55 protein-coding genes (1 of these 55 only partly in view) are annotated in these 57,671 nt (G+C 54.1%); 23 read left to right on the top strand and 32 right to left on the bottom strand.

The features are described 5' to 3' along the window. Positions 1-24: 24 nt before the first annotated feature. The 4 genes from QWY27_RS05885 to QWY27_RS05870 all read right to left on the bottom strand — a co-directional run bounded on the left by QWY27_RS05885 (position 25) and on the right by QWY27_RS05870 (position 2,966). The gene (locus QWY27_RS05885; protein WP_290195651.1) at positions 25-1,011 is read right to left on the bottom strand and encodes a beta-ketoacyl-ACP synthase III; all 987 of its coding nucleotides are present in this window, start codon (positions 1,009-1,011) and stop codon (positions 25-27) included. Then, positions 1,008-2,048: a phosphate acyltransferase PlsX gene (plsX, locus tag QWY27_RS05880; protein WP_435433450.1), complete on the bottom strand. Its 1,041-nt coding sequence runs from the start codon at positions 2,046-2,048 to the stop codon at positions 1,008-1,010. Before plsX ends, QWY27_RS05885 begins: the two co-directional genes overlap by 4 nt. 86 nt (positions 2,049-2,134) lie before the next feature. Further along, positions 2,135-2,317 (bottom strand): 50S ribosomal protein L32, encoded by a 183-nt coding sequence (rpmF, locus tag QWY27_RS05875; RefSeq protein ID WP_028816958.1) that lies wholly within the window; start codon positions 2,315-2,317, stop codon positions 2,135-2,137. Between the two features lie 49 nt (positions 2,318-2,366). Continuing rightward, positions 2,367-2,966 carry a YceD family protein gene (locus tag QWY27_RS05870; RefSeq protein ID WP_290195647.1) on the bottom strand — a complete coding sequence of 200 codons (600 nt, stop codon included), beginning with the start codon at positions 2,964-2,966 and terminating at the stop codon, positions 2,367-2,369. A gap of 128 nt (positions 2,967-3,094) precedes the next feature. On the opposite strand from QWY27_RS05870, the gene QWY27_RS05865 reads away from it, so the two are divergent. The 3 genes from QWY27_RS05865 to QWY27_RS05855 are packed head-to-tail and all read left to right on the top strand — an operon-like array spanning position 3,095 to position 5,318. Further along, positions 3,095-3,712: a Maf family protein gene (locus QWY27_RS05865; RefSeq protein WP_290195645.1), complete on the top strand. Its 618-nt coding sequence runs from the start codon at positions 3,095-3,097 to the stop codon at positions 3,710-3,712. 2 nt (positions 3,713-3,714) lie between these two features. Next, complete coding sequence (locus tag QWY27_RS05860) at positions 3,715-4,482, top strand: SAM-dependent methyltransferase (protein WP_290195643.1); 768 nt, start codon at positions 3,715-3,717, stop codon at positions 4,480-4,482. Then, entirely contained in the window at positions 4,482-5,318 is an 837-nt protein-coding gene (locus QWY27_RS05855; RefSeq protein ID WP_290195862.1) for an N-acetylmuramoyl-L-alanine amidase, read from the top strand. Before QWY27_RS05860 ends, QWY27_RS05855 begins: the two co-directional genes overlap by 1 nt. Positions 5,319-5,343: 25 nt before the next feature. Here QWY27_RS05855 and msrQ read toward each other — a convergent pair whose 3' ends face one another. The 4 genes from msrQ to QWY27_RS05835 form a co-directional block, all read right to left on the bottom strand. After that, positions 5,344-5,952: a protein-methionine-sulfoxide reductase heme-binding subunit MsrQ gene (gene msrQ, locus QWY27_RS05850; RefSeq protein WP_290195642.1), complete on the bottom strand. Its 609-nt coding sequence runs from the start codon at positions 5,950-5,952 to the stop codon at positions 5,344-5,346. Between the two features lie 8 nt (positions 5,953-5,960). After that, on the bottom strand, positions 5,961-6,920 hold the full coding sequence (gene msrP, locus QWY27_RS05845) for a protein-methionine-sulfoxide reductase catalytic subunit MsrP (protein WP_290195640.1): 960 nt from the start codon (positions 6,918-6,920) through the stop codon (positions 5,961-5,963). Between the two features lie 76 nt (positions 6,921-6,996). Further along, positions 6,997-7,653, bottom strand: a complete 657-nt coding sequence (locus tag QWY27_RS05840; protein WP_290195639.1) for an HAD-IIIA family hydrolase — start codon at positions 7,651-7,653, stop codon at positions 6,997-6,999. Continuing rightward, the gene (locus QWY27_RS05835) at positions 7,650-8,615 is read right to left on the bottom strand and encodes an RluA family pseudouridine synthase (protein ID WP_290195637.1); all 966 of its coding nucleotides are present in this window, start codon (positions 8,613-8,615) and stop codon (positions 7,650-7,652) included. Before QWY27_RS05835 ends, QWY27_RS05840 begins: the two co-directional genes overlap by 4 nt. Before the next feature lie 560 nt (positions 8,616-9,175). Here QWY27_RS05835 and QWY27_RS05830 point away from each other — a divergent pair. Then, the gene (locus QWY27_RS05830; protein WP_290195635.1) at positions 9,176-12,019 is read left to right on the top strand and encodes an Rne/Rng family ribonuclease; all 2,844 of its coding nucleotides are present in this window, start codon (positions 9,176-9,178) and stop codon (positions 12,017-12,019) included. A gap of 111 nt (positions 12,020-12,130) precedes the next feature. Here QWY27_RS05830 and accD read toward each other — a convergent pair whose 3' ends face one another. From accD to pncB, 6 genes are all read right to left on the bottom strand, one after another. After that, positions 12,131-13,015: an acetyl-CoA carboxylase, carboxyltransferase subunit beta gene (gene accD / locus QWY27_RS05825; RefSeq protein ID WP_290195633.1), complete on the bottom strand. Its 885-nt coding sequence runs from the start codon at positions 13,013-13,015 to the stop codon at positions 12,131-12,133. Continuing rightward, positions 13,012-13,869, bottom strand: coding sequence for a tryptophan synthase subunit alpha (gene trpA / locus QWY27_RS05820; RefSeq protein WP_290195632.1), 858 nt, complete (start codon positions 13,867-13,869; stop codon positions 13,012-13,014). Before trpA ends, accD begins: the two co-directional genes overlap by 4 nt. A gap of 24 nt (positions 13,870-13,893) precedes the next feature. Beyond that, positions 13,894-15,093, bottom strand: a complete 1,200-nt coding sequence (gene trpB / locus QWY27_RS05815; protein ID WP_290195629.1) for a tryptophan synthase subunit beta — start codon at positions 15,091-15,093, stop codon at positions 13,894-13,896. Positions 15,094-15,235: 142 nt separating this feature from the next. Then, positions 15,236-17,476: a RelA/SpoT family protein gene (locus tag QWY27_RS05810; RefSeq protein ID WP_290195628.1), complete on the bottom strand. Its 2,241-nt coding sequence runs from the start codon at positions 17,474-17,476 to the stop codon at positions 15,236-15,238. A 76-nt stretch (positions 17,477-17,552) separates the two neighbouring features. Then, the gene (locus tag QWY27_RS05805) at positions 17,553-17,903 is read right to left on the bottom strand and encodes a RidA family protein (protein ID WP_290195626.1); all 351 of its coding nucleotides are present in this window, start codon (positions 17,901-17,903) and stop codon (positions 17,553-17,555) included. A gap of 53 nt (positions 17,904-17,956) precedes the next feature. Continuing rightward, on the bottom strand, positions 17,957-19,132 hold the full coding sequence (gene pncB / locus QWY27_RS05800) for a nicotinate phosphoribosyltransferase (protein ID WP_290195624.1): 1,176 nt from the start codon (positions 19,130-19,132) through the stop codon (positions 17,957-17,959). Between the two features lie 121 nt (positions 19,133-19,253). Between pncB and fdxA the strand changes: the two genes are divergently transcribed. The 10 genes from fdxA to QWY27_RS05750 all read left to right on the top strand — a co-directional run bounded on the left by fdxA (position 19,254) and on the right by QWY27_RS05750 (position 27,872). After that, entirely contained in the window at positions 19,254-19,577 is a 324-nt protein-coding gene (gene fdxA, locus QWY27_RS05795) for a ferredoxin FdxA (RefSeq protein WP_290195622.1), read from the top strand. Positions 19,578-19,609: 32 nt separating this feature from the next. Next, complete coding sequence (locus tag QWY27_RS05790) at positions 19,610-20,455, top strand: ferredoxin--NADP reductase (protein ID WP_290195621.1); 846 nt, start codon at positions 19,610-19,612, stop codon at positions 20,453-20,455. A 127-nt stretch (positions 20,456-20,582) separates the two neighbouring features. Continuing rightward, positions 20,583-21,809 (top strand): polyhydroxyalkanoate depolymerase, encoded by a 1,227-nt coding sequence (locus QWY27_RS05785; RefSeq protein ID WP_290195619.1) that lies wholly within the window; start codon positions 20,583-20,585, stop codon positions 21,807-21,809. Next, positions 21,809-22,453 (top strand): RnfABCDGE type electron transport complex subunit B, encoded by a 645-nt coding sequence (locus QWY27_RS05780; protein WP_290195860.1) that lies wholly within the window; start codon positions 21,809-21,811, stop codon positions 22,451-22,453. Before QWY27_RS05785 ends, QWY27_RS05780 begins: the two co-directional genes overlap by 1 nt. Next, positions 22,450-23,085, top strand: coding sequence for an endonuclease III (gene nth, locus QWY27_RS05775; RefSeq protein WP_290195617.1), 636 nt, complete (start codon positions 22,450-22,452; stop codon positions 23,083-23,085). The genes QWY27_RS05780 and nth overlap by 4 nt, the downstream gene beginning before the upstream one ends. An 88-nt stretch (positions 23,086-23,173) precedes the next feature. Beyond that, positions 23,174-23,947, top strand: a complete 774-nt coding sequence (locus QWY27_RS05770) for an ABC transporter ATP-binding protein (RefSeq protein WP_290195615.1) — start codon at positions 23,174-23,176, stop codon at positions 23,945-23,947. After that, positions 23,944-24,654 carry an ABC transporter ATP-binding protein gene (locus QWY27_RS05765; protein WP_290195613.1) on the top strand — a complete coding sequence of 237 codons (711 nt, stop codon included), beginning with the start codon at positions 23,944-23,946 and terminating at the stop codon, positions 24,652-24,654. Before QWY27_RS05770 ends, QWY27_RS05765 begins: the two co-directional genes overlap by 4 nt. 52 nt (positions 24,655-24,706) lie before the next feature. Further along, on the top strand, positions 24,707-25,918 hold the full coding sequence (locus QWY27_RS05760) for an ABC transporter substrate-binding protein (protein ID WP_290195611.1): 1,212 nt from the start codon (positions 24,707-24,709) through the stop codon (positions 25,916-25,918). An 83-nt stretch (positions 25,919-26,001) separates the two neighbouring features. Beyond that, positions 26,002-26,889, top strand: a complete 888-nt coding sequence (locus QWY27_RS05755) for a branched-chain amino acid ABC transporter permease (protein WP_290195609.1) — start codon at positions 26,002-26,004, stop codon at positions 26,887-26,889. Next, positions 26,886-27,872, top strand: a complete 987-nt coding sequence (locus QWY27_RS05750) for a branched-chain amino acid ABC transporter permease (RefSeq protein WP_290195608.1) — start codon at positions 26,886-26,888, stop codon at positions 27,870-27,872. The genes QWY27_RS05755 and QWY27_RS05750 overlap by 4 nt, the downstream gene beginning before the upstream one ends. A 3-nt stretch (positions 27,873-27,875) precedes the next feature. Here QWY27_RS05750 and QWY27_RS05745 read toward each other — a convergent pair whose 3' ends face one another. Genes QWY27_RS05745 through QWY27_RS05735 form a run of 3 tightly spaced genes read right to left on the bottom strand, consistent with a single transcriptional unit; the run spans position 27,876 to position 29,753 of the window. Further along, positions 27,876-28,448, bottom strand: a complete 573-nt coding sequence (locus QWY27_RS05745; RefSeq protein ID WP_290195858.1) for a biotin transporter BioY — start codon at positions 28,446-28,448, stop codon at positions 27,876-27,878. Positions 28,449-28,485: 37 nt separating this feature from the next. Beyond that, entirely contained in the window at positions 28,486-29,076 is a 591-nt protein-coding gene (locus QWY27_RS05740) for an energy-coupling factor transporter transmembrane component T family protein (RefSeq protein ID WP_290195606.1), read from the bottom strand. After that, entirely contained in the window at positions 29,076-29,753 is a 678-nt protein-coding gene (locus QWY27_RS05735; protein ID WP_290195603.1) for an energy-coupling factor ABC transporter ATP-binding protein, read from the bottom strand. The genes QWY27_RS05740 and QWY27_RS05735 overlap by 1 nt, the downstream gene beginning before the upstream one ends. A gap of 52 nt (positions 29,754-29,805) precedes the next feature. On the opposite strand from QWY27_RS05735, the gene msrB reads away from it, so the two are divergent. The 4 genes from msrB to QWY27_RS05715 are packed head-to-tail and all read left to right on the top strand — an operon-like array spanning position 29,806 to position 31,839. Then, positions 29,806-30,204, top strand: coding sequence for a peptide-methionine (R)-S-oxide reductase MsrB (gene msrB / locus QWY27_RS05730; RefSeq protein WP_290195601.1), 399 nt, complete (start codon positions 29,806-29,808; stop codon positions 30,202-30,204). Next, complete coding sequence (locus QWY27_RS05725) at positions 30,201-30,788, top strand: septation protein A (RefSeq protein ID WP_290195599.1); 588 nt, start codon at positions 30,201-30,203, stop codon at positions 30,786-30,788. Before msrB ends, QWY27_RS05725 begins: the two co-directional genes overlap by 4 nt. Beyond that, on the top strand, positions 30,785-31,069 hold the full coding sequence (locus tag QWY27_RS05720; protein ID WP_290195597.1) for a BolA family protein: 285 nt from the start codon (positions 30,785-30,787) through the stop codon (positions 31,067-31,069). Before QWY27_RS05725 ends, QWY27_RS05720 begins: the two co-directional genes overlap by 4 nt. Further along, a complete protein-coding gene (locus tag QWY27_RS05715) occupies positions 31,066-31,839 on the top strand; it encodes a peptidylprolyl isomerase (protein WP_290195595.1) in 774 nt (257 codons plus the stop codon). Before QWY27_RS05720 ends, QWY27_RS05715 begins: the two co-directional genes overlap by 4 nt. A 27-nt stretch (positions 31,840-31,866) precedes the next feature. On the opposite strand, the gene ligA is transcribed toward QWY27_RS05715, so the two are convergent. The 3 genes from ligA to smc are packed head-to-tail and all read right to left on the bottom strand — an operon-like array spanning position 31,867 to position 38,544. Further along, positions 31,867-33,909, bottom strand: a complete 2,043-nt coding sequence (gene ligA, locus QWY27_RS05710; protein ID WP_290195594.1) for an NAD-dependent DNA ligase LigA — start codon at positions 33,907-33,909, stop codon at positions 31,867-31,869. A gap of 15 nt (positions 33,910-33,924) precedes the next feature. Then, positions 33,925-34,998, bottom strand: coding sequence for a cell division protein ZipA C-terminal FtsZ-binding domain-containing protein (locus QWY27_RS05705; RefSeq protein ID WP_290195592.1), 1,074 nt, complete (start codon positions 34,996-34,998; stop codon positions 33,925-33,927). Between the two features lie 15 nt (positions 34,999-35,013). After that, positions 35,014-38,544 (bottom strand): chromosome segregation protein SMC, encoded by a 3,531-nt coding sequence (gene smc, locus QWY27_RS05700; protein ID WP_290195590.1) that lies wholly within the window; start codon positions 38,542-38,544, stop codon positions 35,014-35,016. Between the two features lie 188 nt (positions 38,545-38,732). On the opposite strand from smc, the gene lplT reads away from it, so the two are divergent. After that, the gene (lplT, locus tag QWY27_RS05695; RefSeq protein WP_290195588.1) at positions 38,733-40,067 is read left to right on the top strand and encodes a lysophospholipid transporter LplT; all 1,335 of its coding nucleotides are present in this window, start codon (positions 38,733-38,735) and stop codon (positions 40,065-40,067) included. Between the two features lie 26 nt (positions 40,068-40,093). Here the strand turns inward: lplT and QWY27_RS05690 are convergent, their stop codons facing one another. Both QWY27_RS05690 and tsaB read right to left on the bottom strand, forming a co-directional pair. Next, positions 40,094-40,948 carry a uracil-DNA glycosylase gene (locus QWY27_RS05690; RefSeq protein WP_290195587.1) on the bottom strand — a complete coding sequence of 285 codons (855 nt, stop codon included), beginning with the start codon at positions 40,946-40,948 and terminating at the stop codon, positions 40,094-40,096. Continuing rightward, positions 40,945-42,177: a tRNA (adenosine(37)-N6)-threonylcarbamoyltransferase complex dimerization subunit type 1 TsaB gene (gene tsaB / locus QWY27_RS05685; protein WP_290195585.1), complete on the bottom strand. Its 1,233-nt coding sequence runs from the start codon at positions 42,175-42,177 to the stop codon at positions 40,945-40,947. Before tsaB ends, QWY27_RS05690 begins: the two co-directional genes overlap by 4 nt. A gap of 182 nt (positions 42,178-42,359) precedes the next feature. On the opposite strand from tsaB, the gene ompR reads away from it, so the two are divergent. Together ompR and QWY27_RS05675 are read left to right on the top strand one after the other, a co-directional pair. Beyond that, entirely contained in the window at positions 42,360-43,094 is a 735-nt protein-coding gene (gene ompR / locus QWY27_RS05680) for an osmolarity response regulator transcription factor OmpR (protein ID WP_290195582.1), read from the top strand. Beyond that, positions 43,066-44,517, top strand: a complete 1,452-nt coding sequence (locus tag QWY27_RS05675) for an ATP-binding protein (protein ID WP_290195580.1) — start codon at positions 43,066-43,068, stop codon at positions 44,515-44,517. The genes ompR and QWY27_RS05675 overlap by 29 nt, the downstream gene beginning before the upstream one ends. Here the strand turns inward: QWY27_RS05675 and ispF are convergent. Then, the gene (ispF, locus tag QWY27_RS05670; protein ID WP_290195578.1) at positions 44,514-45,002 is read right to left on the bottom strand and encodes a 2-C-methyl-D-erythritol 2,4-cyclodiphosphate synthase; all 489 of its coding nucleotides are present in this window, start codon (positions 45,000-45,002) and stop codon (positions 44,514-44,516) included. The genes QWY27_RS05675 and ispF overlap by 4 nt on opposite strands. Continuing rightward, positions 44,999-45,736, bottom strand: coding sequence for a 2-C-methyl-D-erythritol 4-phosphate cytidylyltransferase (gene ispD / locus QWY27_RS05665; protein ID WP_290195576.1), 738 nt, complete (start codon positions 45,734-45,736; stop codon positions 44,999-45,001). Before ispD ends, ispF begins: the two co-directional genes overlap by 4 nt. Positions 45,737-45,778: 42 nt before the next feature. On the opposite strand from ispD, the gene mfd reads away from it, so the two are divergent. Then, entirely contained in the window at positions 45,779-49,231 is a 3,453-nt protein-coding gene (gene mfd, locus QWY27_RS05660) for a transcription-repair coupling factor (RefSeq protein ID WP_290195574.1), read from the top strand. A gap of 82 nt (positions 49,232-49,313) precedes the next feature. After that, entirely contained in the window at positions 49,314-50,171 is an 858-nt protein-coding gene (gene serB / locus QWY27_RS05655) for a phosphoserine phosphatase SerB (protein WP_290195572.1), read from the top strand. Positions 50,172-50,223: 52 nt separating this feature from the next. On the opposite strand, the gene QWY27_RS05650 is transcribed toward serB, so the two are convergent. The 8 genes in view from QWY27_RS05650 to nuoH are tightly spaced (at most 52 nt apart) and all read right to left on the bottom strand, a layout consistent with a single transcriptional unit that may run on beyond the window. After that, a complete protein-coding gene (locus QWY27_RS05650; RefSeq protein ID WP_290195570.1) occupies positions 50,224-50,535 on the bottom strand; it encodes a DUF2818 family protein in 312 nt (103 codons plus the stop codon). Between the two features lie 52 nt (positions 50,536-50,587). Then, complete coding sequence (gene nuoN / locus QWY27_RS05645; protein ID WP_290195568.1) at positions 50,588-52,075, bottom strand: NADH-quinone oxidoreductase subunit NuoN; 1,488 nt, start codon at positions 52,073-52,075, stop codon at positions 50,588-50,590. 8 nt (positions 52,076-52,083) lie between these two features. Continuing rightward, complete coding sequence (locus QWY27_RS05640; protein WP_290195567.1) at positions 52,084-53,586, bottom strand: NADH-quinone oxidoreductase subunit M; 1,503 nt, start codon at positions 53,584-53,586, stop codon at positions 52,084-52,086. Then, positions 53,583-55,616, bottom strand: a complete 2,034-nt coding sequence (gene nuoL, locus QWY27_RS05635) for an NADH-quinone oxidoreductase subunit L (protein ID WP_290195565.1) — start codon at positions 55,614-55,616, stop codon at positions 53,583-53,585. The genes QWY27_RS05640 and nuoL overlap by 4 nt, the downstream gene beginning before the upstream one ends. 17 nt (positions 55,617-55,633) lie before the next feature. Beyond that, complete coding sequence (nuoK, locus tag QWY27_RS05630; protein WP_290195856.1) at positions 55,634-55,942, bottom strand: NADH-quinone oxidoreductase subunit NuoK; 309 nt, start codon at positions 55,940-55,942, stop codon at positions 55,634-55,636. Beyond that, the gene (locus QWY27_RS05625) at positions 55,942-56,562 is read right to left on the bottom strand and encodes an NADH-quinone oxidoreductase subunit J (RefSeq protein ID WP_290195854.1); all 621 of its coding nucleotides are present in this window, start codon (positions 56,560-56,562) and stop codon (positions 55,942-55,944) included. The genes nuoK and QWY27_RS05625 overlap by 1 nt, the downstream gene beginning before the upstream one ends. An 18-nt stretch (positions 56,563-56,580) precedes the next feature. Then, positions 56,581-57,069, bottom strand: coding sequence for an NADH-quinone oxidoreductase subunit NuoI (gene nuoI, locus QWY27_RS05620; RefSeq protein WP_290195564.1), 489 nt, complete (start codon positions 57,067-57,069; stop codon positions 56,581-56,583). A 28-nt stretch (positions 57,070-57,097) separates the two neighbouring features. After that, positions 57,098-57,671, bottom strand: partial view of an NADH-quinone oxidoreductase subunit NuoH gene (gene nuoH, locus QWY27_RS05615; RefSeq protein WP_290195562.1) — the 3' portion only. The gene runs 500 nt beyond the window's last position; the window shows 574 of its 1,074 coding nt (coding positions 501-1,074); its start codon lies beyond the right edge, outside the window; the stop codon is at positions 57,098-57,100.

Raw genomic sequence — 57,671 nt, 5'->3', positions numbered from 1 at the left:
GCGAGCGATTGTTACAAGTATTTGCTACATGCGCACCAGTACCGACCCCCAGGTAAACCCACCCCCGACGCCTTGCATCAAGACAAGCTGCCCGGACTTGATACGCCCATCGCGACGCGCCACATCAAACGCAAGAGGAACGCTCGCCGCCGAAGTGTTTGCATGCTGATCGACGGTAATCACGACTTTTTCAACGGGAATATCCAGTTTCTTAGCGAGGAAAGTCAAAATGCGCAGATTAGCTTGATGCGGGATCAGCCAGTCAACCTCGGACAACGCGATACCCGACTGCTCGGTGACCGAGCGCGCGGAACGATCGAGCACAGTCACAGCTTGTTTAAAGACAGCCTGGCCATCCATACGCAAAAACGGATCACCCGTCACCTGTCCAAAAGCAACATTGCCAGCCGCACATAAAATGTTCATCTGGCTACCATCTGCGTGCAATTCGGCGGCCATAATGCCCGGGGCATCACTTGCTTTAAGTACCACTGCACCCGCGCCATCACCAAATAACACGCAAGTGGAACGGTCGCTCCAATCGAGAATACTGGAAAATACCTCGGCGCCAATCACAAGCGCGCAACGCGCCCGCCCGGCACGGATAAAACTATCTGCGGTGGTCAGTCCATAAACAAAGCCGCTGCACACGGCCTGGACATCGAAGGCCGCAGCACCTTTATTGCCAAGATTGGCCTGCACAAGACAAGCAGTACTTGGAAAGACGAAATCGGGCGTCGAGGTTGCGACGATGATTAAATCCACCTCGCTCGCGCTCACACCGGCATCCTGGAGCGCGCGGCGCGCTGCTTCGGTGGCCAATGTACTGGTCGTCATGCCTTTGTCAGCAAGGTGGCGTTGACGAATACCTGTGCGCTCGGTGATCCATTGATCTGACGTTTCAATCTGGCGGGTTGCCAACTCTGCAGCCAAATCATCATTGGTCACGATGCGCGGGGGCAAAAAACTGCCTGAACCGACTATGCGCGCATAAGGCATGACCTGTGTCATTCGGAGTCTCCCGCTTGAGTCGAAGACAGTGCTTCGACTTGTGAATGTGTTAACTGGGCAATCGCCTCGGCAGTGCGTTTCAACAGGCCGGTCCTGACTGCCTCGCGGGCGCGCTCTAGCGCGCAACCAAAAGCAAACGCATCCGCTGAACCATGACTTTTGATGACAACACCACGCAAACCCAACAAAGCCGCGCCATTGTATTGGCGATTATCGACGCGACGACGAAATTTTGACAGAACAGGCATTGCAACCAGACCAAGTAACTTGGTGAATGGATTGCGACCAAACTCTTCTCGCACCATCACAGACATCATGCGTGCCACGCCCTCGGCAGACTTGAGCGCGACATTGCCCACAAAACCATCGCACACCACGACATCCACGGTGCCCTTGAAGATATCGTCTCCCTCGACGTTGCCGTAAAAATTCAGGGAGCTTTGACGCAGTAATTCACCCGCCTGCTTGACGATATCGTTACCTTTGATGACCTCTTCGCCGATGTTAAGCAGTCCGACCGATGGCGCATGGTTTGCAAGACCGGCCTGGGCCAGAGCCGTTCCCATGATGGCAAACTGCAACAAATGCTCTGGCGTGCAATCCACATTCGCACCAAGGTCGAGCATGGTCGTTGCACCACCCTTTTGATTGGGCAAGGCAGACGCGATCGCGGGGCGATCGATGCCAAACAGCGTTTTGAGAACATAGCGCGTGATAGCCATCCACGCGCCAGTATTTCCAGCTGAAATACATGCATCCGCATGACCGTCCTTTACGGCTTGTGCAGCGATACGCATGGATGAGTCTTTTTTGCGACGCAATGCGACCTCGACAGGATCATCCATCGTCACGACTTCTGTCGCAGAAACAATTGTGTAACGCGCAGAGGAAACCTCAGGATACCGTTTGGAGCAAACGGCAACGGCCCGCTCGATTTCCTCGGGCAGGCCAACTAAAAGCAAATGCGTATCGGAAAAGCGTTGGGCAAAATCAAACGCAGCAGGAACAGTGACGGGGATACCCTCGTCACCACCCATACAATCTATCGCGATGCGAATGTCGGAGGCCACGGATGATGCAACGCAGCGCGTTTGGACGCGGTAATCCCGTCGTCAACCGCGTGTTATTCGTCTGTCTTGGTCTTGAGGACTTTGCGACCACGATAAAAGCCTGTGGGGCTAATGTGGTGACGCAAGTGCTGCTCTCCCGTATTAGGCTCGATTGCCGTTGGGGGATTAACCAGAAAGTCGTGCGAACGGTGCATACCGCGCTTGGACGGGGATTTTTTGTTTTGCTGAACAGCCATGACAACTCCTGTGGGATGGCGAATTGTACGCCAACCGTCTTAGTAATAACTACTGACCCTTGGTTTTGAGCTGACTCAACACCGCAAAAGGCGAGAGGGGCTCTTCCCTGCCAGCTTCTTCTTCGGCTTGCGCATCCAAATCCGCTGTTTCCGGACAAATTTCGTGTCGCGGGACATAGGGAACTTCTAAAATTAATTCATCTTCAACTAGATCACACAAGTTAAACTTGGGAGATCCGACTATCTTTTCTGGTCGGTCCAAATCATCCTCGTCGATATCCTCATCGCCAAGATCCGACTCACGCCGCACCAGTTCAAATACTGTTTGCCGATCAATCGGCAACACGAGAGCCCCTAAACAACGCTGACACTCGAGTACTAAATTAGCTTGTATCTGCAAAACGAGTTCGGACTTGTCGTCCTTGGTTCGTCTGCCCTCAATCACGTATCTCACGACGCCAGGCACAGCAGGCGCCCCATCGAGCACAGTCAACTCGGCCACAGGCTGTTCCGGCAAACCCTCGAGCAACCGATCTAAGCGGTGCACACTGAAGGCGCCTTTCAAAACCTGCCCGCGACGAGCAAAATCAAACGCATCAACGATCGGCGGAATACCCAATCTGAATGCAGCGTTAAGATCCTCTGACACAATCACTCGCCTCCGCAATCGCCGTGATCAGTTCGCTGGCATCTGAACTACAACAAAAGCCCAGCAAAGCAAGAGATAATAGCGTGTTTTCCCCTACATCGTCAATTTGAAACTAGGCTTTAACCACGGTGACGTACCCACTGATTCTTGCCTCCAGCTCACCTTATCGTCGTGAACTTCTCTCAAGACTAAGAATTCCTTTCTTTACGGTTTCGCCAGATGTAGATGAAACACCAGGCCCGAATGAGAACCCAAGAGCACTTTCTTTACGCCTGGCACAGACCAAAGCGCAGGCGGTCGCAGCACACTACCCCGGCCACATTGTGATCGGGGCAGACCAGGCTGCCTCGTTGCACGGTACCCCAGTCGGCAAGCCGGGTGACCGGGCAGGCGCCAAGATGCAGTTGCGCGCTTTATCTGGTCAGTCCGTGGTCTTTCACAGCGCGATGTGTGTCGTCCTGGACCAGCGCGCCGAGACAACTGAGGTGCCGACCACCTGCGTATTTCGACCGTTAAGTGACGATGCCATCGATCGCTACCTCACGATCGATACGCCTTTTGATACGGCTGGTAGCGCAAAAGCCGAGTCTCTGGGCATCGCTTTGATGCAAAGCATGGCAAGCTCCGACCCGACCGCGATCATCGGCCTCCCCTTAATTGAACTGACTCGTCTGCTCGCTCAGTTTGGGCTCGATCCACTTGATCATGCCCGCTTGCCACACACCTCCCCTACTGACAAAATTTAACGATGTCCGACTCTCACTCAGCCCCCATATCCAGTCGCCTGCCACCATCGAGTAAGAGTGGCTACGGCACGTTACACCTGATACCCGTTGGTCTGGGTGAGGCACCCATCGATGATTGGCTGCCTGCTCACGCGCAAGCGCAAGCGGGCAAGCTCAAAACTTATATTGTTGAAAACGCCAAAGTCGCCCGGGCCTTTTTAAAACTGACTCCCTTGGCCCATCCCCTACAAGACATTACGCTTCATGAACTCAATGCGCGGGTTGACGAGGCTGCGCTCGAGGCCTGGCTCGCACCACTTAAAGCTGGACAGGATATTGGTTTGGTCTCGGATGCGGGCTGTCCCGCCGTTGCGGACCCTGGTGCGCACGCAGTGGCCCTAGCCCACAGATGGGGAGTCTGCGTCAAGCCTTGGGTCGGCCCATCTTCAATTCTGCTGGGGCTCATGGCCAGCGGCCTGGACGGTCAGCGCTTTGCCTTTCATGGTTACGCTCCTGTTGAGCCTGTCGAGCGGGTCAAGCAACTCAAGGCATGGGAACAAGCCTCGGCGAAACAAAAACAAACACAGCTTTTAATTGAAACCCCCTATCGCAACCAAGCAATGTTTGCTAGCCTGATCGAACATCTCAAGGGCAATACGCGTTTGTGTGTTGCTCGTTCGGTCACTACCCGAGATGAATGGGTGCGCACCCTGACTGTCTCGCAATGGAAAAATCAACCGATCCCCGTGCTGGACAAACACCCTACCCTCTTTTTATTTCAGGCTGCCTGATGCTAACGCTTGTCTCACCACTCAGCACTTTTTACTCACGTCTGAGCGTATGGCTTCTCGTGTTGTTGCTTTCTGGCTGCGCCTCTCAAGTCAGCGGGCCTTTCCGCTTTGATGATTCAATGAAATCACGCGGGCAAAGTGGTCGTGTCGATATCATTGTCCTGCACTACACCGCCTCGACCAAACCCAGCGCCTTGATGACACTCACCAATCGCGATGTCAGCGCACATTACGTTGTGAGCGACGACAAACCGCCGGTCGTTTATCGCTTGGTCAACGAAGACAAAAGCGCATGGCATGCGGGCGATAGCAGCTGGTATGGCAAGACATTCATCAATCAACGCTCGATTGGCATCGAGATTGTGCATCCCGGGTGGACACGCAATAGCAAGGGGGATAAAGGTATGCCCTACTCCGATACCCAAATTGCCGCAGTGATCGCGCTCACCAAGGAGATCGCCCAACGTCACAGCATCGCCCCGGAAAATATCGTCGGACACAGTGACATCGCACCGATGCGAAAAATTGATCCGGGTCCTTCTTTCCCCTGGAAAAAACTCGCTCAAGCGGGCGTCGGGCGCTGGTTTGACGAGGCAGCCGCCGCAAAATACGAGGCCAACTTCATTCGTACAGGCTATCCAGATGCCGGCTGGTTTCAAAAACAACTTAAGCGCGTGGGCTATCAGGTCCCGGAGTCTAATTATTTTGATGCAGGCACCTTGGCCGCCATCGGCGCCTTTCAGATGCATTACAGACCAGATTTGGTCACTAGTCGCCCTGATCCTCAAACCGCTGCGCGCTTGATGGCCTTGCCAACTTCAGGCTCTGGTCTCTAACGCGATCTTTTTTAACCGCAGAGACTTACATGCGCTTTTTAAACCATGCGCGGTAGACCCTCCACGCCAGCAAAAGGGCAAGCACCGCGGCATAAATCAAGACCGTATCAAAATCATTTTTACCTTGCTTATGCCACCAGTAATGCAAAATGGCCAATATTCCAATCAAGTAAATAGAACGATGCAAAGTCTGCCAGTGTCTGCCCAACCTGCGCATCCAACCATGTGTCGAGGTAATGGCCAACAAGGTCATGGTTAAAAATGCCGCCGCCCCCACCAAAATAAAAGGTCTTTTCCAAATATCCGCGAGCATCGGCATCCACTCAAAGCTTTGGTCCCACCAGGCCCAGGACAAGGCATGCAACACCGCGTAAAAAAAAGTGAACAAGCCGCACATGCGTCGCCAACGTAACAAAGCGGGTTGTTTGAGCCACTGACGAAGAGGTGAGATGGCAAGTGTGACAAGCAAGCACACTAACGTCCATGTACCGGACGAGCGGGTCAAAAATTCGACGGGGTTCGCCGTGAGAGCTTGTTGATAACCAAGCACCACCCATCTGAGCAAAGGAAAAAGCCCCGCTAAAAAAAGCAGGGGCTTTGCGCGGTCAAGTGTTTTGGAAGAGAGCGTCTGCACGCCCTGCCTCAATAATTTTTACGCAAGTCCATCCCTGCGTAAAGGGAGGCCACTTCGCTCGCGTATCCATTAAACATCAGCGTTTTGCGCTTAGGAGAAAAAATGCCGTCTTCGCCAATCCTGCGCTCGGTTGCCTGACTCCAACGAGGATGCGACACCTCAGGATTCACATTTGAGTAAAACCCGTACTCAGAGGGTTGGGACTGCTCCCAGCTACCGACTGGCTGCTTTTCCAGCAGACGAATCGTCACGATGGACTTGACAGACTTGAATCCATATTTCCACGGCACAACCATACGCACAGGCGCACCGTTCTGGTTTGGCAGGACTTTTCCGTACATCCCCATCACTAGCATCGTCAGCGGATGCATCGCCTCGTCCATGCGCAAACCATCACGGTAAGGCCAGTCGACTGAACGGGTCCGCAAGCCAGGCATATTTTTGGGCTGCATATCCGTCACAAATTCCACAAACTTGGCGTTGCCGTTCGGTTGCACTTGCTTAATCAACTCCGACATTGAATAGCCAATCCAGGGAATCGCCATTGACCAACCCTCAACGCAACGCATGCGATAGGTGCGGTCTTCGAGAGGGGCAAGCTTGCGCAAATCATCAATATCAAACGTCTTGGGCGCAGCGCACTCGCCTTCCACGCGAAGCTTCCATGGGGAAGTTTGCATTTTGTGCGCGTATTTGGCTGGATCATCCTTATCCATGCCAAACTCAAAGAAGTTGTTGTAGGTGGTCGCGTCTTTTTCCGGCGTGACGGGCTCCATCAACACATATTGGGTGGAGCGCTGAGCATCGAGCTTTGCCAGGCTGGCAGCAGATGCGATCTGAGGCAAACCAGCGAGGGCACCCGCTGCAACGGAAGCTCCAGCGGCTTTCATCCATTGACGTCGACTTTCCCAAATTTCTTCGGGCGTGATTTCACTGGCGCGTATACGTGGGTAACGGTAAACAGGCATCTGGAGCTCCTTATTAGGAATATTCCTAAAGATTGGAACACACTTCAGGCGCTTCAATCACCCATTGTTCTTGGGATTAAGCGATACGTTCACGCAACCACTGGTGCAAGCTCGATACATCGGGCGCAATCGTGTGATGGGGACAGGCTCGAAGTTCATCTTCTGGATGGGCACCGTATGCCACGCCAATCCCGTGGACACCAGCATTGGCGGCCATGGTCAAGTCATGCGAGGTATCCCCGACCATCACCATTTGCTCAGGCTCAACCATCAACTCATCGATCAGCTCCAGAAGCATGCCTGGGTGAGGCTTACCGAAGGTCTCATCGGCGGTCCGGGTGGCCGCAAACGCGCCATGTAAAGACGTGGCAGCCAGGGCACGGTTCAGGCCCACGCGGCTTTTGCCCGTTGCAACCGCCAACGTGGCCCCTGCGGCCTGCAAGTCACTGAGCATTTCGGGTACGCCGTCAAATAACTTGAGCTGTTTGTCTTTTGCCAGGTAATGATAACGATAGCGTTCCAGAAAAAAGGGCTCCATCGAGGCCTTCAAGTCCGGCACCGCGCGTCTCAACGCGGGTTCGAGCGACAAGCCGATGACCCACGCAGCCTCCTGGGCAGTGGGTACGCGTAGCTCGAGATCGCGACACGCTCCCTGTATCGCCGCAACAATGCTGTGCGTCGAATCCATCAGGGTGCCATCCCAATCGAACACAATCACGGAATAGGGTTTCATCTCGCCTCCAGTTTTTGGAGGATATTTTCGCAACTCGGCGGCAAAGGCGCCTCAAGCACCATCGTTTCTTGGGTGAGTGGATGGGGCATTTCCAATCGACAGGCATGCAAAAACATTCTTGAGAATCCTAACTTACTGAATTGGGCGCGGGTTTCATCACGCCCATATTTATCATCACCCACGATCGGGAATCCGCTCGAGGCTAAATGCACCCGAATTTGGTGTGTTCTCCCCGTTCGCAGCTCTGCGTCGACCAGACTGTAGCCATTAAAGCGACGTTGCGCACTCACAATTGTGTGAGCAACCTGGCCTTCGGCTTGGACTTTGACGCGACGCTCGCCGCTCTGGGTCGTCCATTTAACCAGTGGCAGTCGGATGTGCTGACGCGCATTGACCCAATCCCCTTCAACCAAGGCTAAGTAATGCTTTCTTCCTCCGCCTGTACGAAACATTTCATGCAAAGCGAGCAAAACATTTCTTTTTTTGGCGATGATCAATAATCCCGAGGTATCACGGTCCAGCCTATGCGCGAGCTCAAGAAATTTAGCGCCAGGCCGGGCTGCGCGCAAGGCTTCAATCACACCAAAAGAGACCCCGCTACCACCATGAACAGCTGTTCCGGCTGGTTTATCAATCACCAACAAGCCTTCGTCCTCGAAAACAATCGGAAACTCGCTGCCGGGAACGGATCTTTTCTCATCTGGCGTAGGCAATCTCATGGGCGGAACGCGCACAAGGTCTCCGAGACTCAGTCGGGCATCCGGCGCAACGCGTCCTTTATTGACCCGAACCTCTCCCCCTCTGACAGCTTTATAGATGTGGCTTTTGGGAACGCCTTTACACAGGCGCATAAGGAAATTGTCCAGTCGCTGACCGTCATGCTCTTCAGTGACCTCGACCATCCTGACGACAGGGGCCTCGGCGGCAGTTTTATGTGTGGGGGGTATGGAATCTTTGCGCATCAGCAAAAGCGGCTTATAATCGGCGAAGCCTTAAAAGGGTTAAGAAAGCCGGGTTGTTAAGCCCTCCTGCGTTGAGATGCAGCATGTTGTAGCGTCTCCGTCCGGATCGCGCACTGCACGATGTTTGTATTGTACCGCTTGCTTTCTTTCCTTCTGGGTTGCTGGTCGTCGGCTAGACCGGGATGCTCTTGAAGCGCGTTGTTGCGACGTATTAACGTTTCGCCCGCGCCGAGATGACATTTCCCTTCGTGCCGCGCGCAATACTGAATTAAGTGCAAGATTAATAGCAAGAAACCGTCGTATCCCTGCACCAGGCGTTTGACACTTATCCGCCTGATGTTGTTCTCAGCATCTTTTTTTCGTCAACCACTATTGTGACTCTGACCTTCCTGCTGAATGAACCTCGCGCCTCAGGGCGCACCGTGCCGGTCTAAAGACCTTTTCTTCGTTCGCCCTCAACAAGGGTGCGCGTCCTCCTTGCCTGCTTCTGTGTTTCGCAGCCAACAACCCGTGGCTGCGCGTCGAATTCCGGCGCGCCATTTAAATGGAGAAACCCTCTCATGAAGCGCATGTTGTTTAACGCGACGCACCAAGAAGAACTACGCGTTGCAATCGTCGATGGGCAAAAGCTGATCGACCTTGATATCGAAATCGCCGGACGCGAACAACGCAAAGGCAATATCTATAAAGGTGTCATTACCCGCATCGAACCTGGCCTCGAGGCTTGTTTCGTCAATTACGGCGAAGACCGTCACGGCTTTTTACCCTTCAAAGAAATCGCACGCAGCTATTTCAAAGAAGGCGTGGACGTTCGTGCCGCGCGCATTCAAGATGCGCTGCGCGAAGGTCAAGAGCTGATCGTTCAGGTCGAAAAAGAAGAGCGCGGCAACAAAGGCGCGGCACTGACTACCTTCATTTCGCTCGCCGGTCGCTACCTGGTTCTGATGCCCAATAACCCGCGTGGCGGCGGTGTTTCGCGTCGCGTCGAGGGCGAAGAGCGCCAAGAGCTGCGTGAAGCCATGGATCAACTGACGATCCCTCCCGGCATGAGCATCATCGCCCGTACAGCCGGCATCGGTCGCAATGCCGAGGAGCTGCAGTGGGACATGTCCTACTTGATGCAACTCTGGACGGCCATCGATGGTGCCGCCAAAGAAAACCCCGCACCGATCCTGATTTATCTTGAATCGAGTCTGGTGATTCGCGCAATCCGAGATTATTTCTCGCCTGATATTGGCGAGATTTTGATCGATACGGACGATATTGCGGACCAAGCAACCGCTTTTATGAGCGTGGTGATGCCGGATAACGTCGAGCGCGTCAAACGCTACCGCGACGATGTCCCTCTTTTCTCGCGCTTCCAGATCGAACACCAGATTGAAACAGCGTACTCGCGCACAGTCGAACTGCCCTCCGGCGGTTCGATCGTCATTGATCATACCGAAGCCTTGGTCGCGGTGGACGTGAACTCTGCCCGCGCGACTCGCGGTGCCGATATCGAAGAAACAGCCCTGCGCACCAACCAGGAAGCTGCCGACGAAGTCGCCCGCCAACTGCGTCTGCGAGATTTGGGTGGTCTGATCGTGATCGATTTTATCGATATGGAAGACACCAAAAATCAGCGCGCGGTCGAAAACCGTCTGCGTGATGCGCTGCATTTTGACCGCGCACGCGTTCAGATGGGCAAAATCTCCCGCTTTGGCCTGATGGAGCTTTCCCGTCAGCGTCTGCGACCCGCCCTAAACGAGGGATCTCACATCACCTGCCCGCGCTGTAATGGCACAGGCGTGATCCGTGATGCAGAGTCCAGCGCCTTGCAAGTCTTGCGTTTGCTCCAAGAAGAGGCCATGAAAGAAAACACAGCGGCCGTGCACGCGCAGGTGCCGGTTGATGTGGCGACTTTCTTGTTGAATGAGAAACGCTCGGATATCACCAAAATCGAGACGCGCCTCAAGGTCAACTTGATCCTGATCCCCAACCGCCATCTCGAAACGCCGCATCACCATATCGAACGTCTGCGTCATGATGATCCACGTCTTGAGGATATCAAAACCAGCTTTGATCTCGTGGATGCACCCTCGACCGACATGAGTTGGGCACCCAAAGAGCAGGAAATCAAAGCCAAGCCCGAAGCGCTCGTCAAAGGCATCACTCCATCGCAGCCTGCACCGGTTTCCTCCACGCCTGCCAAGAAAGCTGAAACGCCTGCCACCCCTGGCTTGTTCTCACGCTTGTTTGGCTGGCTCACGGGTGGTTCCTCTGCCGACAAGAAAGAGGAGGCCCCCAAGCCCTCCGACTCCCGCGATCGCGGCCGTTCCGCTCAAGGTGACCGACGCGGCGGTAATCGTGGTGGGCGTGGACGTCGTCCGGACAACCGTGGCGAGAGTCGCCCGGCAACTGGCGAAACAGCGACAGCCGATTCACGCCGACCTCCAAAAGACGAACTCACCCAGCGCGCGCCTCAAGCCCGCATCGAAAGCGCCGAACAAGGTGACGAGAACCCACGTGGCAACCGCAATCGTCGTGGCCGCGGTCGCAACCGTCGCGAAGACACAGGTGATGTCCGCACAGAGCAGACAGAAGGCCTGTCAGCCAATGCATTGGATACAGCCGCTCCCGCTGCCACCGAGCGTCGCCCCCAGGCTGCGCGTCCAACACCCTCTGTTGCACAGCTTTCTGATGACCAAGCCAACCTTCAACAAGGTCTGGATGCTCAGGGTTTTGCAGAGGATGATGCCGATCAGGCCGATCCAGAGCGCAAACGCCGTCGTCGCCGCAGTCGTCGCGGTCGTCGTGGCGCAGAGGAAGGCACGAGCATGGACAGCCGCGATGATCAATCGCAAGAAGTTGATGGCTACAACCATGTGTCGAGCCAAGGGCTTTCAGCTGCGCCGGTCAACTATGTTGAGCCCGGTTCAAACACCTCGCAAGCACCTGCCACTGCTCTGACGCCCGTTGCATCAGCTCCTGTTACATCTGCCCCGGTACCTGAGGCTACTGTAGCAGCTGCGACTCCTCCTGCTGTTTCACCGATCGCTGTGGCTCCTGTTGCTGCACCGATCGCTGCACCGATTGCCGCACCGATCCAAACCGCAGCCACCGCAGTCATTTCTGAACCAGCACCTGCACCTGTAACGCCTCAAGTTGCACCAGAACCGGCGCCTGTTCAGACGACAACAGCCTCCTCTGCTCCGATTGTGGTTCCGGTCGCACCTGCTGACAAAGCAACGCTGCATGCAATTGTGCAACGCGCTGGTCTGCAGTGGGTAGAGAGTGATCCTGTTCGCGTGGCGCAAGCGATGGCCAGCCAACGAATCGTGCCGGTCAAGCTTGGTCGCGAGCCTAAGCCCCGCGCGGTGATTTCTAACGAGCCATTGGTTCAGGTAGAGACGACCCGCTTATAAGCTTCTTATAAGCTTTTGAGCGCTCAGTAAAAAAGGCGTATCAACTCAGTTGATACGCCTTTTTCTTGGCTCAGCTTTTTTTCTTGACCCAGCTTTTATCTTGATCCGAATTTAAGCTGCTGCAACGCTATCGACGGGCTGATTCGTCATAATTGCCATCAAACGCGCGAGTTCCTCGCGCAGTTGACGTCGATCCAAAACCATATCAATCGCACCTTTTTGTTGCAGGAACTCCGAGCGCTGAAAACCCTCGGGAAGCTTCTCGCGCACGGTCTGCTCGATCACGCGCGGGCCTGCAAAGCCAATCAGTGCCTTGGGCTCGCCAATCACGACATCGCCCATGAACGCGAAGCTTGCCGACACACCACCCATCGTGGGGTCGGTCAGGACACTGATGAAAGGCAGCTTTGCCTCGGCTAAACGCGTCAACATGGCATTCGTTTTAGCCATCTGCATCAATGAAAATAAACTCTCCTGCATCCGTGCGCCACCTGAGGCAGCCACGCAAATGAAAGGCACTTTATTTTTAATTGCTGCTTGGACGCCCTGAACAAAACGCTCTCCGACGACTGAACCCATCGAGCCACCCATGAATTCAAATTCAAAACATGCTAAGACACACGACACATTCCGAATGGCGCCACTGACCACCACCAAGGCATCCGTTTCACCTGTTTGACGGACTGCTTCTTGGACACGTTCGGGGTACTTGCGCGAATCTTTAAACTTAAGCGGATCCATTGAACGGGTATTGGAACCAATTTCAACGCGGCCTTCGATATCAAGCAAGGACTCGATTCGCGCACGCGCGCCAATACGCATATGGTGATCACACTTCGGGCAAACATGTAGGTTTGCCGCGAGGTCTTCATTGTAGAGAACAGACTCGCACGAGGGACATTTTACCCAAAGCCCCTCGGGGACGCGCTTGCTGGGTGTTTCCTGTGCAGGCGCTTTGTTGATGCGAGGAGGGAGAAGCTTTCCGAGCCAACTCATTTCGCATGCTCCGCATGGCGTGCGACATCCATTGCCTGGCGTATGCCGGCTAGCCAGCCAGCGCCTGCGTCAATTGCAGCCTGAGACTGCTTTTCGATCGGCAAACCCGCAGCAGCCTTGGTCATGGTGTCGATCAGTTTGCTACCAATCACAACGGCATCAGCAACCAGACTGATACTTTGCGCGCTTTTTGCGTCGCTAATCCCAAAACCTACGCCCACTGGAAGGGCAACATGCTGGCGGATGCCTTTGAGACGCATCGCTACATCCGCGGTGTCCAGATGGCCGGCACCCGTCACACCATTCAACGAGACGTAGTAGACGTAACCACGCGCGATCTTTCCGACTGCACGAATCCGTGCCTCAGTCGAAGTCGGAGCCAGCAAGAAAATCGGGGCGATGTGGTGCTTGTTGAGCAAGCCGACAAAATCATCAATCTCCTCGGGAGGATAATCGACTGTCAACAGCCCATCCACACCGGCTTGCTCTGCCTGCTCGGCGAACGCTTGCTGACCGATATTTTCAATCGGGTTGGCATAACCCATCAAGACAATCGGTGTTTCCTGATCATGCTGACGAAACTCAGCAACCATTGACAGCACATGCTTCAAGCCAATGCCCTGGGCAATCGCATGCTCGGCGGCTCGCTGAATGACGGGACCATCAGCCATGGGATCTGAAAAAGGAATACCGAGCTCAATCACATCGGCGCCCGCTTTTACGAGTGCATGCATTAAAGGCACCGTGGTTGCAGGCAGTGGGTTACCCGCTGCGATATAAGGAATCAGCGCAGCGCGTTGCTGGGTTGCTGCGCGGTCAAACGCGGCGGCGATGCGATCTTTTTGTTGAGCCATATTAATTTAAAAGCCTTTAAAACCTTAGAGCACGATGCCCGCACGTTGTGCGACCGTGTTGATATCCTTGTCACCTCGCCCGGACAAATTCACGAGAATGACTTGGTCCTTGGAGAGCGTCGGCGCCAACTTGGCGGCGTAAGCGAGCGCATGCGATGTCTCGAGCGCCGGAATGATGCCTTCGATTTGGCAGCAGTGATGAAAACTTGCCAGCGCTTCATCGTCCGTCACGCTCACATAAGAAGCGCGTCCGCTGTCTTTGAGCCAAGCGTGCTCAGGACCAACGCCTGGATAATCCAAACCGGCCGAGACCGAATGTGTTTCTGAGACTTGTCCGTTTTCATCCTGCAGGACATAGGTGCGATTGCCGTGCAACACACCCACGCGACCGGCCGTCAATGAGGCAGAATGCTTGCCCGTTTCGACACCTTCGCCAGCGGCTTCAACGCCAACCAGTTTGGTGTGTTCATAAGGAATGTAGGGATGGAAAATACCCATCGCATTGGAGCCGCCGCCCACGCATGCCAGCACGTAATCGGGCTGACGGCCCGCGTACAGGGGCATTTGCTCGATCGACTCTTGACCGATGACAGAGTGGAAATTACGGACCATCATCGGATAAGGGTGAGGTCCCGCTACTGTACCGATGATGTAGAAGGTGTCTTCGACATTGGTGACCCAGTCACGCATCGCCTCGTTCAACGCGTCCTTGAGGGTTTTGGAACCTGACTCCACGGGCACCACCGTCGCACCCAGCAACTTCATGCGAAACACATTGGGCGATTGACGCTTGACGTCCTCGCTACCCATATACACCACACACTCCATGCCATAGCGCGCGCAAACAGTCGCTGTCGCCACGCCATGCTGACCGGCGCCGGTCTCAGCGATGATGCGTCGCTTGCCCATGCGGCGAGCCAACAAGGCCTGACCCAGGCTGTTGTTGATTTTGTGGGCGCCCGTGTGATTGAGGTCTTCGCGCTTGAACCAGATCTGGGCACCCCCGAGCTCCTCGGACCATCGACGCGCGTGGTAGACCGGCGTCGGACGACCGACGAAGTGCTTGAGCTCGTATTCAAACTCAGCCAGAAAATCAGGGTCGTTGCGGTACTTGTCATAGGACAGACGCAACTCCTCAATAGCTTGCATGAGTGTTTCTGCTGCGAATACACCACCGTAGGGGCCAAAATGCCCTTTGGCGTCGGGGAAGTCATAGGGTTTCAAGACCGGATCTCCAGATCAGACCGCGCTACGCCGACAACAATATGCCAGGCGCGTGATACTTTCTAAAGGTTGGATTTTACCAGTGCTTGAAAGGAAAAGCCCTAGGCAATCCCCCAATCCGAGCGCCCCCGCTTCAGCCCCCTCAGGCGCCGGTCGAGCGCCGCACGGCTGTCATCACGCCAGCAACTTCTTGCAATGACGACAAAACGCGCTGCAACTCAGTGCCATCACGTATTTCAACCGTGAACGACATATACGCGATCGATGCTTTGCTGTGGGTATTGACCCCCACAACGTTCAAACGCAATCTGGCAAACACCTCCGACAAATCCCGCAGCAAGCCCGCGCGATCCTGGGCTTGTACATATAAATCGACAGGGAAAAGCGCCTGAGCCTGGGTCTCACCCCAGGTAACGTCGATCACTCTCTCTGGTTGTTTGAGCTTTAGAGCTAGGAAGCTTGCACAGTCCGCACGGTGGATCGAGACGCCGCGCCCCCGTGTCACAAAACCTGAGATCCCATCGGGTGGAGCGGGACGGCAACATCTCGCCAACTGAGTCAGCAAAGAGTCGACCCCAACCACCAGCACACCACTTTTGGTCCCTGCCCCGCTGCGCTCGGCGCGCGAAGCGGGCACAACCAAGGACTCCAGGCTCGGCTCGGCCACAGCCGCAACGGGCTGAAACACCGCGTCGATTTGACGCAAACTGAACTCTTCCTTAGCGGCAGCCACATACAAATCATCGGCCTGGGCAAAGCCCAGCTGCTGTGCGAGATGCTCAAGATTGACGGCAGTTTTACCCAATCTCTGGAGCTCTTTTTCAACCAGAGCCTGTCCTTGGGTGATGCGCTGCTGAAGCTCGATCGCATTAAACCAAGCGCGAACTTTCGCGCGCGCACGAGGACTAGCCAGAAAACCAAGCTGGGGATTGAGCCAGTCACGTGAAGGTCCACCAGACTTGGTGGTCACAATTTCAACTGTCTGTCCGGTATGCAGCTGGGTTTGCAAAGGCACCATCTGACCATCGATCCTTGCACCCCGACAACGGTGACCGAGATCAGTATGCAAGTGGTATGCGAAATCAACAGGCGTCGCACCCGTCGGGAGTTCGACGACACGGGCTTGCGGGGATAAAACGTAAATCCGCTCTTCGGGCGGCTTGGTTATGCGCGCCGCGGAGCGACGCTCTGTCACCGAGCCAGAATCCAGTGTTGAAGCCGCGGCCGTCCCTGTGCCGCCTCCTGGCCGCTTCGCAGCTTCAGTGTTCCAGGCGAGTAATTGACGCATCCAGGCTAGCTGTCGGTCGTACTGCCCGCTTCCGACCGCAGGATCACCCGCCCCCGGGCGAGGACCTTCCTTATAGCGCCAGTGCGCAGCCATACCAAACTCTGCAAATTCATGCATCGCGCGCGTGCGAATTTGCACTTCAAACGGACGACCGTTGGTATCGGCAACGACCGTGTGCAGAGAGCGGTAGCCGTTTGGTTTGGGACGCGAGATGTAGTCGTCAAACTCATCCCCCATCGGCATCCAGAGCTCATGCACGAGTCCGAGCGCGCTGTAGCAGTCACGCTCTGTTTGCACGATGATGCGCATCGCCCGCACGTCAAACAACTCGCTGAAATCGAGGTTCTTCTGACGCATCTTGTTGTAGATGCTGTATATATGCTTGGGGCGACCCGTCACATCGGCCGCGATCCCCATCTTTTTGAGTGCAGAGGTCAGCTGCTCGACGGTCTCAGCAATGAATTGTTCTCGCTCAGCACGCTTTTCCTCGAGCAGTCCCGCGATCTCTTTGTAACGCGCAGGATCGGTAAAGCGAAACGCCAGATCCTCCATCTCCCACTTGATCTGCCAGATCCCCAAACGATTGGCCAAGGGAGTGTATAGATCAAGCGTCTCTCGAGCCAGCGCCGGCCTGCAAGGGACTTTCGCACTGGCATGCCAGCGCAAAGTCTGTAGGCGCGATGCCAGTCTCAACAAAACAATACGCAAATCTGCCGCCATAGCCAGCAACATTTTGCGCAACATTTCCTTTTGCATCGGCGCGTCGTCAGAGCCTTCGCTTGCACCACTGGCAATATTGCTTAGCCGGAGCAGTTCACGCGTGCCTTGAACGAGACGGGCGATTTCGGGACCGAATTGATCCTTGATCGGATCGACTGGTCGGCTCGGACTCAGATCAGGTTGCAACAATTCGGATGTGGCCACCAGCAGCGCGGCCGTACGCGTTGCCGGATCCGCTTGCATGCCGCAGAGAATATGCGCTGAGCCTAACGCATGATCCATTAAGCGCTCACCAGAAGGCGTGCATTGATCTCCAAGGGCTTGGCTCGCCCACTGGGCCGCCCGACGCAACAAGGCCTGATCGTCTTCTGTCATGTCGACGGTCAGGGTATTAAGATCGATTTGCGGTGTGGACGACGCCAATTTTTAAACAGTAAGAAAATGACAGACTTTAGACTGCAGCCGTCACAACAATTTCAACTTTGTAATCAGGACCTGCCAGTCTGGCCTCGATCGTGGCACGTGGAGGGGCGTTTCCGGCAGGCACCCAGGCCTCCCAAGCTTTGTTCATACCGTCGTATTCAACGATATTGGCAACAAAAACCTGAGCCATCAAGATACGGGTTTTATCAGTGCCCGCTTGCGCAAGCAAAGCATCGATCGCGGCTAATACTTGTGCGGTCTGGCCTGTAACGTCCTGAGTGGTGTCTTCAGCAACCTGACCGGCCAGATAGGCGACGCCGTTGTAGACCGCCATATCGGATAACCGTTTGCCTACGTTTACACGTTTAATGTTGCTCATTGCTGTTCCTTGAAAAGTAAGAGATGCCAGAGGCATCAGTTGGTATGACTCAATCAGGGGGGTGGGAGTTCAAAAACCTGTCGCAGATAGGCAAGATAGGCTTTATCGTCACACATGGTTTTTTCGGGTGCGTCAGAGACTTTGGCCACCGGCTGACCATTACAGCGCACCATTTTCATCACGATCTGAAGGGGCTCGTGGCCCAAATCATTCGTCAGGTTGGTACCGATCCCGAAAGCTGTTTTGCAGCGCCCGGCGAATCGACGGGTCAATTCAATCGCACGGGGAAATGTTAATGCATCTGAAAAAATCAGGGTCTTGGTGCGGGGATCCACACGGTTGGCTTTGTAATGCGCAATCATGCGCTCACCCCAGTCAAAGGGGTCGCCGGAATCGTGACGCGCGCCGTCAAACAATTTACAAAAATACATATCAAAATCGCGTAGAAAGGCTGCCACACCGTACACATCCGATAGCGCAATCCCCAAATCTCCTCGATATTCCTTGGCCCAAGTATCCAGCGCAAAAACTTGTGAATCTCGCAATCTGGGGCCGAGCGCCTGACAGGCCTGAAGATACTCATGCGCCATGGTGCCCAAGGGCAAAACGCCATGACGCATAGCAAACCAGACATTGCTGGTTCCGGCGAAATGCTTGCCCATTTGGGCTTTCATCGTAATGACCACTTCCTCGTGCCATTCGCGCGAAAAACGTCGTCTTGTGCCGTATTCAGCCACCCTGAAGTCGTCAAGATCAGTCGCTTCGAGTACCAACTTCATTTTGGTCTGCAACCGTTTACGGCCCTCTTCCCAGTCGGGATTGAGACACGTGCGGCGAAAATACACCTCGTTGACGATTGCGAGGACCGGGATTTCAAACAAAATGGTATGCAGCCATGACCCTTTGACCTGGATATCGATTTCCCCGGGCAATGCACCCTCTGTCACTGTGATGCACTTTTCAGGCAGATGAAATAGGCCGAGGAAGTCAATAAAGTCGCTCTTAATGAAGCGTAAACCTCGCAAGTAAGCCAGCTCTTCTTCGTTGAAGCGCAATTGACAGAGGCTATGAATCTCTGAGCGGATTTCATCCAGATAAGGACGCAAATTCACTCCTGGTGTTCGGCATTTGTAGCGATACTCGACCTGAGCCGCAGGGAAATGGTGTAACACCACCTGCATCATGGTGAATTTGTACAGGTCGGTGTCCAGAAGTGATTTGATGATCATGAGCTGTTTTTAGCAATTTTTTTGAACATTAGCACAGCCACCTCACATCTTAGGGGTATCCCGAACATGCGACATCGCTTTGGGTAAAATATAACCATCTAATCGCACCTTGGTGAAGCACATGACGCACGTCGTGACCGAAAACTGTATTAAATGTAAGTTCACAGATTGTGTGGACGTTTGTCCTGTTGATTGTTTTCGTGAAGGCCCAAATTTCCTGGTCATTGATCCGGATGAGTGCATCGACTGTGCCGTCTGTATCCCGGAGTGTCCGGCCAACGCGATTTTTGCCGAAGAAGACGTCCCGCAAGACCAGATGAAGTTCATCGCGCTGAATGCCGAGCTTTCCCCAACTTTCAAAAGCATCAGCCGCTCCAAAAAACCTCTCGAAGACGCGGACAACTGGAACGGTGTTCCCGACAAACTCAAGTACCTTGAGCGCTAATCCGCACGCACACTCCGCCCCTGAATGCGTCCATGAGTGATCAACCCACGCAGCCCAGCCTACCGCGCTATACCCGCCAGACGGTGCTCGGCAAAACACAATGGCTCACCGACAAACTGTTCTCGGTGACCGTCACGCGCGACCCGGAGTTTTCTTTTATCCCGGGTCAATTTGCCCGTTTGGGGTTGTGCGTGGGTGATGACAACACTGGTACAGCAGCTGATCTCGTTCCAAACGAATGGCGCGCGTATTCCATGGTCTCGAAGCCCGATGCCGATTTGCTGGAGTTTTTTTCAGTAGTGGTTCCCGAAGGCAAATTCAGCCCTGCGCTTGCCAGGCTTGAAGCGGGTGACCCGCTCTGGATTGACAAGTCTGTTTTTGGATTTTTGACGCTAGAGCGTTTTGTGGATGGAGAAGATCTGTGGCTCGTCGCGACAGGGACTGGGCTTTCGGCTTATCTTTCCATGCTGCGCGATCCTGCCACCTGGAAACGTTTCAAACGCATCATCCTGCTCCATGGCGTGCGTCATGCGAACGAGCTGGCCTATCGCCAAGAGCTCCTTTCGCTCGCCTCGCTCCATAACAGCCAGCGCACCCAGTTCATCTACCTTCCCGTCACATCCCAAGAACCCTTGACATGTGACCTCTCCCCCTCGGTGCAGCCCCAATGGCTCAGCCCCGCCCGCCTGACAACGCTCTTGAACAGCGGAGAGCTCGAACAACGCGCAGGCGTTGATCTTGACCCTGCGCGCGCGCGCATCATGCTGTGTGGCAACCCTGCCATGGTGACGGATATGCGCGGTTTACTCTCGGCCCGCGGTTTCGCGCCCGGCCGACGCGGCGTCGCCGGCAATCTCGCTGTTGAAAACTACTGGTAAACCCTTGATTGCGTTGTGGTTTTGCGACATTTTGCTGCACCACAGAAAGTCACCGCGCATTTGACACGTGCAAGCTTTCAGATCAGGAGGATAATAGGCCTATCTGCGACCTTATCTGGAATGACACATGCTCTATCATTTGCATGAAATGCACCGGGCCATCATGTCGCCTCTTGCACACTTCACCGAAGTGGGTTCCAAACTCTTTTCCCATGCTGCCAGTCCTCTCGCTTACACGCCCATGGCCAGACAAATGGCCGCAAGCTACGAGCTGATCCATCGCCTAGGCAAGAAATATGAAAAACCTGAGTGGGGCTTGCCCACCACTGAGGTAAACGGCAAAACTGTTTCAGTGACCGAGGAAACCGTTCACTCCAAACCTTTTTGCAATCTGATTTATTTCAAACGAGATATCCCAGAAAAATTACGTCGTGCGACGCCCAAAATGCTTGTTGTGGCGCCTATGTCCGGTCATCACGCGACCCTTCTGCGCGACACGGTGCGTGCACTGCTACCCAACCATGAGGTGTATGTCACCGACTGGATTGATGCGCGCATGGTACCGATGTCTGACGGACCCTTTCATTTGAATGACTACGTGCGTTATGTCCAGGAATTTGTGCGCTATCTCGGACCTGACGTTCATGTCATGTCGGTTTGTCAGCCAACGGTTCCTGTACTTGCTGCGATCTCGCTGATGGCAACAAACAAAGATCCTTGCCTGCCACGTAGCATGGTGATGATGGGCGGCCCGATCGACCCCCGCTGCTCACCCACCCAAGTCAACCGTCTAGCCACCACCAAACCATTCGAATGGTTTGAAGAAAAACTGATCCATGCTGTGCCGCCTCAGTATCCCGGTGCGGGACGCCGTGTCTATCCTGGCTTCCTGCAGCACGCCGGCTTTTTATCGATGAATCCGGACCGTCATTTGAAATCGCATTACGATTTCTATCTGGATTTGCTGCGTGGTGACGATGATGATGCAGAAGCGCATCGCCGTTTTTACGACGAGTACAACGCTGTGCTGGATATGTCTGCCGACTTTTATCTCGACACGATCCGCGTGGTCTTTCAGGACTTTGACTTGCCAAACGGCACCTGGGAAATTGACGGACAACTCGTGCGTCCCGCCGATATCAAATCAGTCGCATTGTTCACGATTGAAGGCGAGCTCGATGATATATCCGGAGAAGGACAGACACGCGCAGCGCAAACGCTCTGCTCAGGCATCCCAGCCAAGCGGAAACAGCATTTCACCGCTCCAGATTGCGGGCATTACGGTATTTTCTCCGGACGCCGCTGGCGTACGACGATTTGCCCCCAGATAGCGGAATTCGTCCGTCGGTTTTGATGTTGGCTGAGCGTATCAATCGTTTGCTTCCGCAGACACAGTGCACGAAATGTGGTTTTGATGGATGCGCCCCCTATGCGCAAGCCATTGCACTGGATCAAGCCCCGATCAATCGCTGTCCACCAGGTGGAGATGAGGGTATTGCGGCCTTGGCGCAGTTGCTTGATCGTCCACTTTTGCCTTTGGACACGTCGTGCGGACACCATGTGCCTTTGCAAGTCGCTGTCATAGATGAGCAATACTGCATTGGCTGCACGCTCTGCATTCAGGCCTGTCCCGTCGATGCGATACTGGGTGCCTCAAAATTGATGCATACAGTTATTGCACAAGACTGCACCGGATGCGACTTGTGCGTAGCACCTTGCCCGGTGGACTGCATCGAAATGGTCAATGTCGAACCTGCGCGAACCTGGACACGCAACGATGCTGACAAAGCGCGTGTGCGTTACGAGCGCAGACAAAGCAGACTCAAGCGCACGCCTCTGAGCTTGAGACGTGACGAGGGATCACCCGCACCAGAAAAATCCACCCCCTGCTCACCTGTACAGCTCCGTGCAGAGCCGAACACGCTCCTGGATAAACAAACGGCTGTCCAAGCTGCTCTCGCGCGTGCGCGTGCGAGACGCAGTGCCAATTCAGCATGAACCCACACAAACGTAGAGAAATTTTCACGCGCTTACGTGCGGCGAATCCCAACCCCACCACAGAGCTTGAATATGCAAGCGACTTTCAGCTGCTGATCGCTGTCATGTTGTCTGCTCAATCCACGGATAAAGCCGTCAACATCGCGACACGGAAATTTTTCCCTCGTTATGGCACACCTAGGGCAATGCTGGCGCTAGGCGAAGATAAGCTTAAAGACTATATCAAGACAATCGGTCTCTACAAAACAAAGGCCAAGAATGTCATCGCAACCTGCGGGATTTTGCTCGACAAGCATGGCGGTGAAGTCCCTCAAACGCGTGAAGAGCTGGAAGCACTTCCGGGTGTCGGTCGCAAAACAGCCAACGTCGTGCTCAATACCGCTTTTGGTCAACCAACGATCGCCGTAGACACCCACATTTTCAGAGTCTCGAATCGAACCAAGATCGCTCCAGGCAAAGATGTGGTGGCCGTTGAAAAAGGACTGGAAAAATTCGTCGCCGACGAGTTCAAACTTGATGTCCATCACTGGTTGATTTTGCATGGACGCTACGTCTGTGTTGCACGCACCCCGAAATGCCCGCAGTGCGGAATCGCCGACCTATGCGAATACTCCAAAAAGACTAAGGGTTAATACCCGATGACAAACCCGCATTGAGTATTTCATCCAATCTACGCCATACTTAGTTATCAGGCTTAAAACGATATGGGCGGGCGGTTGTATGCAAGACATCATTCTGGAGACACGTGGACTCACAAAAGAATTTCGGGGTTTTGTCGCAGTCAACGATGTGTCCTTGCGCGTGCAGAGAGGCCAGATACATGCTTTGATTGGCCCCAATGGTGCTGGCAAAACGACTTGTTTTAATTTACTCACGAAATTTCTGACGCCCACCAACGGGCAAATCCTGTTCAATGGTTTGGACATCACGCGCGACTCGCCTGCACACATTGCTCGGCGAGGCATTATTCGCTCTTTTCAGATTTCTGCAGTTTTCCCGCATCTGTCCGTTCTTGAAAACGTCCGCATTGGTTTACAACGCGAAACGGGCCTGTCCTTTCGTTTTTGGATGAGTGACAAGCGCTTGGACAAATTGAACGCACGCGCACGTGAATTGCTCGATCAAGTCGATCTTGGCGAGTTCGCAGACGAAATGACTGCCAGTCTTCCCTATGGCCGCAAGCGCGCTTTGGAAATCGCGACCACGCTTGCTATGGAACCAGAACTGATGCTTCTCGATGAACCCACTCAAGGCATGGGTCACGAGGATGTTGACCGCGTGACCCAACTCATCAAGCGCGTGAGCGTCGGCCGGACCATTTTGATGGTTGAGCACAATATGAATGTCGTGTCTTCGATTGCCGACACCATCACCGTGCTCGCACGCGGAGCGGTGCTGGCCGAGGGCACCTATGCTCAGGTCTCTAAAAATCCTGCCGTGATGGAGGCCTACATGGGCACTACCGAAGGCGAACTGGAGGGCGCACACGGATGAACACCATCGCTCTTGAGATCAAAAATCTACATGCCTGGTATGGCGAGTCCCACATCCTGCATGGCGTGGACCTCACAGTCAATAAGGGCGAAGTCGTGACCTTGCTTGGTCGCAATGGCGCTGGACGCACCACAACACTGAGAGCGATTTTAGGTTTGACGGGCTCGCGCAAGGGGTCGGTGCGCGTGCATGGGCAAGAAGCCATCGATATGCCGACCTTTAAGATTGCGCACTTGGGGATTGGTTATTGCCCGGAAGAGCGCGGGATTTTTGCGAGTCTGTCCTGCGAGGAAAACTTACTGCTGCCTCCTCCAGTTGGCGTGCCTGGCGGCGGCATGACACTCTCGGAAATCTACGAGATGTTTCCCAATCTGCTGGAACGCCGTCACTCTCCCGGTACACGCTTGTCTGGTGGTGAGCAACAGATGCTGGCAGTCGCCCGCATTTTGCGCACGGGTGCCAATCTTCTTTTGCTCGACGAGATTTCAGAAGGTCTGGCTCCCGTCATTGTGCAAGCACTCGCCCGGATGATCACCACGCTTAAAGCCAAGGGGTACACAATCGTCATGGTCGAGCAAAACTTTCGTTTTGCCGCCCCCCTCGCTGATCGTTTTTATGTGATGGAGCACGGACAGATCGTCGAGAGCTTCAGTGCCAATGAATTAAAGGAAAAGCAATCAGTGTTGAATGAATTGCTAGGCGTTTAAAAACATACACAATCAATAATATTTTATTAGCAGCGAATCCCAGGAGAATTAAATGAAACTTCGTACCCTTAGCGCTTCGCTGATGTTGGCGGGCCTCGGACTTGTCGGCCACACCGCGCAGGCAAACATCTCGGACAATGTGATCCGTATCGGCTTTTTGACTGACATGGCCAGCGTCTATTCGGACATCGATGGTGCAGGTGGCGTCGAAGCCATTCGCATGGCGATTGCCGACGCGGGTGGTGAAATCAATGGTAAAAAAGTTGAACTCGTTTTTGCAGATCACCAAAACAAAGCTGACGTCGCCGCGGCACGCGCCCGCGAATGGTTCGACCAACAAAAAATCGACATGCTGGTAGGTGGAACAAACTCCGGCGTCAACCTCGCCTTGGCCGGTATCGCAGCTGAAAAGAAAAAGCCATTTTTCGCGATCGGTGCTGCCGCATCGGATCTGACAGGCTCACAATGCACACCTTACACCGTTCATTGGGCCTATGACACTGTAGCTCTTGCCCGCGGAACAGGCTCCGCTGTTGTAAAAGCAGGCGGTAAGACGTGGTATTTCCTGACGGCTGATTACGCCTTTGGTCATGCCCTCGAGCGAGACACTGCCAAAGTCGTCAGGGAATCAGGTGGTGAAGTCAAAGGACAGGTTCGCGCGCCCTTGAACTCCTCCGACTTTTCCTCTTTCTTGCTGCAGGCTCAAAGCTCAAAGGCGCAAATCCTGGGCTTGGCTAACGCAGGTGGTGACACCATCAACTCGATTAAAGCCGCCAATGAGTTCGGTATCGGCAAAACGATGAAATTGGCGGGTCTGCTGATTTTCATTAATGACATTCATTCTCTCGGTCTACAAGCCACCCAAGGTATGCAATTTACAGACGGTTGGTACTGGGATCAAAATGATGAGACACGCGCATGGTCCAAGAAATTTGAAGCCCGCGTCAAGCGTAAGCCTTCGATGATTCAAGCAGGTGACTACTCAGCCGTGTCTTTTTACCTGAATGCCATCAAAGCGACGGGTAGCGATGACGGCGATACGGTCATGAAATGGATGAAATCCAATAAAGTCAACGATATGTTTGCCAAGAATGGATATGTCCGCGAAGACGGACGCATGGTGCACGATATGTTCTTGATGGAAGTCAAGAAACCAAGCGAATCCAAAGGCCCTTGGGACTATTACAAACAGATCGCCGTGCTGCCCGGTGAGGAAGTATTTACCAAACTCTCCGAATCCACCTGCAAGCTCGTCAAGAAGTAAGCAGACCCCACCCCCGGCGACCAATCGGTCTGTCCGGGGGTATTACTCTGTTCTGGCAATTGGCTTGTTGAAGTAGGCAGACGATGATCACTATTTTTGGTATTCCCTTGCAGGCATTTCTAGGCCAGTTGTTGCTGGGCCTGGTAAACGGCTCCTTCTATGCCATATTGTCGCTGGGCTTGGCTGTTATTTTTGGCTTGCTCAACGTCATCAACTTTGCTCACGGCGCGCTGTATATGCTGGGCGCTTTTCTGGCTTGGATGGGCTTGAACTACCTTGGGCTTAATTACTGGGTGATGCTGATCCTTGCTCCAATTTTGGTAGGGCTTTTTGGCATCCTGATTGAAAAATTTCTACTCAAGCATCTCTACAAACTTGATCATCTGTATGGCCTGTTATTGACCTTTGGCATCACACTGTTGATCGAAGGTTTATTCAGAAGTTTTTATGGCGCGTCCGGTCAGCCCTATTCAACACCAGAGGCTCTGCGCGGCGCCACAAACCTTGGCTTTATGATGCTCCCGAATTATCGGGCCTGGGTGGTCGTGGCCTCCTTGACGGTCTGTCTGATCACTTGGTTCATTATTGAGCGCACAAAACTCGGCGCACTCTTGCGCGCGGGAACAGAAAATCCAAGGCTCGTCGAAGCATTTGGCGTGAATGTCCCGCTGATGATCACCTTGACTTATGGCTTCGGAGTTGCCCTGGCTGGTTTCGCCGGCGTGTTGGCCGCACCGATCATTCAAGTCTCGCCGTTGATGGGGTCCAACTTGATCATCGTTGTGTTCGCGGTCGTTGTGATCGGCGGAATGGGTTCAATCTTGGGGGCAATCGTGACAGGTCTTGGGCTCGGTGTCATTGAGGGACTGACAAAAGTCTTCTGGCCAGAAGCCTCAAGCACGGTCGTTTTCATCATCATGGCGATTGTCTTGCTGATTCGCCCAGCCGGTTTGTTCGGAAAAGAAAAATGAATCGTCAGAATCTCGGCTATCTCATTGCGTTGATCTTGTTGGCCCTTGTGCCCTTGACAGGTATCTATCCTGTTTTTGTCATGAAGATCATGTGCTACGCACTCTTTGCCTGCGCTTTCAATCTCTTGCTGGGCTTTACGGGTCTACTTTCATTTGGTCATGCAGCCTTTCTCGGGAGTGCCGCATACGCCTCGGGGCACGCAATAAAAATATGGGGTTTCCCGACTGAAGTCGGGCTGGCTTTTGGCGTGCTCGTGGCCGGAGTCCTAGGGCTGGCGATGGGTGCACTGGCCATTCGTCGCAGCGGGATCTACTTTGCGATGATCACGCTTGCCCTGTCTCAAATGGTGTATTTCTTCTTTCTGCAAGCGAAGTTCACGGGTGGTGAGGACGGCTTGCAGGGTGTGCCGCGTGGAACCTTGTTTGGTCTGATTGACTTGAAAAGCGACTTCAACCTCTACTACCTGGTCATGGTGATTTTTGTCTTAGGATATTTCATCATTTGGCGGACTGTTCACTCTCCCTTTGGACAGGTACTCAAAGCCATTCGTGAAAACGAAGCCCGCGCGACCTCACTTGGTTATGACGTAGACCGCTTCAAGCTTCTGGCCTTTGTTCTCTCGGCAATGTTGGCCGGTCTGGCTGGCTCGACCAAGATGCTCATTTTTGTCTCCGCGACCTTGACCGATGCGACCTGGCAAATGTCTGGTTTGGTGATCCTGATGACACTGATTGGCGGGCTGGGTACCTTAGTCGGTCCGGTGATCGGCGCCTTTATTGTCGTGCTGCTTGAAAACAAAGTCGGCGATCTTGGTGCCACGCTTACGAGCTGGACCGGGATTGAATGGTTTCAACGTTTGGGTGAATCCGTCACGATCGTGATCGGATTGATTTTCGTGATTTGCGTGCTGGCTTTTCGTCGCGGTATCGTGGGCGAGTTTAGTGCCTGGCTTGAGCGTCGCAAGGCGCTCAAGCAAACTTGATCCTCAAACCAGTGCCAGTCGCCGAACGCGCTGTGCAACAAGACCTGCAATCAGTGCTTTGAGCAAGTCGCCAGGAATAAAAACCACAATGGCCCAGGCGGCTTTGCTCAAAGTCATTCCGGTGACCATCGACAGCCAGGGGATGCCCGCGGCATAGACCACCAGCATACCTCCCGCAACGCTGGCCAACCAGTATCTGAAAACCTGCGGCGCGATGGTTGACCAACCCTGCTGTCCACCTGAGGCCTGACCACTTGGCAAACGCCCCGCAAGCCAACCTGTCACAAGGGCACCCGGGATCATGCCCAAGAGAAAGCCTCCTGTTGGACCTGCCAGCACGGCCAAACCCGCTCGTCCGCCAGGCAATACTGGAAGACCGATCATGGCGATCAAGACATAGGTCAAGACCACCAAGCCGCCCCGCCAGGGACCCAAGATCAAACCCGCAAGCATCACACCAAAAGTCTGCAAGGTAACCGGCACGGGCACCCAAGGGACGGGCACAGGAGGAATCAGTCCCAGCACGATAATCATCGCTGTAAAAAGGGCAACCAATACCAGATCTTTTGTGTTCAACATCCGTTATCCAAAATTAGAAATATTCAATCGAGCGCTACTGCCTGGCGTCCACCGCATCGGCTATATCCTGAGCGCGACGCAATGTCCGCAACAACATGGGGACACCCATTGTAAGTGGACTCGCTTTCAGTCCTCGCGCAGCCTGCGCTTCGCGAATTTCCGTCCATTGCATTGAAAGCTCAGGGATCAGACGCAGCGTCAGACCAAACACCAGCGCGACGCGCCCGCTGTTGACCCAGCCGCGAGCATGCAAAGGCTGCAGCACCCAGACCAATACATCCATCATTTGCGCAATTGAAGTCGTCATCGAAACCAATAGCGCACCAAGCAGCAAGGCCCCCATGCGCAACCCTACCTCGAGGGCTGCAAGAGGTGACTGCGCCACTGCCGCAAACACAGTGATGGCCAATACGAGCCAACTTAAGCTACGAATGTGGTGCCATAGCTTGTCCAGCCGCGCTCCAGACTGCTGGATGAGACCAAGCACAGCGATCAATGCAATCAACAGAATTCGCCAGTCGCGCACCCCCATCAATCCGGCACCCGCCAGCATGAGTAACGAGAGCTTGAATCCTGCGGACATCCGGTGGAGCCAACTCTGCCCGGGAAAATAAAAAGCGCCCATCAGCCGCAGTGCTCCCGATACCAAGATGTGGCCGAATCTGGCAGCCCATCAAACGCTAGTCGTCCGTCCTTAAGGATCAGTACACGATCCATCGTTTGCATCAACTCCAGATCGTGGCTCACAATCACGGCAGATTGGGGCAGCGCGGACAGATGCTGCTCGAAACGGTTGCGCAATCTCAAATCAAGTTGCGTAGTTGGTTCGTCAAACACCAGAATCTCTGGCTGCATGGCTAACACGCCGGCAAGTGCGACCAACTGTCTCTCGCCACCTGAAAGTGTATGGATCAAGCGATCCTGCAAGTGGAGGATACCGAGTTGACTCAAGGCATCAATGATGCGCAGGCGTCTGGCCGAGGCTTCGGGTACACGTCGTTTCAGACCAAATTCGATATCCTCACTCACGACAGGAAAAACAATCTGGTTATCAGGGTTTTGAAATACAAAACCGACCTTCCTGCGTATCTTTTCAACCTCATGCCGAGTGTCTAGTCCATTCACGCAGACTTGACCGACTTGCGGAAGCAATAAACCGTTAATAAGTCGAATAAAAGTACTTTTACCAGAGCCATTCGGACCAATGATGCCGATGCGACGCTCAGACAGGCTTAAGCTCAAGTCCGCCAACGTTTGACGGCCCTCGCGTTCGACAAAGATATTTTTAAACTCGATTAACATGGTGAATGATTATGCATGAGAACTTTTTCCAAAACGATCACTCCAAGTAAATATGCCAAAAATCAATAAAACCGACGCTGAATGGAAAGCTCAGCTTTCGCCCGAGGAATACTACGTTGCCCGCCAAAAAGGGACCGAGCGCGCCTTCACGGGGCGCTACTGGGATCATCGTGAGTACGGCATCTATCGCTGCGTAGGCTGCGGGACTGCATTGTTCGCCTCGGACACTAAATTTGACGCTGGCTGTGGTTGGCCAAGCTATTTTGAGCCGATCAATCCGGAAAACGTCAAAGAAGAATCAGATTTTTCTCACGGCATGGTGCGCACAGAAGTCATGTGCAACGTCTGTGACAGTCACTTGGGACACGTATTTCCCGATGGCCCACCTCCCACAGGGCTGCGTTATTGCATAAACTCTCTGTCCCTGACGTTCGAACCTGTCAAAACATGAAAAAATTCCTGTTCGACCTCTTTCCCCTCATATTATTTTTTGTTGCCTATCGTTTTGCGGACATTTATGTTGCCACTGCCGTCGCGATTGCAGCCGCCGTCCTGCAAATACTGTGGATCAAGCTCACGCGCAAACCCGTCGAGACCATGCATTGGGTCAACTTTGCCGTGATCGTATTTTTTGGCGGCGCGACGCTCTGGCTCCAGAACGAAGCCTTTATCAAATGGAAACCAACCGTACTGTACTGGTTGTTTGGCTCGGTATTACTAGTGAGCAAATACCTGATGGGACGCAACTTGATGCAAAAGCTGCTGGGCGCCAAGGTTTCGATGTCTGATGAGGCCTGGGGCAAACTCAACCTGAGCTGGGCACTTTTTTTCCTGGCCGCGGGTGGACTGAATGTATTCGTTGCCTTTTCCGGTCTGTTTACCGAAAGTCAGTGGGTCAATTTCAAGGTCTTTGGCCTGATGGCGTTACTGATTGTTTTTGTGATTGCCCAATCCATCTGGCTGGGCAAGCATATGCAACAAGAAGAACCTACAGAGCAGCTTGCGTCACCCGAGTCCAAGGAAATCAAACCATGACCAGTGTGACCAATCCTCACCTCGCCTTGCTCAAAGAGCGGCTGGCCCCGCTCAATGCCGTTGAAATGGACATTGTCGACGAGTCTCACCTGCATGCCGGACACTCCGGTAATCCAGGTAACGCCAGTCACTTCCGCGCCACAATCGTGGCCGAATGTTTTAACAACCGACCGATGATTGCGCAACATCGGCTGGTGTATGATCTTTTGCGCGATTTAATCCCACACCCGATTCATGCGCTTGCGCTGACTACTCGGGCGCCCTCCAAAGGAAATTCATGAAACGTATCGTTATGCTCGCCGCCGCACTTGTGCTGGTTGCACCTCTCCATGCTCAAAACGTTGCCACTGTAAATGGCAAAGCAATTACCCAGGCGAACGTCGATCAATTTGTAAAATTGTTGGTTGCCCGTGGCGCGACTGACTCCCCGGAAATGCGCGACCAGATCAAGCAAGAACTGATCAACCGTCAGGTCATGGTCCAGGCCGCTGATGCGGCAGGCATCCCCAAGGACCCCACAGTCGCCATCGAACTCGAACTCGCGCGTCAAGGCATTTTGGTACAGGCCCTGATGGCCGACTACCTGAAAAAGAATCCAATCACCGAGGAAGCTGTCAAAGCCGAGTACGAGAAACTTAAAAAAGCTGAAGCTGGTAAATTTGAATACAACGTGCGCCACATCCTGGTCGAAGACGAAAAGACTGCCAACGACATCCAGGACCAGCTCAAGAAAAAAACAGCCAAGTTCGAAGATCTCGCCAAACAATCCAAGGACACCGGCAGTGCCGCACGTGGTGGTGAGCTCGGCTGGGCGCCAGACAGCAATTATGTCGAGCCCTTCGCCAAGGCTGTGGCAGCCACCAAGAAAGGACAGCTTGCCGACAAGCCCGTCCAGTCTCAGTTTGGCTGGCACGTGATCGAAGTCTTGGACGTTCGTCCAATCGAGTTCCCGCCCCTGGATCAGGTTCGCAAAGAGCTCGAGCAAATGATGCGTGAACAAGCGCTGGCCGCTTATCAGGCAAAACTGCGCAGCGAAGCCAAGATTCAGTAATACTGACTCACCTGCATTAGACTGAAGCTACTGCGAGGCCTCAAGCAATGTCTTGAGGCCTTCTTCATTCAACACCGTCACGCCTAGCTCAGTCGCTTTTTCGAGCTTGCTACCAGCTTCTTCGCCAGCAACCACATAGCTTGTCTTGCGTGAAACAGATCCACTGACTTTCCCGCCTGCGGCGATGATGCGACTGGACGCCTCTTCGCGCGACCAAGTCGGTAGCGTGCCTGTCAGTACAAAAGTCTTGCCCGCCAAACCTGAACTGCGCTGCGCTTCTGGCGCCTGCGGCTCGACACCCTGCTCACGCAAGGCACGCACCACCTCCTGATTGTGTGGTTCGGCAAAAAATCGGGCGATCGAACCCGCCACCACAGGCCCCACATCCGGGACATTTAGCAACGCTTCAGGGGTAGCCTGCATCAGCGCTTCGATCGAACCGAAATACAAGGCCAAATCTCGCGCCGTGGTTTCGCCAACGTGTCGAATCCCCAGAGCAAAAATCAAACGATTCAGTTGTGGGCGCTTGGCCTGAGCAATCGCTTCGATCAGGTTCTCGGCTGACTTGCGACCCATGCGGTCATATTCCGAGAGCTCATCGACACGTAATGTGTAGATCTCTGCCAAAGAATGGATACGACCCCGATCGACCAGTTGTTCGACCAGCTTTTCACCTAAACCCTCAATATCCAGCGCTTTACGGCCTGCCGCGTGTATCAAACTCTGCTTGCGCTGAGCAGCGCAAAATAGTCCGCCCGTACAACGCGCAATGGCCTCATCCTCCACCCGCTCGATCGCTGATCCGCAAACAGGGCAGGCACTTGGCATCACAAAAGAAGCAGCGAAAATGGGGCGCTTTTCTAATATCGGACCAACGACTTCGGGGATCACATCACCTGCGCGACGCACGATGACGGTATCCCCCACCCGCACATCCTTGCGCAAGATTTCAGTTTCGTTGTGCAAGGTCGCATTGGTCACAGTGACGCCCCCCACAAATACAGGTGCTAGACGGGCCACTGGTGTAATCGCCCCTGTGCGACCTACCTGCACCTCGATATCCAGCAATACGGTGGTCGCTTCTTGGGCTGGAAACTTGTGTGCGACAGCGAACCGCGGCGCGCGTGCAACAAAGCCCAAAACACGTTGAGCAATTAAGTCATCGACTTTGTAGACCACACCGTCAATGTCGTAGGGCAATTGCGCGCGCCGTGCGCCCACCTCGGCATAAAACTGCAACAACTGATCGGCACCACGCGCCAGTACATGTTGTTTTTCATTGACTGGCAAGCCAAGCGCTTGCATCCACGCGAGCATGTCACGATGACGCGGAAATTGAACCTCTCCGATATCACCCCATCCATATGCAAAAAAACTCAACGGTCTGGTCGCGGTGATACGCGAATCGAGCTGACGCAAACTCCCAGCAGCTGCATTGCGCGGATTAACAAAAATTTTCTCGCCACGAGACTGCTGTGCGGCATTTAGGCGACTAAAGTCAGCAAGATTCATGAAAACCTCGCCACGCACTTCCAGAACGCGCGGGACTTCCTGGTCAGACCCCTTGAGTTTGAGTGGGATTGACTTGATCGTACGCACATTTTGGGTGACATCCTCGCCCGTTTGACCATCTCCGCGCGTGGCAGCCTGCACGAGCACGCCCTGTTCATAACGCAAACTGATGGCCAAGCCGTCGAGCTTCAATTCACAAAAGTATGTCACTTCTTCTGAAGGCGCGAGCTTGCCAGCCGCGCGCAACGTGTCTGCAATCCGCTTGTCAAAGGCCCGGACTTCAGCGTCTTCGAAGGCGTTCCCTAAAGAGAGCATGGGGACACTGTGCGTGACACTGCCAAATGCGACAAGCGGGGAAGCTCCAACACGCTGTGTAGGAGAGTCTGCAGTCACTAAGTCGGGATGAGCGGTTTCGAGTGTCTGCAACTCACGCATCAACGCGTCATATTCCGCATCACTCACCACGGGTGCGTCATGGACGTAGTAAGCCTGATTGTGCCGCTCAATCTCACTACGTAACCAAAGCAAGCGCTCGGTCACCGAGTCCCTCTGAGACATGGTCGAGAGCCTGCTCTAAGCAAAAACGCGTCGTGCGCGTGGGCTACCTGCAGCAAAACCTGCGGTTTCAAGCTGCGCATAGAGAGTTTTAAGTTTCTCATCGATCGCCACATCCGCCCCTGGCTGCAAGGGACGCAACTGATCATCCACCAACTCGCCTCCAACCCGACGCGCTAATTCGAAACCGACCTCGGCCATCTTTCCGAACGCTCGCGTATCGACAGGACTGCACGGCACATCAAGAAGCAGGCTTAAGCGATCAACACTTGCCATACCAGCATCGAACGACTCCGCATCCGCGCGTGACAACGTGAAACACACCAAACCATAGTCGCCCAACCAGACGAGTCCGCCATTAAACGGAACAAAACCCATGTTGACAGCCGCTGTAGTCACCTCCGTGACAGGACGCATGCTCCCAAGCAGCAGCGTTAAACCGACCTGGGTATCCAGCGCGGCACAGGTGTCATCCAGACGGGAAGCCGCATCCAGGACGTACTGTTGGTCCGGGCCTTCGATTGTGGATTCGAGCTGATCCGCCAGGCCTTGTGCACGATTCCAGATTTGCGACCACTCAATCGCTGACAGTGCCCCACTGCGATTGGCAAGCAAAACAGCCAAGTGCACAGAAACGTATTGACCATCGAGACGCAATCGCGCGTCCAGCTGGCCCTCCGCATCCTGAGCAAACATACGGACGGGTTTGCGACCCGCATTTCGCAGAGACTGCAACAGCGGCACCAGGTCTTCGCCCAGCATCGGCCCCTGGAAAGTGATTTCGATCACGACTTCAGTCGAAGGATCAGGCCCCTGCTCATCTAACGCTGCATCGGGATGCTCCTCGGCGGCATGACTGACCGAGTGCGCAAGGCCGTCATCTATTGCCACGCGTACGCCACCCAGACCAGGTTCGCGCCGCAGCTCGCCTGCAGCGACAAGAGAATCGCCAAGCAGCGGATCCTGTTCGATCACAGGCATTTGTGCTTGCATCCGACGCCTGACGCGACGATCCTGGAACCAGTTAAAGCCAAGCAGCAGCACGATAATCGCTGCACCGATCACAATAAGATAAATCTGCAACTCACTCATGTGTTGCCTCAAGTGTCACGCAGCTTCGGCAGCAAGCTGCAATGCGGATTCGATATCAACGGCCACAATACGCGACACACCCTGCTCCTGCATGGTCACGCCGACGAGTTGGCGTGCCATTTGCATGGCGATCTTGTTATGGGAAATAAAGAGAAACTGTGTATGGTCTGCCATGTTGCTCACGAGATTTGCATAGCGCTCAGTGTTCGCATCATCAAGCGGCGCGTCCACCTCGTCAAGCAGGCAAAAAGGCGCGGGGTTGAGTTTGAATAGCGCAAACACCAAGGCCGTTGCCGTCAGGGCTTTTTCTCCACCCGACAACAAATGAATGGAGGTATTGCGCTTGCCGGGAGGCTGCGCCATGACCTGCACGCCAGCATCCAAAATCTCATCACCCGTCATGATCAGACGCGCTTCACCGCCCCCGAATAACTTGGGGAACAACTCACCGAAATGTCCATTCACCTCGTTGAATGTCGTCTGCAACAGATCACGCGTCTCGCGATCAATTTTGCGGATGGCATCCTCAAGCGTTTCGATGGCAGTCTGTAAGTCAAGATACTGCGCATCAAGATAGCTCTTGCGCTCACGCGAAGCAGTCAACTCATCCAATGCCGCCAAATTCACCGAGCCTAAACTTTCAATTTTTCTCGTGATGCGTTGCACTTCGGACTGTAACCAGGCCGGACGTTGCCATTCATCCGTTTGTTGCGCCAAAAAGGCCTGCACCTCGGCCCGATCAACCTGGCGCTCATTAAGCTGTTCTGCAAACTGCTCAGTCGCCAGACGAGCGGCCTGCTCCTGCAACTGCAGCTGCATGATGCGTTCACGACGCGGTTCGAGTGAACGCTCGATCGTCATCCGCTCTTCGTCGGCCTCGCGCAGCTGAGCTGCGAGCGTATCCATTTCAATGCGTGCGCGGCCAAGCGTTTCCTCGCGTTCCGCACGCAATTCAAGCGCCTCCTGAAGGCCCGCTTCGGCCGCCGCGGCATCCAGGGTGGAGAGTTCAGACTCAAGAGAGAGCAGCTCTTGTTGCGCGCGTGTTGCCTGCTCCGTTGCGAGTTGCAGATTGCGCTGCAATTCAGCAATCCGGGCGCGTATCCCGCGCTCTGCAAACTCAGCCTCCTGTGCCCCTCGTTCCTGGTCGCGCAAACGATTACGGGCAGTTTCGGCTTCCTCGGACAAGGCCTCTCCCGCGATCTCTGCCTCGGAGTAAAGTTCCTGCTGCGTACCGAGCTCAGCGTCGAGCTCTTCAAAACGTGCTTCAGCCTCAAGTTTGGCTGCTGTCAGTTCTTCTTGCTGCGAGATCACCTCGGCAATATCTTGCTCGAGTCGTCCCGAACGCTCGCGGGTTTGCTCAACTTGTTGTTGCAAGCGCGTGTGTTCGAGTTGTATATCATGCAGCCGACGCGTGATTTCAGCGACACGCTGACGTGCAGGTGGCAAAGCCTGCGATACCTGCTGCCAGGCTGACTCGGCCTGCGCCACAGCTGAACGGGAATGATCCGCGATCAGTTGGTGCGCCTTGATTTCGCGCTGGAGATTTTCAATTTCCTGCTGACGCGCAAGCAAGCCCGCTTGTTCGGAGTCCGGTGCGTAAAAACGCACACTGTTCGCATCAACCAAGTGTCCGCCTTGCACCACAAGCATGGCACCAGCAGGTAATGTGGTGCGTGTGGCAAGCGCTTCGGTGACGTCTTTGGCAATATACACATTGCCTAACCAGCCTTGCAGCAATGTACGCAACTCAGGATCGGTAATGCGCAGCACAGAAGTCAAGGGATTGAACCCGGCAGGCGCTGAGGCAACTGGCGCCGCGGGTGGCAATTGATAGAAAGCCAACCGCGCAGGTGGCGCATCGCTCGCGAACGCGCGTGCCCAATCGAGATTTCGAACTTCCAGACCTGTCATGCGCTCATTGAGCACGGCCTCAAGCGCAGTTTCCCAGCCAGGTTCAACTTGTATTTTTTGCCACAAACGCTTCAATGCGCTGAGCTCATGTTTGGCCAACCAGGGCTCAAGACTGCCTTTTTTCTGAACGTCCTCTTGTAATCTAACCAGCGCCGTCAGTCGAGCATCCAGGCGTGCCAGGCTTTCAGCCTCGGCCTGCGCCTGCTGTTGCGCCTGGGCACGACGCGCGTCAGCCTCGGGCAGCTTGTCCTCGAGCTCGGCAAGCGCACCTTGCGCTTCTTCAAGAGACTCTTCAGCGACAAGTTTGTCGCCTGTCAAACGCTCCAATGCATCCACATCAGGGGTCTCCACGCCTCGCAACTCTTGCTGGAGTCGCTCGCGTCGCATTTCAAGCGTTTGTAACTGACGATCCGAATCGCGCTGAGTCTGAGCAACCAGGGCGAGACTCTGTTCCAAGCGCGCAAGCGTGGCGCGCATTTCCTCTCGTTGCGCAGCTGCCTGCCTGACACGCGCCTCGATATCGGGTAACCCCTCTTGCGCCGCCTGTGCCAGCTCGCGCGCTTGTTCAGCACGTGCGGCACTCGTCATCAGCTCGTCTTCGCCTTCCTGTATTTGCAGGACGCAATGCTCTTTTTGCGCGTCCCACTCCGTCATCTGGACTTGCAATTGGGCACGACGGGTTTGAACGCGATTGCGCGACTCCACCACGTGACGAATTTCAGCTTCGAGGCTGCTGACCTTGGCATTTGATTCGTATAAAAGACCCTGGGCGGCATGGACTGCATCACCTGCCGCATAGTGGGCTTGGCGACGCGCTTCGAGCGCGGCTTCGCTTGCCCGCAAACCCGCCATTGAAGCCTCGAGCTCTGTTTGCGCCCGATCGATTTCTTGTTGGGTACGCGCGCGCTCTTCGTGCGCGGCGGCTTCCTTGAGGAACCATAATGCGTTTTGCTTACTCTCACCCTCGGCCTGCAGCGCACGATACTCGCGCGCCACCTCTGCCTGGGACTCCAGTTTCTCAAGCTGCGCAGTGAGTTCACGCAAAATATCATCCACACGGACAAGATTTTCACGTGTGTCAGACAGTCTGTTTTCAGTTTCGCGCCGACGCTCTTTATAGCGAGACACACCCGCGGCCTCTTCGAGGTAGACGCGCAGCTCTTCTGGCTTGGCTTCGATCAAACGGTTGATCATGCCCTGGCCGATGATCGCGTATCCACGCGCACCAAGACCCGTTCCTAAAAAGATGTCGTTGACATCGCGCCGGCGAACTTGCTGGTTATTGATGAAATAGCTGCTGGTCCCGTCACGTGTCAGGACTCGACGCACAGCGATTTCGGAGTATGACGCCCATTGCCCGACTGCCCGACCGTCACTGTTGTCGAACACCAACTCCACCGATGCGCGGGCAGAAGGCTTGCGCTGTCCCGAACCACTGAAAATGACGTCCTGCATCGACTCGCCGCGCAGTTCGGAGGCACGACTTTCGCCCATCACCCATCGAACAGCATCGATAATATTGGACTTACCGCAGCCATTGGGGCCCACGACGCCCACGAGCTGGCTGGGAGTCGGAATCACGGTTGGATCGACAAAGGACTTAAATCCCGCAAGTTTGATCTGGGTTAGACGCACAATATAGGCACAATCTCATATGGAATCCTTAAGATCATAACGCAGCCTGAGCGAAAATAAGACGTTGATCGCCACCGCTCTGATGTGATCGGACTGTGGAAAAGGGGCAAAACCGCGGGGAATCCCTCATTCTTTTATTATGCGGAATGCCGCATTGTTGCGAGCGTTCATTTTTTCGGGAAACCATCTTGAATCGAGGCTTTTTTACCGTCATGGCTGCGCAGGCGCTGTCCTCGCTGGCGGATAATGCATTGTTTATCGCTGCAATCGCCCTGATCCAGGAGCTTCACGGTCCTGACTGGATGGCGCCGATGATGAAATGGTGGTTTGCAGCCTCTTACGTGCTGCTGGCAGCCTTTGTTGGCGCGATGGCCGACTCGTTCCCCAAAGGGCGCGTCATGTTTCTGACCAATGCCATCAAGGTCAGCGGCTGTTTATTGATGTTTTCCTATGCAATGTTCGGTCTGGCCCAGGATGGTCAGGTCGTGCTGGTCTGTGCGGCCTATGCGTTGGTTGGCATCGGGGCGGCCGCCTACTCTCCGGCCAAATACGGCATCGTCACCGAAATGCTCCATCCTCTCCAGCTCGTTAAAGGCAACAGCTGGATCGAGGGCCTGACGATTTTATCGATCATCCTGGGGACCGTGCTGGGTGGAGTACTCGTCTCACCCACGGTGTCCGCTTGGCTGCTGAGCCACGCGTGGATCAGTAGTATTGTTGACACGCCGGCTGAAGCAGCCATTCTGATGATTGCCTTTGTCTATATTGCGGCGGCGACGTGCAACCTTCTGATCCCGAATACAAACGTCGTCTATCCCAAACAAAACAAAAATCCGCTCAAACTCGTTAAAACCTTTGCCGGTTATGTACGTATTCTCTGGAACGACAAACTCGGACAAATCTCCCTTGGTGTGACCACACTCTTCTGGGGGGCTGGCGCAACGCTGCAACTCATCGTGATTGAGTGGGGTAAAAACAACCTTGGTTATCGTCTGGATCAAGCGTCCATCTTAATGGGCATCACCGCGCTCGGGACCATTGCCGGTTCGATTCTGGCGGGACGGGTACAACTACCCAAGGCCCTGAAAGTCCTGCCGCTTGGCGTGGCCATGGGCTTTATTGTCATGCTCATGCCGTTTGTCACCAGCGAAATGAGCATCAATGTGCTGGGCACACCGATCCCCTGGGTGGCCTATCTGCTGCTGATGCTCATCGGCCTGACCTCAGGCTTGTTTGTGGTGCCAATGAATGCGCTCCTGCAACACCGGGGTCATGTTCTCTTGTCGGCCGGTCACTCCATCGCTGTCCAGAACTTTAACGAGCAACTCAATATCCTGGTGATGGTGGCCGTCTACACACTCTTGCTGTGGCTAAACCTTTCCATCAACATCATCATCTGGATTTTCGGTGGGCTTGTCGCATTCATCATGATCATCATGATTCGCTGGAACCTGAGCAACCTGCGCAAGCAACCCAAACTTCTCGATGAAATCGGCCAGGAAGGCCATGGCAAAGCCTTGTAATGCCCTGTAATCCTTTTTAAAGCCAGTCAGAGACCGGAAACGGTCCTGACTAGCTGCAGATCCTGCCACGCTGCAGCCTTCAATGCCGGATGATTCAGCAGCTGAATGGGATGATTGGTCGCGATCAGCGGGATTTTTTGTCCCGCGACTGTCAGCGTATGGGTGACTTGGCGCAGGGTATCGAGCCGCCCATCCGTAGCAAGGAGCGACTGTGCGGCCCGACCGACCGCCAAAATACTAAATGGCCGGACGAGTTCAATTTGACGCATTAGATAGGGTTTGCACGCTGCAAGTTCTTCTGGCTTGGGATTACGGTTGCCGGGCGGACGACATTTAACAATATTACTCACATACACATTGTGCGTGCGGCTACTTTGGATGGACGCAAGCATGTTGTCCAGCATCAGTCCGGGCCGACCTAAAAACGGCTTGCCCTCACGATCATCCAGATCGCTCGGCGCTTCTCCAATCACCATGATGGCCGGTTGCATGACCCCCTCTCCAGGAACTATCTGCTGACGCTCCTTGCAAAGACCGCAAGCCCTGCATGCCCCGATCGTCATAGCAAGACTCTCTAAGTCTGCCGCCGCTTTCGCAACAGCGTTGGTATCGGTCGGGACGTCTGATTCGGAGTTGACGACCTTTGCAGTGGGAGCGGAAGAGGGAGGTAAAGATGGAACTGAAGAGGGTACTGTGGCGAGAACAGAAGTGGTAACAGAATTGGGAGCCGAGGAAGGTTTGGAGGCAACAACCGGAGGCGTGAGCGGTTTCTTAGGCAAGGCGGTCTCGCCGGGCAACCACGGCTTTTCAATACCGAGCTCTTGCAACCAAGCCAGTTGCAGAGCCGAATATCCAAGCGGTTGTGGCTTCGAAACGGTCATAAGCGATCAAAACCTTTTTTCAGGATGAGGGCGTCTTCACGTTGCCCCCTTGCAGCGGGATAGTAATCCCGTCTGATGCCAATCTGTACAAATCCCTCGGCCAGGTAAAAGGCCAGAGCCGAATGATTGGATGGTCGCACCTCAAGGACAATCCCTTCAGTGCCGGCGCCTTGCGCCATTTGGGTGACATGCGCGAGCATTTGTCTGCCATAGCCTCGACGCTGCGCGTCCCGAGCCACAGCAATGACCAGCAGATGTGCGACGTCCGGCGCGATCATCGTGACCGAAAATCCAACAAGACCCTCTGCTGTGCGCAACACCCAGGATTCATAACCCGCCTCGAGCGCGTCTTCAAAGTTTTTTAATGTCCATGGAAATGACTGTACCGCAGCTTCGAGCGCGACCACCTCAACCAAATCCGACCTCAACATAGGCAGCAAGGCGGCTGCACCGGGTGATTGCGCACGAGGATTGCCCCCATCGCCGCGTGCGCGCTCCCGCGTGGTGAAGGCCACCTTGTCGCGCAGATAGAGGGGTGCGGCGTGTTCCGGCAAGAGCATCTGGCCCACCCGATAGGCCTGCAAGGCCAATGCAGCCACCTCCTTCGCTTGCGGTCGAGCCTGCAAATCATCACTGACCCACGAGGCAGGCCAAGCGACTTGGGTCTGTTGTGCCACAACCGTCCAGCCCTCACCTACGATGGTCACCAGATGGTGTCCCGGATGGCGCGCACGCCAAAACTGCTGGCGTTGTTCAATGAATAACAGAACATCTTTTGCCGCCAGCAGCACCGGGGGCTGGAGCACGACAAGCTCGGACGACGACGAGTACGCATACACGCCAAAATACACCTCGTCCATGCGCGCATCGAGCGCGACGTACAAAAGTGCCCGAGGGTATCGCTGCGCTGCTTGGCTGGCCACAGCAGGTAAGGCACCCACCTGAATGACAGGGATATCCAGTGCAAGCGCGATACCCTGGGCCACACCGCAAGCCACGCGCACACCCGTGAACGCCCCGGGACCTTGTCCAAAAGCCACTGCGGTCAAGTCCTGACGCGTGACCCCCTGCTCGGTTAAAATAGAGTACGCCAAGGGGAGTATCGCGGAGGCATGGCCAGTCGTTCCTTCGATGACGCGCTGCGTCACAGTGATCGTAGATCCACTCTCCGAAAGGAGTGCGACGGTCCCCGTCGATGTTGAGGTTTCAAATGCCAAAATTTTCGTCATATCAGGATTGTAATGAACCTCTGATCGAAGCGAGTCTGCGCACCCAAACCGCCAGCTTAAAAATCTTGGCTGAGCCTTTCGACTGAAACACTTTATTACATGCTGTTAAGCATGTGTCAGAGTTTGTAAAACCTTGTGAGATTCACGCGATCTCGGAATCGACCACGGTTACATTTTTGCTTATGAACACTCTAAATACCCAATGCCCGCGAAAAATTCTCGTCGTGGATGATGACCTCAGACTGAGGGATTTGCTGCGCAGGTACCTCACCGAGCAAGATTTCATGGTTCTCACGGCAGAGGATGCGCGAGAAATGAACAAAATCTGGCAACGTGAGCATATCGACTTGCTGGTGCTTGATTTAATGTTACCCGGCGAGGATGGCTTATCCGTTTGCCGTCGCCTGCGCGCGACCCATGACAAAACACCAATTATCATGCTGACCGCCAAGGCCGAGGAAATCGACCGAATAATCGGTCTTGAGATGGGCGCGGACGACTATCTGTCCAAACCCTTTAATCCGCGCGAACTCCTTGCACGGATCAACGCTGTACTCAGGCGCCGTCATGCCGACGAACACCCTGGTGCGCCGGGCCAGGAAAACGAGTCGATTAGTTTCGGGCCATACACCCTCAATTTATCCACACGTTGCCTGACGCGCCATCAAGAAATCGTTCCCATCACGACCGGTGAGTTTTCCGTTTTAAAAGTCTTTGCGCGCCACCCCAAAATCCCTCTTTCCCGCGACAAACTCATGGAGCTTGCCCGCGGTCGTGAATACGAAGCCTTCGATCGCAGTCTGGACGTTCAAATTTCCCGTCTGCGCAAACTGATCGAAGTCAATCCAACCAAACCTGCCTTTATCCAGACTGTCTGGGGAATGGGCTATGTCTTTGTTCCGGATGGCCGCAATTAGCGTGCTCACGTTGCAACTCAAGCAACTCACGCTTCAGGCACGGCTATGGCGCGCAGGGATCCAGCGCAGATGGGTCTGGCTCTTGGATGTGCTGTCCCGCGTCGATCTTTTTACCCGTAGTTTTTTGCTTCTTTCCGCACTCATGCTTGCCAGTCTGGGTGCTTGGATTCTGATATTTTTAAGTCTGGAAATGGGACCGCGGGCAGCGCAAATGAGCCAGCGGATTGCAACCTCGATTAACCTGACGCAAGCGACACTGACCTATGCGCCGAGTAATGAACGGCAATCACTGTTGCATACACTTTCTCTGCGCGAGGGGCTTGATGTTTACACCAGGAGCGGCTTGGATGCGACTGAACCATTACCAAGTGGCAGGTACTGGCAGCGGGTGGCCAAACTCGTGCGCGCTCAACTCGGCGAAGAAACCATCATCGCCTGGTCCGTCAACGAGGTACCCGGTTTCTGGGTCAGTTTCAGGCTGGATCATGAAAAATACTGGCTCTCCTTCGATCGCCATGAGATTCGCCTGACTAGCAGTATTGAATGGCTCAGCTGGGGTGCTGCGGCGCTCCTACTCTCACTCATCGGCGCTGCGATTGGCGTGTCCTATATCAATCGTCCACTCGCCAGTCTGGCGCGCTCAGCGCAACTTTTATCGAAAGGCGCCTCGCCCCCCTCACTCCCCGAGACAGGCGCACGCGAGTTGCGCGCACTGAATTGCAGCTTTAACAGGATGGCCCGAGAACTTCACCAAGCCAACGCAGACCGGACCTTGATGCTGGCAGGTATTTCTCACGATTTGCGCACACCACTAACGCGCATGCGACTGGAAATCGAACTCAGCACCATGTCAGAGGAGGCAAGGCTTGCGATTGATCAGGATCTTGCCCAGATCGATCATTCGCTGTCACAACTGATGGATTATGCGCGACCCGCAAGCATCGAACCCCCTCGTCCACTCAACGTTTCAAAACTTGTTACTGAAATTACCGAGCGGGAGCGATGCCTGACCAAGCATGCGGGGGGCACGCTTTCAACCTCAATTGCCTCAGATATCTATGCGCAAGTATCCGCGACGGATTTACGGCGCATCCTGACTAATCTGATCGAAAACGCGAGACGTTACGGTCTGACACCCGGCCGCGCACCTGCACTGGATGTGAGCCTGGAGGGCAATAGTCACTCCTTCAAAATCAAGATCTCCGATCGAGGACCCGGCATCCCTGCTCATGATATCGATCGCGTGCGCAAACCTTTCTGGCGCGGCAATCAAGCACGCACAGGCGCCTCGGGCACAGGGCTTGGTCTGGCAATCGTCGATCGTTTGCTACAACAGATGGATGGCTCGCTAAGCTTTCACTCGCGTGCTGGCGGGGGTCTGATTGCGCAGGTGGAAGTCTTTACCAGACAGATCGACGGTTAACACTTCCGTAACAACACCACGGCATTTGCTGCGATACCTTCCTTGCGACCCAGATGTCCCAGACCCTCATTGGTTTTGGCCTTGATATTGACATCGCAGATTGAGACGCCCAGATCACTTGCGATGTGCGCAACCATCGCTGGCGCATGTGGCCCGATTTTGGGAGCCTGAGCGTGAATCGTGGCATCAAGATTAACAAGTGTCCAACCAGCCTCCTGCACGCGTCGATAGGCCTCACGTAGCAAAACCCTGCTGTCTGCTCCCTTAAACCTCGGATCGGTATCAGGAAAAAGGCGTCCGATATCCCCAAGCCCCGCCGCACCGAGCAAAGCATCGGTAATGGCGTGTAGCAAAGCATCAGCATCTGAATGGCCTTGCAAACCGTGCGTGTGGGCAATAGTCACCCCACCCAGAATCAGAGGCCTGCCTTCGACCAGCGCATGGACATCAAAGCCTTGCCCGATACGAATGGAAAAATCATTCATAACCACGACTCCACCCATTTAAAATCTTCAGGCCAAGTAATTTTGGTGTTTCTGCCAGAGCCCGGTACCAGTATCGGGGAATAACCCATTGCCTCCATTGCCTGCGCCTCATCGGTGGGAGCATCGGAAGCGGCCATCGCCCGTGTTAACGCCTCTAACAACAAACCGGCACGAAACATTTGTGGCGTCTGCGCCTGCCACAGTCCCTCGCGGGAGACGGTGCGCGCCACCCGATCGGCTTTGGCATTGGCATCATTACCTGCAGCAGACATCTTGAGGGTATCGGCAACGGGCATGGCCAACAGCCCCCCCACTCCGTCCTCCAGACAGGCATCAATCAAGCGCGAAAGGGCATCAGCCGGCAGGCCAGGACGCGCGGCATCATGCACCAAGACCCAGTCCTCAGCCTTGAGTTGAGCCTCGCGCAGCGCGTTTAAAACAGTTTGCCCACGCGTCGCGCCGCCACAAGGAAAGCAAGACGTCCGGGGCATATCGGACAACAACCCGGCCGCCTGGTCATCATGAGGCGCAACCGCAACGCGCACCTCTTGAATGCGCGGATCGGCGAGCAACGCGCGAACGGAATGCCTAAGCATCGCTTGCCCTGCCAGCAAGCGATATTGCTTGGGTATCTGGGCCTGCCCTGCACTGAGTGCGCGCGCACCAATCCCTGCGGCTGGCACAAGCGCAACAATACGAAAAGAAACATCAAAGAGGGGCTTAGCGTGCGTCATATGCGCTTGATTTTATAATCAATGGTTTAGTCGGTGTGATTCATGTCTTTTTCAACCCTTCTCGCCTCGCTCAAGCCCGGTCTGCGTTTTGTCCAACCCACTCCGGCGGGCTCCGGAGATGCATGGCTGCTGACCGAACTTGCCCATGCGAGTGGCAAGACTCTTGTGATTCTGACAGCAGAGCCCCTCGAAGCGCAGCGATTAGCCGAAGAAATTCCGATATTTGCCCCGACTCTTAGGGTCCGCCCCCTACCGGACTGGGAAACGCTGCCTTACGATAGCTTTTCTCCCCATCAAGATCTGATTTCAGAGCGCTTACGCACCCTTCACGCCTTGATGCTAGGCGAGGTCGATGTGCTGACTGTGCCCATCACCACGACCTTGTATCGCCTGGCCCCACCCAGCTTTTTGGCAGCCTATACCTTTTCTTTCAAACAAAAGGACAAGCTAGACGAACAAGCGCTACGCACTCAGTTGACACTGGCCAACTATTCACATGTTTCACAGGTCACCGCACCCGGTGAATTTTGCGTCCGGGGAAGCTTGATTGATTTATTTCCCATGGGCTCGGTCGTACCATACCGCATCGACCTGTTCGATGACGAGATTGAGTCCATCCGCGCCTTTGATATCGATACTCAACGCAGCCTCTACCCCGTCGGTCAGGTGCAACTCCTGCCCGGACGTGAGTTTCCGATGGACGAAGCGGCTCGCAACCATTTCCGTGCCAGCTTCAGAGAAGTTTTCGAAGGCGATCCGTCGCGTGCACTGCCTTACAAAGATATGGGTAATGGCATCCCTTTTGCTGGTGTTGAGTACTACCTGCCTCTCTTTTTTGAGACAACCGCGACACTTTTTGATTATTTAAAAAGTGAAACCATCATTGTCACCCTTGGCGATATTGATGATGCCATGCGGCGCTTTACCCAGGACACCGCCACCCGCTACAACTTTTTGAAAAGCGACCGTGAACGTCCCGTACTGCCTCCCGATGCCCTCTTTCTACAAAACGAGGCATTGTTCGAGCATCTCAAAGCTTTCCCAAGACTCGCGCTCACATCGGAGAGCAAGCATCCGGATTTTGTCGCCGCGCCCGATATCGGAATTTCGCGACGTGCCGAAGATCCGCTCGCAAAACTGCGCGATTTACTCGCGCCATCGACGGGTGCGGGCAATCATCCAAGCATTCACCCAAAAAAAATCGTGCTGTGCGCAGACTCTCATGGCCGACGTGAAACCATTGTTCAAATGCTGGCAGAGCATGGCCTGGCGCCCGATGCGCAAACGGAATCCGTCGCGCTCTTTCTTGAAAGTGACGCCCATTTTGGTATCACCGTAGCGCCGCTGACGACAGGTTTCGGTATTCCTGCCAAAGGTCTGCTGTTTCTAACGGAAAACGATCTATACCCCGGTCATGGCGGCACGGCACGGCGCGGCAAACGAGACCAGGAACGTGCCAGTAACGTCGAAGCCATGGTGCGTGACCTGTCCGAACTGCGTGAAGGCGATCCAGTCGTCCACGCCCAGCACGGTATTGGTCGCTATCACGGCCTGGTCAATCTGGACATGGGTGAAGGCGAGATGGAGTTTCTCTATCTCGAGTACGCCAACAAAACCACGCTCTACGTACCCGTCTCTCAACTCCATGTCATTGCCCGCTACAGCGGCACGGACGCTGAGTCCGCACCCTTGCATTTACTTGGCTCCGGTCAGTGGGACAAGGCGCGACGCAAAGCCGCACAACAAGTTCGCGACACGGCCGCCGAGTTACTCGACCTGTACGCCAAGCGGGCCGCGCGACAGGGCTATGCGTTCAAATTACCACTAGCCGATTACGATCTGTTTGCCGAAGGTTTTGGCTTTGATGAAACAGCCGACCAGGCTGCTGCCATCAAATGCGTAATCGAGGATATGACCTCAGGCCGCCCAATGGATCGTCTGGTGTGTGGCGATGTGGGTTTCGGTAAAACCGAAGTAGCCTTGCGCGCGGCGTTTCTCGCAATCGCCAACGGTAAACAAGTTGCCCTGCTCTGTCCGACAACGCTATTGGCTGAACAGCATGCGCAGACTTTCGCCGATCGCTTTGCCGACTGGCCAGTGAAAGTTGTCGAGTTATCGCGGTTTCGCTCTGCCAAAGAAGTCAAAAGCGCGATCGAAGGCATCACCAACGGCACAGTGGACATTGTCATTGGCACGCACAAAATCCTCTCCAAAGACGTGCAGTTCAAACGACTGGGTTTAGTGATCATTGACGAAGAGCACCGATTTGGTGTCCGCCAAAAAGAAGCACTGAAATCCTTGCGCGCCGAGGTCGATGTACTAACGCTCACCGCCACCCCCATCCCGCGAACGCTGGGGATGTCTCTCGAGGGGATTCGTGATTTTTCCGTCATCGCCACTGCGCCTCAAAAACGTCTGGCAATCAAAACATTTGTCCGCCGCGAAGACAACAGCACGATGCGCGAAGCCTTGCTGCGCGAACTCAAACGGGGTGGACAGGCCTACTTTCTGCATAACGAGGTCGAAACTATTCACAATCGCCGCGCCCGGCTCGAAGAGCTCGTGCCGGAGGCCCGCATCGCGGTCGCACATGGCCAGATGGGTGAGCGAGACCTTGAGCAAGTGATGAAAGGCTTTTATCAAAAGCGCTTCAACGTCTTGCTCTGTACGACAATTATTGAAACAGGCATCGATGTACCGAGCGCCAACACCATTATCATTCATCGCGCCGATCGGTTTGGACTGGCTCAGCTGCATCAGTTGCGAGGCCGTGTCGGTCGCTCGCACCACCAGGCTTACGCCTATCTTATGACACCCGGTGAGGACGCGATCACCAAGAACGCTAAAAAGCGTCTAGAAGCGATTCAGGCGATGGAAGAGCTTGGCTCGGGTTTCTTTCTGGCGATGCACGATCTTGAAATTCGAGGCACTGGCGAAGTACTCGGTGAGTCTCAATCCGGAAATATCCAGGAAATCGGTTTTTCCATGTACAACGACATGCTGAACGAAGCTGTACGAGCCTTGAAAGCAGGCGTTGAGCCGGATTTGGATGCGCCCTTTAACGCAGGCTGCGAGGTCAACCTGCATGCCCCTGCTCTACTACCTGCAGACTATTGCGGTGATGTGCATGCGCGCCTTTCCATTTACAAACGTCTCTCCAACACGACGAATGAGGATGACCTCATCGCGATTCAAGAGGAGCTGATCGATCGCTTTGGCAAGCTGCCGGAACCCACGCGCACACTGATTGCCACGCATAAACTGCGTTTACTCGGACTTCCGCTTGGTTTACAAAAGATCGATGCCAGCGAAACTCAAATCGTTTTACAGTTCAAACAACATGCGCCAGTCGATCCACTCAAGCTGATCGAACTTGTCCAGAAACAGCGTCACATCCGTTTTTCAGGTCAAGATAAGCTTCGTGTCGAAATCAAAGCCTCAGATGTCCCTGCACGTTTTGATGCAACACGTTCCGTGATAAGGGCGTTACATTAAACAAAGCATTTCACTCAACCCTTCGTCATTATTACTTTTACCTACTCTGATTACTCAGCTCCTTTCACCCATGACCGCCTCCATGCGCACAGAAAATCTTGTCATTCAGTCCCCTGCCCTCTCGGGTGATTTGATCGAACACGCGGCCGCCATTGCGGAAGCCTCTGGCGTACAGCGCCTGGGCACAACCGCCGCACGAATCTTGGGTGTCAGCACAGATTCGAGTATTCATGAGGAAATCAGGCTCTGGGGTGAACGCGTGAACGTTGACACCGCCTACGTTTTGGCTGGCGCGCGCCTGACTGATTGCAAGATCTTGGCGATGGATATGGACTCCACACTCATCAACATAGAGTGCATTGATGAAATCGCCGCCTTTGGGGGCGTCAAGCAACAAGTTGCGAGCATTACCGAGGCTGCCATGCGCGGTGAGATCAAGGACTTTTCTGAAAGTTTGATTCGTCGCGTGGCGTTTTTAAAAGGCTTGTCGACCGATGTGCTTCAGGCTGTTTTTGATCAGAAACTCCGTTTGAACCCAGGAGCAGAACAGCTCGTGAAAACCGCTCAGCAAGCGGGACTCAAGGTTTTGCTTGTCTCCGGCGGATTTACATTTTTTACGGAAAAACTCAAAGCACTGTTAAATCTCGATGCTGCACATGCTAATGTTTTAGAGGTAACGGATGGCGTTTTAACTGGCACAGTTCGAGGCAAAATCCTCGACGCTCAAGGCAAAGCGGACACCTTGCGTGCGTTGGCCCAGGAGCTTGACGCCCGTCCGGATCAAATCATTGCGATTGGCGATGGTGCGAACGATCTAAAAATGCTTGGACTTGCAGGCTATTCCGTTGCGTATCGAGCAAAACCGGTTGTGAGAGCGCAAGCGCGCTATGCTCTCAACGTTGCAGGGCTGGATGGCGTACTGAACTGGTTTGAAAATTAAGTGTTTTGAATGAAGTGCGCCGAATGTTTTGCGCTTGTGTAATTGCGCTTGTCTAATTTCGCTTAAGCAAATATCGCACGACAAAGCCTGGAAACGCTAGCACCACAAACAAACTGAGCGCGGTGACATAAAACTCCCACTTTTGAGTGAAAACGTTACCGATCATTCGCTCAAAAAACAACCCAATCAAACCAATCACCCCGTACCAGACAAGAAACTCCAGTACTCTGACCCAAAAGGGCTTAATACCGTTGGCGAAACGCGGCACGCTCAAGACTGCGAACAATCTTTCGTTAACAAAAGGAAGGTTCGCCGCCACACAAGCCAAAACGATCAACAACCAGACTGCGGCACTTTGATCCATCACCAATGACCCCCGTTTGAAACAAAACAACCGCGAATCAGATCGCCTGGGTTCAATATGAAAGAGTGATGTGCATCACCTGCAGGCACAAGGCGATCAACGCACCAGGCATCAAGCCAAGCACCAGAACCAACATGCTATTGACCAACATCAAACCGTTGTGCATGAAGCTCATTTTCGGAACTGGCATGACAGGCTCGGCTGGCTCATCAAAGTAAACGACCTTGATGATCCGCAGGTAGTAGAACGCGCCAATCAGCGAGAACATTACCGCCACGACTGCCAGCCAGAGACGATCAGACTGAAGCAAGGACTGCAAAATCAGCAGCTTTGCGTCGAATCCGACCAGAGGTGGCAAACCTGCCATGGAGCACATCAAAATGAGCATCATTGCGGCAATCCACGGGCTGCGTTTGTTCAAGCCTTTGAAGTCATCGATGTTTTCGCATTCAAAACCTTCGCGAGAGAGATACATGACCAATCCCAAACCCGCCAAGGTCGTCAACACATAGGTCAGCATGTAAAACAATGCCGAACCGTAGGCTGAGGTATTTGCCTGAATGTCACCATCGATTGAACCGGATGCCAAACCCAGCATCACAAAGCCCATGTGTGAAATCGTTGAGTATGCCAGCATGCGTTTGAAATTTGTTTGCATGATCGCGGTCAGATTGCCGATTGCGAGCGACAACACAGCCAAAATCAGCAGCATGGGCTGCCAATGAGCGGCCAGCTCACCAAAACCAACGATCAACATCCGCACGACAATCGCAAAGACTGCAAGCTTAGGAGCAGCGGCCAGCACGAGCGTGACCGCAGTCGGCGCGCCTTGATAAACGTCAGGCACCCACATATGGAACGGCACGGCACCCAATTTGAAAGCTAAACCCGCCACCAGGAACACCACGCCAAAAGCAAGTGGCAGGAAGTCAATCTGACCCGATGCGACTGCATCAGCGATATTACGCAAATCGAGGTTGCCGGTTGCACCATACATCATGGACATACCATAAAGCATGAAACCCGAGGCAAGCGAGCCCAGAACAAAGTACTTCATCGCCGCTTCGGTCGACTGAGCATGATCGCGACGCATCGCCACCAGCGCGTACAGTGCGAGTGACATCAACTCCAGTCCAAGATAAATCGTCAGCAGATTGCCTGCGGAAATCATCACCATCTGACCAAGCAACGCAAACAACACCAGCACGTAAAACTCTCCGCCGCGCAGCATATCGCGCGTCTGGATGTATTCACGGCCGTAAATCAGCGTCAAGGCAACTGCGATGTACGAGGCAATCTTGAGTACATGGGCAAAAGGATCAGCAACATAAAGACCTGAGAAAGTCTCGCCAATCATGCCCACACTCAACTGCCACAAAGACACGGCAGTCAGGATAGCAAGCGTCAGCAGTGACAAACCATAGGCCAATGTACGGCGCGGGGACTGGCTAAACGCATCCAGGACCAGAATGACCATACCCAGCACCAGCAAAATAATTTCTGGTGCGGCCAGGGCGAAATCGAATTGGGATTGCATCATGGCGAGGCTTACAGTTTAGAAATAGAGACGTGTTGCAACAGGGCCTCAACCGACACGTGCATGACGTCGGTAAAGGGCTTGGGATAGACACCCATAAAGATCACGGCAACTGCCATGATGCTGAGCATCAAAAACTCCCGTGAGGACAAATCTTGTAAATTGCGGACATGGTCGTTGGCGACATCACCGAACGCAACGCGCTTGACCATCCAAAGTGAATACGCCGCACCCAAGATCAGGGCAGTTGCTGCCAGCAAGCCGATCCAGAAGTTGTACTCCACCGCGCCCATGATGACCATAAACTCACCAACGAAACCGCTCGTCGCGGGCAAGCCGGCGTTGGCCATCGAAAACAACACAAAAAAGGTCACGAATTTAGGCATGGTGTTCACCACACCGCCATACTCGGCAATCTGACGCGTGTGCATGCGGTCGTACATCACGCCAATACACAGGAACATCGCTGCGGACACGAAACCGTGTGAAACCATTTGAACGATTGCACCCTCAAGACCAGCGGTATTGAAGATAAACATGCCTAACGTGACAAAACCCATGTGCGCGATAGATGAGTAGGCCACGAGCTTTTTCATGTCCTCTTGCACAAGAGCCACCAAACCAACGTAGATCACAGCGATCAACGATAGAACGATGATGAAATCCGCCATGCTTGCTGCCGCATCGGGCACGATCGGCAAGGACAAGCGCAAAAAGCCGTAGGCGCCGAGTTTAAGCATGATGGCGGCCAAGACGACTGAACCGCCGGTCGGTGCCTCAACGTGTGCATCAGGCAACCAGGTGTGGACAGGCCACATCGGCACTTTGACTGCAAACGCGGCCAGGAAGGCAAAGAAAATCAAGGTCTGGGGTGTCGACTCCAACGGCAAGGTATGCCAGGTCAGAATATCGAACGACCCGCCAGAGGTGTTCCACAAGTATAAAAAGGCGACCAGTGTCAGGAGTGAACCAAGCAGCGTATAGAGAAAAAACTTGAACGCAGCATAAACACGATTCGGACCGCCCCAGACACCCACAATGATATACATCGGGATCAGGGTGGCCTCAAAGAAAATATAGAACAACAAACCATCGAGCGAGGCAAAGACGCCGATCATCAAGCCCGACAAAATCAGAAACGCTGCCATGTATTGCGAGATGCGCGAGGTAATGACCTCCCAACCCGCCACAACGACAATGATCGTGATAAAGGCGGTGAGCAATACAAACCAAAGCGAGATGCCATCCACACCGAGGTGGTAATACACTGCAAAGGCTTCGATCCAGATAGTCTTTTCAACAAACTGCATCGCAGCCGTCGAACTGTCGAAACCCAGATAAAGAGGAATCGTCACCAGGAAACTGATGATGGCGCCGACCAGAGAAAGGCTGCGTGTCAGGCCGGGACGATCATCTCGTCCGAGGGCCAACACAATCAGACCGCAAACGATCGGAACAAAAATCGAAAGCGTGAGCCAAGGAGTAGAAAAAGAAGCCATCTCGCTCGCCATCATTTGGTACCAAAGATAATGTAGGTGATCGCCGCCATCAGGCCGATGATCATCGCAAATGCGTAGTGGTAGATATACCCAGTCTGAAGGTGGCGTGTGACCGCAGCAATCATTCCAACCACTTTGGCAGAACCATTCACCAGCAGACCATCAATCAAACCGCGATCGGCCTGTTGCCAGAGACCTCTACCCAACAGGCGCGAGCCACGCGCAACCACTTGCTCGTAAAACCAGTCAAAGAAATACTTGTTGTCCAGGATGCAATTGATGAACTTGAGTTTGCTTTGAATTGCGGCAGGTACTTTTGGATTGATCAGGTAGCAATACCAGGCCACGACTGCTCCCGCAACCATCAACCAAAAGGGAACCGTCACGAAAGCGTGCAGTCCGTAAGCAAGCCAGCCATGCCATGTTTTAGCAATCGTCGCCATAGCAGGATGCTGAGCGAGCACAACGATTGAGTCTTTGAAGTAACCACCAAACAACAGCGGATCGACTAGCAGCGCACCGGCAATGACCGATGGAATCGCCAACATTGCCAGGGGAAAGGTCACCACCCAGGGTGACTCATGCGGCTTGCCACCGTGGTGACCGTGGTCATCGTGGCCGTGACTGTCATGACTATGGCTATCGTGACCGTGACTATCTTGACCTGAAGTATCGAAACGCTCTTTACCGTGGAACACAAGGAAATACACACGGAAAGAGTAAAGCGAGGTGACAAACACACCCAGCAGCGTTGCATAGTAGCCAAAGCTAGCGCCCCAGACCGTCGAAGCTGCTGCCGCCTCAATGATGTGCTCCTTGGAGTAGTAGCCTGCAAAGAAAGGCATACCGACCAGCGCAAACGTACCAATCAAAAACGTGATCCATGTGATGGGCATGTACTTGCGCAGACCACCCATGTTGCGGATATCCTGATCGTGATGCATACCGATGATGACCGAGCCGGCACCCAGGAACAACAAAGCCTTAAAGAATGCGTGCGTCATCAGGTGGAAAATCGCGACCGAGTAAGCCGAGGCGCCCAGAGCGACGGTCATGTAACCAAGCTGAGAGAGCGTTGAATACGCAACCACGCGTTTGATGTCGGTTTGAATGATGCCAAGGATGCCCAGGAAAAGCGCACCGATACCACCAACAATAATGATGAGAGATAGCGCCACATCAGAGAGCTCGAACACTGGCGAAAAGCGCGCCACCATGAAAATTCCTGCGGTCACCATGGTTGCCGCGTGAATCAACGCCGAGATTGGTGTGGGACCTTCCATCGAGTCTGGCAGCCAAGCATGCAAAGGAACCTGAGCGGATTTACCCATCGCACCGATAAACAGACAGATACACGCAACAGTCAACAGCATCCAATTCGTGCCTGGCAAGGTATGTTTTGCCAATTCGTCAGCCTGCTTGAAAATGTCGCCGTAGTGCATGGTGCCGGCATACGCAAAGAGCAAACCAATGCCAAGTACGAAGCCAAAGTCACCGACTCGGTTAACCAGGAAGGCCTTCATATTGGCAAAAATGGCGGTTGGTTTGGTATACCAAAAACCGATCAGCAGATAGGAGACCAGACCCACGGCTTCCCAACCAAAGAACAATTGAACCATGTTGTTTGCCATCACCAGCATCAGCATGGAGAACGTAAACAGGGAAATATAGGCAAAGAAGCGCTGGTAACCAGGATCCTCAGCCATATAGCCGATCGTGTAAATGTGCACCATCAGCGAGACGGAGGTCACCACGACCATCATCAAGGCCGACAAAGGATCGATCAGAAAGCCGATCTCGAGCTTGGCTTGACCGAGCATCATCCATGTGTAGACCGTACCGTCATAACGCAGTCCGTTTAAAACGTCCAGCAAAACCAGCACCGAACCGACAGCAGAAAACGCAACCAGCGCGATGGTGATCATATGTGAGGTACGTCGACCGACTTGACGACCCAGAAAGCCCGTTCCAAACAGGCCTGCCAGCACGGCACCCAGCAAAGGGGCAAGTGCAATGGCTAAATAGAGACTAGGTGAGCTAAACATATTCTTCTATATCCCGATTAGCCCTTTAGGCGGTCAAGTTCGTCAACATTGATCGTGCTGAGATTGCGGAACAACAGCACCAGGATCGCCAAACCAATCGCAGCCTCGGCTGCAGCCACCGTCAGGATAAAAAACACAAACACCTGACCCGCCTCGTCACCCATCCAAGTGGAAAACGCGACGAAGTTCATGTTCACCGCCAACAACATCAGTTCAACCGACATCAGCAACACGATCAGATTTCGGCGATTCAAAAAAATCCCGAACACGCCTATTGCGAACAAAATGGCGCCGAGTACCAAGAAATGGGGAAGTGTCAAAGTCATCATGCCTGATCTCCCGATTTAGCGTTGACGGCTTCCTGACTAGGCAGGTCAACCAGTCGCACACGATCGGCTGCACGCACCCGAACGGATGCTCCGGGATCGTTGTATTTGACGTCGCGTCGCTTGCGCAGCGTCAGCGAAATGGCGGCAATCATGCCCACCAGCAAAAGTACAGCGCCCACCTCAACTGCATAGGCATATTCGGTATACATCAACTCGCCCAAGGCGCGCGTATTGTTGTAATCGTCACCCATTTCGGCAGCAGGACCAACCTGGCCCCATGAGGTCGCGAGCACAAAGGACATCTCGACCACCATGATGAGCCCGACGATAAGTCCCATCGGCAAATACGTTTTGATCTGGGTGCGCAGCTCTTCCATTTTGATGTCGAGCATCATCACAACGAACAGGAACAAAACCATTACCGCGCCCACATACACCAGCACGAGCAGCAAACCGAGGAATTCCGCACCCAGCAACATCCAGATCATGGATGCATTTGCAAAGGCAAGAATTAAATGTAAAACAGCCGTCACTGGGCTGGTTGCGGTGATGACGCGAAAAGCCGCCACCACCAGCACGATGGCAAGGACATAAAACAAAATAGTGATAAACATGATTTCTTTTAGCCCCGGCGATCAGCGATAAGGCGCATCGATGGCGCGATTGCGGGCGATCTCGTCTTCGTAACGGTCTCCCACTGCCAACAACATGTCTTTAGTGAAATACAAGTCACCACGCTTTTCGCCGTGGTACTCATGGATATGGGTTTCAACAATCGAGTCAACCGGGCAGCTTTCCTCGCAAAATCCGCAGAAGATGCACTTGGTCAGATCAATGTCGTAACGCGTGGTGCGACGAGAACCGTCCTCACGCTGGTCCGACTCGATCGTAATAGCCATGGCCGGACAAACCGCCTCGCATAATTTACATGCAATGCAGCGCTCTTCCCCGTTCGGGTAGCGGCGCAAGGCGTGCAAACCACGAAAACGCGGGGACATCGGCGTCTTTTCCTGAGGATAACGCAGCGTGATCTTGCGCTTGAAAAAATACTTGCCGGTCAACTTCATGCCCTTGAGTAACTCAAGCAGCAAGAGGCTACCGAAAAAATCCTTGATCGCTTCCATAAATGCCTTTTTTGCCGTCGAGTCGCGGTCAGTTCCAGATGTTCCAGGGTGTTTGCATCCAGATCGCCACTACGACCAGCCACACACCCGTCAGAGGGATAAAAATTTTCCAGCCCAAACGCATAATCTGGTCATAGCGGTAACGCGGAAACGAAGCGCGGAACCAGATAAACAAGGACACCACACAGAAAGTCTTGATCCCGAGCCAAAGCCAGCCTGGCACCCAGGTCAAAGGAGCATATTCGACCGGTGCGGCCCATCCGCCCAGGAACATGATCGCGGCCATGCATGACAAAAAGATCATGTTGGCATATTCACCGAGGAAAAACAGCGCGAACGCCATACCGGAGTATTCAACCATGTGACCCGCCACAATCTCGGACTCGCCCTCCACCACGTCAAAAGGGTGACGATTGGTTTCAGCAACTGCTGAGATCACATAAATCACAAAGAGCGGCAATAAAGGCAACCAGTTCCAGGACAGGAAGTTCAAGCCCATATCGGCAAACCAGCCACGCGTTTGAACATTGACGATCTCCGTCATGTTCAAGCTTCCGGACACGAGCAATACAGTGACCAAGACAAAACCAATTGCCAACTCA

This window comes from Zwartia vadi (genome assembly GCF_030410375.1).
Taxonomy (GTDB): Bacteria; Pseudomonadota; Gammaproteobacteria; order Burkholderiales; family Burkholderiaceae_B; genus Zwartia; species Zwartia vadi.
This window is presented reverse-complemented; position numbering and strand designations above follow the sequence as displayed.

Coding starts and splice junctions, on each gene's coding strand:
- QWY27_RS05885 (WP_290195651.1), bottom strand. CDS start 1,011: ATGACACAGGTCATGCCTTATGCGCGCATAGTCGGTTCAGGCAGTTTT.
- plsX (WP_435433450.1), bottom strand. CDS start 2,048: ATGGGTGGTGACGAGGGTATCCCCGTCACTGTTCCTGCTGCGTTTGAT.
- rpmF (WP_028816958.1), bottom strand. CDS start 2,317: ATGGCTGTTCAGCAAAACAAAAAATCCCCGTCCAAGCGCGGTATGCAC.
- QWY27_RS05860 (WP_290195643.1), top strand. CDS start 3,715: ATGTCCGACTCTCACTCAGCCCCCATATCCAGTCGCCTGCCACCATCG.
- QWY27_RS05855 (WP_290195862.1), top strand. CDS start 4,482: ATGCTAACGCTTGTCTCACCACTCAGCACTTTTTACTCACGTCTGAGC.
- msrP (WP_290195640.1), bottom strand. CDS start 6,920: ATGCCTGTTTACCGTTACCCACGTATACGCGCCAGTGAAATCACGCCC.
- QWY27_RS05840 (WP_290195639.1), bottom strand. CDS start 7,653: ATGAAACCCTATTCCGTGATTGTGTTCGATTGGGATGGCACCCTGATG.
- QWY27_RS05835 (WP_290195637.1), bottom strand. CDS start 8,615: ATGCGCAAAGATTCCATACCCCCCACACATAAAACTGCCGCCGAGGCC.
- QWY27_RS05830 (WP_290195635.1), top strand. CDS start 9,176: ATGAAGCGCATGTTGTTTAACGCGACGCACCAAGAAGAACTACGCGTT.
- accD (WP_290195633.1), bottom strand. CDS start 13,015: ATGAGTTGGCTCGGAAAGCTTCTCCCTCCTCGCATCAACAAAGCGCCT.
- trpA (WP_290195632.1), bottom strand. CDS start 13,869: ATGGCTCAACAAAAAGATCGCATCGCCGCCGCGTTTGACCGCGCAGCA.
- QWY27_RS05810 (WP_290195628.1), bottom strand. CDS start 17,476: ATGACAGAAGACGATCAGGCCTTGTTGCGTCGGGCGGCCCAGTGGGCG.
- QWY27_RS05805 (WP_290195626.1), bottom strand. CDS start 17,903: ATGAGCAACATTAAACGTGTAAACGTAGGCAAACGGTTATCCGATATG.
- pncB (WP_290195624.1), bottom strand. CDS start 19,132: ATGATCATCAAATCACTTCTGGACACCGACCTGTACAAATTCACCATG.
- fdxA (WP_290195622.1), top strand. CDS start 19,254: ATGACGCACGTCGTGACCGAAAACTGTATTAAATGTAAGTTCACAGAT.
- QWY27_RS05790 (WP_290195621.1), top strand. CDS start 19,610: ATGAGTGATCAACCCACGCAGCCCAGCCTACCGCGCTATACCCGCCAG.
- QWY27_RS05785 (WP_290195619.1), top strand. CDS start 20,583: ATGCTCTATCATTTGCATGAAATGCACCGGGCCATCATGTCGCCTCTT.
- QWY27_RS05780 (WP_290195860.1), top strand. CDS start 21,809: ATGTTGGCTGAGCGTATCAATCGTTTGCTTCCGCAGACACAGTGCACG.
- nth (WP_290195617.1), top strand. CDS start 22,450: ATGAACCCACACAAACGTAGAGAAATTTTCACGCGCTTACGTGCGGCG.
- QWY27_RS05770 (WP_290195615.1), top strand. CDS start 23,174: ATGCAAGACATCATTCTGGAGACACGTGGACTCACAAAAGAATTTCGG.
- QWY27_RS05765 (WP_290195613.1), top strand. CDS start 23,944: ATGAACACCATCGCTCTTGAGATCAAAAATCTACATGCCTGGTATGGC.
- QWY27_RS05760 (WP_290195611.1), top strand. CDS start 24,707: ATGAAACTTCGTACCCTTAGCGCTTCGCTGATGTTGGCGGGCCTCGGA.
- QWY27_RS05755 (WP_290195609.1), top strand. CDS start 26,002: ATGATCACTATTTTTGGTATTCCCTTGCAGGCATTTCTAGGCCAGTTG.
- QWY27_RS05750 (WP_290195608.1), top strand. CDS start 26,886: ATGAATCGTCAGAATCTCGGCTATCTCATTGCGTTGATCTTGTTGGCC.
- QWY27_RS05740 (WP_290195606.1), bottom strand. CDS start 29,076: ATGGGCGCTTTTTATTTTCCCGGGCAGAGTTGGCTCCACCGGATGTCC.
- QWY27_RS05735 (WP_290195603.1), bottom strand. CDS start 29,753: ATGTTAATCGAGTTTAAAAATATCTTTGTCGAACGCGAGGGCCGTCAA.
- msrB (WP_290195601.1), top strand. CDS start 29,806: ATGCCAAAAATCAATAAAACCGACGCTGAATGGAAAGCTCAGCTTTCG.
- QWY27_RS05725 (WP_290195599.1), top strand. CDS start 30,201: ATGAAAAAATTCCTGTTCGACCTCTTTCCCCTCATATTATTTTTTGTT.
- QWY27_RS05720 (WP_290195597.1), top strand. CDS start 30,785: ATGACCAGTGTGACCAATCCTCACCTCGCCTTGCTCAAAGAGCGGCTG.
- QWY27_RS05715 (WP_290195595.1), top strand. CDS start 31,066: ATGAAACGTATCGTTATGCTCGCCGCCGCACTTGTGCTGGTTGCACCT.
- ligA (WP_290195594.1), bottom strand. CDS start 33,909: ATGTCTCAGAGGGACTCGGTGACCGAGCGCTTGCTTTGGTTACGTAGT.
- QWY27_RS05705 (WP_290195592.1), bottom strand. CDS start 34,998: ATGAGTGAGTTGCAGATTTATCTTATTGTGATCGGTGCAGCGATTATC.
- QWY27_RS05690 (WP_290195587.1), bottom strand. CDS start 40,948: ATGACCGTTTCGAAGCCACAACCGCTTGGATATTCGGCTCTGCAACTG.
- tsaB (WP_290195585.1), bottom strand. CDS start 42,177: ATGACGAAAATTTTGGCATTTGAAACCTCAACATCGACGGGGACCGTC.
- ompR (WP_290195582.1), top strand. CDS start 42,360: ATGAACACTCTAAATACCCAATGCCCGCGAAAAATTCTCGTCGTGGAT.
- QWY27_RS05675 (WP_290195580.1), top strand. CDS start 43,066: ATGTCTTTGTTCCGGATGGCCGCAATTAGCGTGCTCACGTTGCAACTC.
- ispF (WP_290195578.1), bottom strand. CDS start 45,002: ATGAATGATTTTTCCATTCGTATCGGGCAAGGCTTTGATGTCCATGCG.
- ispD (WP_290195576.1), bottom strand. CDS start 45,736: ATGACGCACGCTAAGCCCCTCTTTGATGTTTCTTTTCGTATTGTTGCG.
- mfd (WP_290195574.1), top strand. CDS start 45,779: ATGTCTTTTTCAACCCTTCTCGCCTCGCTCAAGCCCGGTCTGCGTTTT.
- serB (WP_290195572.1), top strand. CDS start 49,314: ATGCGCACAGAAAATCTTGTCATTCAGTCCCCTGCCCTCTCGGGTGAT.
- QWY27_RS05650 (WP_290195570.1), bottom strand. CDS start 50,535: ATGGATCAAAGTGCCGCAGTCTGGTTGTTGATCGTTTTGGCTTGTGTG.
- nuoN (WP_290195568.1), bottom strand. CDS start 52,075: ATGATGCAATCCCAATTCGATTTCGCCCTGGCCGCACCAGAAATTATT.
- QWY27_RS05640 (WP_290195567.1), bottom strand. CDS start 53,586: ATGATGGCGAGCGAGATGGCTTCTTTTTCTACTCCTTGGCTCACGCTT.
- nuoL (WP_290195565.1), bottom strand. CDS start 55,616: ATGTTTAGCTCACCTAGTCTCTATTTAGCCATTGCACTTGCCCCTTTG.
- nuoK (WP_290195856.1), bottom strand. CDS start 55,942: ATGACTTTGACACTTCCCCATTTCTTGGTACTCGGCGCCATTTTGTTC.
- nuoI (WP_290195564.1), bottom strand. CDS start 57,069: ATGGAAGCGATCAAGGATTTTTTCGGTAGCCTCTTGCTGCTTGAGTTA.